52 protein-coding genes and 1 tRNA gene (1 of these 53 cut by a window edge) are annotated in these 55811 nt (G+C 62.8%); 22 read left to right on the forward strand and 31 right to left on the reverse strand.

What is annotated here, in order from left to right:
• On the reverse strand, positions 1-231 hold the beginning of the coding sequence (gene recF, locus PWG15_RS19065; RefSeq protein WP_275022120.1) for a DNA replication/repair protein RecF. 894 nt of this gene lie to the left of the window's left edge; 231 of the gene's 1125 nt are visible here — the first part of the coding sequence; the start codon lies at positions 229-231; the stop codon falls past the left edge of the window.
• A gap of 203 nt (positions 232-434) precedes the next feature.
• On the opposite strand from recF, the gene PWG15_RS19070 reads away from it, so the two are divergent.
• Both PWG15_RS19070 and PWG15_RS19075 read left to right on the forward strand, forming a co-directional pair.
• Positions 435-1079, forward strand: coding sequence for a DUF47 family protein (locus PWG15_RS19070; RefSeq protein WP_275024464.1), 645 nt, complete (start codon positions 435-437; stop codon positions 1077-1079).
• Positions 1079-2083 (forward strand): inorganic phosphate transporter, encoded by a 1005-nt coding sequence (locus PWG15_RS19075; RefSeq protein WP_275022121.1) that lies wholly within the window; start codon positions 1079-1081, stop codon positions 2081-2083. The genes PWG15_RS19070 and PWG15_RS19075 overlap by 1 nt, the downstream gene beginning before the upstream one ends.
• A 46-nt stretch (positions 2084-2129) precedes the next feature.
• On the opposite strand, the gene PWG15_RS19080 is transcribed toward PWG15_RS19075, so the two are convergent.
• On the reverse strand, positions 2130-3521 hold the full coding sequence (locus PWG15_RS19080; RefSeq protein WP_275022122.1) for a serine hydrolase: 1392 nt from the start codon (positions 3519-3521) through the stop codon (positions 2130-2132).
• 144 nt (positions 3522-3665) lie between these two features.
• Complete coding sequence (locus PWG15_RS19085) at positions 3666-4565, reverse strand: LysR family transcriptional regulator (protein WP_275022123.1); 900 nt, start codon at positions 4563-4565, stop codon at positions 3666-3668.
• 143 nt (positions 4566-4708) lie between these two features.
• On the opposite strand from PWG15_RS19085, the gene PWG15_RS19090 reads away from it, so the two are divergent.
• The 3 genes from PWG15_RS19090 (at position 4709) to PWG15_RS19100 (ending at position 7179) form a co-directional block, all read left to right on the forward strand.
• On the forward strand, positions 4709-5458 hold the full coding sequence (locus PWG15_RS19090; RefSeq protein WP_275022124.1) for an SDR family oxidoreductase: 750 nt from the start codon (positions 4709-4711) through the stop codon (positions 5456-5458).
• A gap of 195 nt (positions 5459-5653) precedes the next feature.
• A complete protein-coding gene (locus tag PWG15_RS19095; RefSeq protein ID WP_275022125.1) occupies positions 5654-6289 on the forward strand; it encodes a DUF1326 domain-containing protein in 636 nt (211 codons plus the stop codon).
• Positions 6290-6294: 5 nt separating this feature from the next.
• A complete protein-coding gene (locus PWG15_RS19100) occupies positions 6295-7179 on the forward strand; it encodes a DUF2182 domain-containing protein (protein WP_275022126.1) in 885 nt (294 codons plus the stop codon).
• Between the two features lie 62 nt (positions 7180-7241).
• Here the strand turns inward: PWG15_RS19100 and dnaJ are convergent, their stop codons facing one another.
• The 4 genes from dnaJ to PWG15_RS19120 all read right to left on the reverse strand — a co-directional run bounded on the left by dnaJ (position 7242) and on the right by PWG15_RS19120 (position 13676).
• Positions 7242-8372, reverse strand: coding sequence for a molecular chaperone DnaJ (dnaJ, locus tag PWG15_RS19105; protein WP_275022127.1), 1131 nt, complete (start codon positions 8370-8372; stop codon positions 7242-7244).
• A 250-nt stretch (positions 8373-8622) separates the two neighbouring features.
• Positions 8623-10545, reverse strand: a complete 1923-nt coding sequence (dnaK, locus tag PWG15_RS19110) for a molecular chaperone DnaK (RefSeq protein ID WP_057247762.1) — start codon at positions 10543-10545, stop codon at positions 8623-8625.
• Positions 10546-10796: 251 nt separating this feature from the next.
• Positions 10797-13061 (reverse strand): transglycosylase domain-containing protein, encoded by a 2265-nt coding sequence (locus tag PWG15_RS19115; RefSeq protein ID WP_275024465.1) that lies wholly within the window; start codon positions 13059-13061, stop codon positions 10797-10799.
• Positions 13062-13325: 264 nt separating this feature from the next.
• Positions 13326-13676 carry a hypothetical protein gene (locus PWG15_RS19120; RefSeq protein ID WP_275022129.1) on the reverse strand — a complete coding sequence of 117 codons (351 nt, stop codon included), beginning with the start codon at positions 13674-13676 and terminating at the stop codon, positions 13326-13328.
• Between the two features lie 490 nt (positions 13677-14166).
• Here PWG15_RS19120 and PWG15_RS19125 point away from each other — a divergent pair, with 490 nt between their 5' ends.
• Both PWG15_RS19125 and PWG15_RS19130 read left to right on the forward strand, forming a co-directional pair.
• Positions 14167-15072, forward strand: a complete 906-nt coding sequence (locus PWG15_RS19125; protein WP_275022130.1) for a DMT family transporter — start codon at positions 14167-14169, stop codon at positions 15070-15072.
• Positions 15073-15272: 200 nt separating this feature from the next.
• Positions 15273-15761: a hypothetical protein gene (locus tag PWG15_RS19130; RefSeq protein WP_275022131.1), complete on the forward strand. Its 489-nt coding sequence runs from the start codon at positions 15273-15275 to the stop codon at positions 15759-15761.
• 63 nt (positions 15762-15824) lie between these two features.
• On the opposite strand, the gene PWG15_RS19135 is transcribed toward PWG15_RS19130, so the two are convergent.
• The 4 genes from PWG15_RS19135 to PWG15_RS19150 form a co-directional block, all read right to left on the reverse strand.
• Positions 15825-16784, reverse strand: coding sequence for a lysylphosphatidylglycerol synthase transmembrane domain-containing protein (locus tag PWG15_RS19135; RefSeq protein ID WP_275022132.1), 960 nt, complete (start codon positions 16782-16784; stop codon positions 15825-15827).
• Positions 16785-17263: 479 nt separating this feature from the next.
• On the reverse strand, positions 17264-18655 hold the full coding sequence (locus PWG15_RS19140; protein ID WP_275022133.1) for a M20/M25/M40 family metallo-hydrolase: 1392 nt from the start codon (positions 18653-18655) through the stop codon (positions 17264-17266).
• Positions 18656-18886: 231 nt separating this feature from the next.
• Positions 18887-19330, reverse strand: coding sequence for a MarR family winged helix-turn-helix transcriptional regulator (locus PWG15_RS19145; protein WP_275022134.1), 444 nt, complete (start codon positions 19328-19330; stop codon positions 18887-18889).
• 361 nt (positions 19331-19691) lie between these two features.
• On the reverse strand, positions 19692-20078 hold the full coding sequence (locus PWG15_RS19150) for a hypothetical protein (protein WP_275022135.1): 387 nt from the start codon (positions 20076-20078) through the stop codon (positions 19692-19694).
• 91 nt (positions 20079-20169) lie between these two features.
• Between PWG15_RS19150 and polA the strand changes: the two genes are divergently transcribed.
• Positions 20170-23178: a DNA polymerase I gene (gene polA, locus PWG15_RS19155; protein WP_275022136.1), complete on the forward strand. Its 3009-nt coding sequence runs from the start codon at positions 20170-20172 to the stop codon at positions 23176-23178.
• A gap of 238 nt (positions 23179-23416) precedes the next feature.
• Positions 23417-24271, forward strand: coding sequence for a formyltetrahydrofolate deformylase (gene purU / locus PWG15_RS19160; protein ID WP_275024466.1), 855 nt, complete (start codon positions 23417-23419; stop codon positions 24269-24271).
• 53 nt (positions 24272-24324) lie between these two features.
• On the opposite strand, the gene PWG15_RS19165 is transcribed toward purU, so the two are convergent.
• From PWG15_RS19165 to PWG15_RS19205, 9 genes are all read right to left on the reverse strand, one after another.
• Positions 24325-24969: a TetR family transcriptional regulator gene (locus PWG15_RS19165; RefSeq protein ID WP_275022137.1), complete on the reverse strand. Its 645-nt coding sequence runs from the start codon at positions 24967-24969 to the stop codon at positions 24325-24327.
• Between the two features lie 53 nt (positions 24970-25022).
• Positions 25023-28163 (reverse strand): multidrug efflux RND transporter permease subunit, encoded by a 3141-nt coding sequence (locus PWG15_RS19170; RefSeq protein ID WP_275022139.1) that lies wholly within the window; start codon positions 28161-28163, stop codon positions 25023-25025.
• A 10-nt stretch (positions 28164-28173) separates the two neighbouring features.
• Positions 28174-29394, reverse strand: coding sequence for an efflux RND transporter periplasmic adaptor subunit (locus PWG15_RS19175; protein ID WP_342457044.1), 1221 nt, complete (start codon positions 29392-29394; stop codon positions 28174-28176).
• 258 nt (positions 29395-29652) lie between these two features.
• A complete protein-coding gene (locus PWG15_RS19180) occupies positions 29653-30654 on the reverse strand; it encodes an ABC transporter ATP-binding protein (RefSeq protein WP_275022141.1) in 1002 nt (333 codons plus the stop codon).
• Between the two features lie 13 nt (positions 30655-30667).
• A complete protein-coding gene (locus tag PWG15_RS19185; protein WP_275022143.1) occupies positions 30668-31732 on the reverse strand; it encodes a Gfo/Idh/MocA family protein in 1065 nt (354 codons plus the stop codon).
• Entirely contained in the window at positions 31729-32568 is an 840-nt protein-coding gene (locus tag PWG15_RS19190) for a carbohydrate ABC transporter permease (protein WP_275022144.1), read from the reverse strand. The genes PWG15_RS19185 and PWG15_RS19190 overlap by 4 nt, the downstream gene beginning before the upstream one ends.
• 11 nt (positions 32569-32579) lie before the next feature.
• On the reverse strand, positions 32580-33530 hold the full coding sequence (locus PWG15_RS19195; protein WP_275022145.1) for a carbohydrate ABC transporter permease: 951 nt from the start codon (positions 33528-33530) through the stop codon (positions 32580-32582).
• 346 nt (positions 33531-33876) lie between these two features.
• On the reverse strand, positions 33877-35136 hold the full coding sequence (locus PWG15_RS19200) for an ABC transporter substrate-binding protein (RefSeq protein WP_058324494.1): 1260 nt from the start codon (positions 35134-35136) through the stop codon (positions 33877-33879).
• A gap of 56 nt (positions 35137-35192) precedes the next feature.
• Positions 35193-36089: an N-acetylmuramic acid 6-phosphate etherase gene (locus PWG15_RS19205; protein WP_275022148.1), complete on the reverse strand. Its 897-nt coding sequence runs from the start codon at positions 36087-36089 to the stop codon at positions 35193-35195.
• 199 nt (positions 36090-36288) lie between these two features.
• Here PWG15_RS19205 and PWG15_RS19210 point away from each other — a divergent pair, with 199 nt between their 5' ends.
• Genes PWG15_RS19210 through nagA form a run of 4 tightly spaced genes read left to right on the forward strand, consistent with a single transcriptional unit; the run spans position 36289 to position 40142 of the window.
• A complete protein-coding gene (locus tag PWG15_RS19210; RefSeq protein WP_275022149.1) occupies positions 36289-37173 on the forward strand; it encodes a glucosamine kinase nucleotide-binding domain-containing protein in 885 nt (294 codons plus the stop codon).
• A complete protein-coding gene (locus tag PWG15_RS19215; protein WP_034804855.1) occupies positions 37170-37934 on the forward strand; it encodes a GntR family transcriptional regulator in 765 nt (254 codons plus the stop codon). Before PWG15_RS19210 ends, PWG15_RS19215 begins: the two co-directional genes overlap by 4 nt.
• 28 nt (positions 37935-37962) lie before the next feature.
• The gene (locus PWG15_RS19220; RefSeq protein WP_275022154.1) at positions 37963-38985 is read left to right on the forward strand and encodes an SIS domain-containing protein; all 1023 of its coding nucleotides are present in this window, start codon (positions 37963-37965) and stop codon (positions 38983-38985) included.
• On the forward strand, positions 38982-40142 hold the full coding sequence (gene nagA / locus PWG15_RS19225; RefSeq protein ID WP_275022155.1) for an N-acetylglucosamine-6-phosphate deacetylase: 1161 nt from the start codon (positions 38982-38984) through the stop codon (positions 40140-40142). The genes PWG15_RS19220 and nagA overlap by 4 nt, the downstream gene beginning before the upstream one ends.
• A gap of 73 nt (positions 40143-40215) precedes the next feature.
• On the opposite strand, the gene PWG15_RS19230 is transcribed toward nagA, so the two are convergent.
• Genes PWG15_RS19230 through PWG15_RS19240 form a run of 3 tightly spaced genes read right to left on the reverse strand, consistent with a single transcriptional unit; the run spans position 40216 to position 43207 of the window.
• Positions 40216-40941 (reverse strand): copper homeostasis protein CutC, encoded by a 726-nt coding sequence (locus PWG15_RS19230; RefSeq protein ID WP_275022156.1) that lies wholly within the window; start codon positions 40939-40941, stop codon positions 40216-40218.
• Positions 40938-41849: an ROK family protein gene (locus PWG15_RS19235; protein WP_275022157.1), complete on the reverse strand. Its 912-nt coding sequence runs from the start codon at positions 41847-41849 to the stop codon at positions 40938-40940. The genes PWG15_RS19230 and PWG15_RS19235 overlap by 4 nt, the downstream gene beginning before the upstream one ends.
• The gene (locus tag PWG15_RS19240; RefSeq protein WP_275022158.1) at positions 41846-43207 is read right to left on the reverse strand and encodes an amidase; all 1362 of its coding nucleotides are present in this window, start codon (positions 43205-43207) and stop codon (positions 41846-41848) included. Before PWG15_RS19240 ends, PWG15_RS19235 begins: the two co-directional genes overlap by 4 nt.
• Positions 43208-43411: 204 nt before the next feature.
• On the opposite strand from PWG15_RS19240, the gene PWG15_RS19245 reads away from it, so the two are divergent.
• Together PWG15_RS19245 and PWG15_RS19250 are read left to right on the forward strand one after the other, a co-directional pair.
• Positions 43412-44149 carry a sulfate transporter family protein gene (locus PWG15_RS19245; RefSeq protein ID WP_275022160.1) on the forward strand — a complete coding sequence of 246 codons (738 nt, stop codon included), beginning with the start codon at positions 43412-43414 and terminating at the stop codon, positions 44147-44149.
• Positions 44150-44251: 102 nt separating this feature from the next.
• A complete protein-coding gene (locus PWG15_RS19250) occupies positions 44252-44461 on the forward strand; it encodes a SlyX family protein (protein ID WP_173515137.1) in 210 nt (69 codons plus the stop codon).
• 79 nt (positions 44462-44540) lie between these two features.
• On the opposite strand, the gene PWG15_RS19255 is transcribed toward PWG15_RS19250, so the two are convergent.
• The 3 genes from PWG15_RS19255 to PWG15_RS19265 form a co-directional block, all read right to left on the reverse strand.
• A complete protein-coding gene (locus PWG15_RS19255) occupies positions 44541-45533 on the reverse strand; it encodes a BMP family lipoprotein (protein WP_113539947.1) in 993 nt (330 codons plus the stop codon).
• 416 nt (positions 45534-45949) lie between these two features.
• Positions 45950-46603 (reverse strand): peptide-methionine (S)-S-oxide reductase MsrA, encoded by a 654-nt coding sequence (msrA, locus tag PWG15_RS19260; protein ID WP_275022164.1) that lies wholly within the window; start codon positions 46601-46603, stop codon positions 45950-45952.
• A gap of 41 nt (positions 46604-46644) precedes the next feature.
• Positions 46645-46962 carry a hypothetical protein gene (locus PWG15_RS19265; RefSeq protein ID WP_275022165.1) on the reverse strand — a complete coding sequence of 106 codons (318 nt, stop codon included), beginning with the start codon at positions 46960-46962 and terminating at the stop codon, positions 46645-46647.
• A 382-nt stretch (positions 46963-47344) separates the two neighbouring features.
• Here PWG15_RS19265 and PWG15_RS19270 point away from each other — a divergent pair.
• The 4 genes from PWG15_RS19270 to PWG15_RS19285 all read left to right on the forward strand — a co-directional run bounded on the left by PWG15_RS19270 (position 47345) and on the right by PWG15_RS19285 (position 49642).
• Positions 47345-47434: transfer RNA gene (locus PWG15_RS19270), tRNA-Ser, on the forward strand.
• 139 nt (positions 47435-47573) lie between these two features.
• Positions 47574-47879, forward strand: a complete 306-nt coding sequence (locus tag PWG15_RS19275) for a putative quinol monooxygenase (protein WP_275022166.1) — start codon at positions 47574-47576, stop codon at positions 47877-47879.
• A 123-nt stretch (positions 47880-48002) separates the two neighbouring features.
• Entirely contained in the window at positions 48003-48860 is an 858-nt protein-coding gene (locus PWG15_RS19280) for a sigma-70 family RNA polymerase sigma factor (protein ID WP_275022168.1), read from the forward strand.
• Positions 48861-49003: 143 nt separating this feature from the next.
• Entirely contained in the window at positions 49004-49642 is a 639-nt protein-coding gene (locus PWG15_RS19285) for a class I SAM-dependent methyltransferase (protein WP_275022169.1), read from the forward strand.
• Positions 49643-49924: 282 nt separating this feature from the next.
• Here the strand turns inward: PWG15_RS19285 and PWG15_RS19290 are convergent, their stop codons facing one another.
• A complete protein-coding gene (locus tag PWG15_RS19290) occupies positions 49925-50347 on the reverse strand; it encodes a DUF6636 domain-containing protein (RefSeq protein ID WP_275022170.1) in 423 nt (140 codons plus the stop codon).
• A 197-nt stretch (positions 50348-50544) separates the two neighbouring features.
• On the opposite strand from PWG15_RS19290, the gene PWG15_RS19295 reads away from it, so the two are divergent.
• From PWG15_RS19295 to PWG15_RS19305, 3 genes are read left to right on the forward strand one after another with little or no spacing between them, the layout of a single operon-like run.
• Complete coding sequence (locus PWG15_RS19295) at positions 50545-50877, forward strand: ArsR/SmtB family transcription factor (RefSeq protein WP_275022172.1); 333 nt, start codon at positions 50545-50547, stop codon at positions 50875-50877.
• 1 nt (position 50878) lies between these two features.
• Positions 50879-51355: an SRPBCC family protein gene (locus PWG15_RS19300; protein WP_275022173.1), complete on the forward strand. Its 477-nt coding sequence runs from the start codon at positions 50879-50881 to the stop codon at positions 51353-51355.
• A 12-nt stretch (positions 51356-51367) separates the two neighbouring features.
• Positions 51368-51991, forward strand: coding sequence for a dihydrofolate reductase family protein (locus PWG15_RS19305; RefSeq protein WP_275022174.1), 624 nt, complete (start codon positions 51368-51370; stop codon positions 51989-51991).
• Between the two features lie 57 nt (positions 51992-52048).
• Here PWG15_RS19305 and PWG15_RS19310 read toward each other — a convergent pair whose 3' ends face one another.
• The 4 genes from PWG15_RS19310 to PWG15_RS19325 all read right to left on the reverse strand — a co-directional run bounded on the left by PWG15_RS19310 (position 52049) and on the right by PWG15_RS19325 (position 55694).
• Positions 52049-52978 (reverse strand): YobF C-terminal domain-containing protein, encoded by a 930-nt coding sequence (locus PWG15_RS19310; RefSeq protein WP_275022175.1) that lies wholly within the window; start codon positions 52976-52978, stop codon positions 52049-52051.
• A 42-nt stretch (positions 52979-53020) separates the two neighbouring features.
• The gene (locus PWG15_RS19315) at positions 53021-53827 is read right to left on the reverse strand and encodes a MerR family transcriptional regulator (protein ID WP_275022176.1); all 807 of its coding nucleotides are present in this window, start codon (positions 53825-53827) and stop codon (positions 53021-53023) included.
• 143 nt (positions 53828-53970) lie between these two features.
• Positions 53971-55167, reverse strand: a complete 1197-nt coding sequence (cml, locus tag PWG15_RS19320) for a CmlA/FloR family chloramphenicol efflux MFS transporter (protein ID WP_275022177.1) — start codon at positions 55165-55167, stop codon at positions 53971-53973.
• 239 nt (positions 55168-55406) lie between these two features.
• Positions 55407-55694, reverse strand: coding sequence for a BON domain-containing protein (locus tag PWG15_RS19325; RefSeq protein WP_275022178.1), 288 nt, complete (start codon positions 55692-55694; stop codon positions 55407-55409).
• Positions 55695-55811: the final 117 nt, after the last annotated feature.

Consider the following 55811-nt stretch of genomic DNA (forward strand, 5'->3'; position numbering starts at 1 on the left):
CGCAAAGACGGAGAACCCGTCGCTTGCGCCGACGCGGGTAACGTCCGCATAGGCCGCGCGCCTCAAGCCGCGTCCGGGCGACAGAAAGGAGACCGCCTCCATCAGATTGGTCTTGCCGGCACCGTTCTCTCCCGTCAGCACCACATGGCGCTGGTCAAGCTCAAGCGAGAGGGCCGCATAGTTGCGGAACTCCGTGAGCTTCAGGCGGTTGAGAAAGACCTTGTGGGGCATCGGCAGTCCGGATTCGACGTTGGGCGCCAGCTAGGACGAAAGCGCCTGCCAAGGCAAGGTGAAACGGTGCGGGCGCCCATATCGTCAAAGATAGGCGATATCGGCAGGGGAAAGGCGGCAAACCCCTTTGATTCGGTGCTTTTCTTCAAGGACCTGGTGAAATATGACAGCCACATGACAATCCACAGATGGATATACGTGTGATGCTGGCCTGGTTCCGCAAACTTCTTCCCCGTGAGGATCGCTTCTTCGACCTCTTCGCCAAACACTCGCGCACTGTCGTCGGTGCCGCCGATGCGCTCGACAAGTTGCTCGCCGGTGGCGACGATCTGGAGAAACATTGCGAGCGGATCGTCGCGCTCGAAGATGAAGCCGATCATATCACCGCCGAGGTACTCCTGGCCGTGCGCCGGTCCTTCATCACGCCGTTCGACCGCGGCGACATCAAGGATCTGATCCAGTCGATGGATGACGCCATCGACATGATGCACAAGACGGTCAAGACAATCCGGCTCTATGAACAGAAGAGCTTCGAGCCCGGTATGCGCGAAATGGGTACGATTGTCGGCCGCGCCGCGAATCTGATTGCCGAGGCCGTCCCGCTGCTGGACCGCATCGGCACCAATCACGACCGGCTCATCGCCATCGCCGAAGAGGTCACCCGTATCGAGGGACACTCCGACGAACTGCACGAGCAAGGCCTCAAGGATCTGTTCCGCCGTTACGGCGCGAGCAACCCGATGGCCTATATCGTCGGTAGCGAGATCTATGGCCAGCTCGAAAAAGTCATCGACCGCTTCGAGGATGTCGCCAATGAAATCAGCGGCATCGTGATCGAGAACGTCTGATGGATGCGACGCTCGCCTTTCCGTTGCTCGTCGGGCTGATCGCCATTGCGCTCTTCTTCGACTTCCTGAACGGTTTGCACGATGCCGCCAACTCCATCGCGACGATCGTTTCGACGCGGGTGCTCAGGCCGCAATATGCGGTTCTGTGGGCGGCATTCTTCAACTTCATCGCCTTCCTGTTCTTCGGCCTGCACGTGGCCGAGACGCTCGGCAAGGGCATCATCGATCCGGGCATCGTCACACCGCTGGTGATCTTTTCGGCATTGATCGGCGCGATCGTCTGGAACATCGTCACCTGGCTGTTCGGCATACCATCGAGCTCCTCGCATGCCCTGATCGGCGGCCTCGTCGGCGCCGGCCTTGCCAGCACCGGTTTCAGTTCCATCGTCTGGACCGGTCTTCTGAAGACGGTCGGCGCCATCTTCATGTCACCGGCGATCGGTTTCTTCCTGGCGCTGGTGCTGGTGTTGATCGTCTCCTGGCTCTTCGTGCGGCAGACACCCTTTGCCGTAGACCGCACCTTCCGCGTGATGCAGTTCGTTTCGGCGTCGCTCTATTCGCTTGGCCACGGCGGCAATGACGCGCAGAAGACCATGGGCATCATTGCCGTTCTGCTCTTCTCGCAGGGCTATCTTGGTTCGGAATTCTATGTGCCCTTCTGGGTGGTGATCACCTGCCAGGCGGCGATCGCGCTCGGCACGCTGTTCGGCGGCTGGCGCATCGTTCACACGATGGGCTCGAAGATCACCAGGCTCAACCCGATGCAGGGCTTCTGCGCCGAAACCGGCGGGGCGATCACGCTCTTTGCTGCAACCTGGCTCGGCATCCCGGTCTCGACCACGCACACCATCACCGGCGCGATCATCGGCGTCGGTGCGGCCCGCCGCGTCTCGGCGGTGCGCTGGGGGCTTGCCGGCAACATCGTCATCGCGTGGTTCATCACCATGCCGGCCGCAGCGGCGATCTCGGCGCTCGCCTATTTCACCATCGATCTGCTGTTCTAGTCGAAGTGACAGTGTCTCCCGTCTGCCGGGCAGGCGGGAGACCACGTCATTTTTCGACCCGCGGAGCAGGCATGTCACGCCCGCCCTGATGTAATGTCAGGCTTTCTGCGCGCGTGCCTTTGAGCGTAAAGCTGATCTGCGCATCGATGAGCTTCGTGAAGAAGCGATGTTCCGCCTCAGGCACGATCTCCAGCCGATCCTGGCCGGTAGCCTGCGCAAACAGCCGGTCTCCTTCGCGAAGGATCGTCAGCTCGAACCCAGGCTCCAGCCGGTATGTACCGAGATAGGCATCGTAGCTTGCCGGATCGACGGCAATGGCGACGCGCTGGGTGGCGGCCGGTGCCAGTGGAGCGTCTCGATTAAGCAGATGGCGGCCGATATCGTCGACGCCCACCTCCGTCGATGCATTGGAAAGCGCGACGACGCCGACGCCGGTCGACGGACGGTAGCCGACGAAGGATCGGTAGCCTCCGGTGCCGCCATTGTGCCAGACGACCTGGTCGTCGCCCTTACCCGAAATCACCCAACCGAGCGCCTGCTGATCATCATCGCCGTTGCCGATCGGCGCTTTCGTCGCCAGCAGGATCGCGAAGGCGGGCGCGAGCGGTGACGGCGTCTTTCCCATCGCGGCCTCCAGGAATCCCAGCAGGTCATCCGCGGTTGAGCGCAGAGCGCCTGCGCCCTGCAGCGCGTCGAGATCCCAGTCTCTCACAGGCTCCTGTGCTGCACCGTGGCCTGTCGCCCGGCGTTCGACCCAATCCGGCCGCTGCGTGATCGCGGTATCCTTCATGCTGAGGGGCGTTGCGATGCGGCTGATGACGAGGTCTTCATAGGTAAGCCCCGCCTTCAAGGCGAGTGCATGGCCGAGCAGCCCGGCGCCAAGATTGGAGTATTCATTTTCGACGCCAGGGCGCCGCAGCGGCTTGTGGCTGGAGAGGAAGGCGTAGAGCTTTGCTGTGTCATAGTCGGCATAGGGATTGTTGATATCGGCCGGCACCAGATTGGCGGGCAACCGTGGCAGGCCGGACATATGAGTCGCCAGATGCCGGAGCGTGATCGGCGTCTGCTTGTCTTCCTGCAACGCCACATCGGCAGGAAGCAGCGACGAAACGGGCGTGTCGAGGTTTAGGGTGCCCTTTTCCACCGCGTCGGCGAGCAGCAGCGCCGTAAAGACTTTCGTGACCGAGCCGATCTCGAACACGGTGCGACCATCGACCGGGCGCGGATCGCCCTTGGCCGGATGACCGTGCGCGACGATGCGCCGGCCGGTGCCGTCGATGATGCCGACCACGATCCCGACCGACTGCTGTTGCTGGTCGATGCGGTCAGTCAGGATTTCCAGAATCTCGGAATCGGTCGGTGTCGTGGAAGGAGGAGCCGCGTGCGCGGTGGTGCCAAGCGTCATAAGGACGATCCAGTTCAGAAAGAGGTTCCGCATGACAAAAATAGGGATCCAATTTTGGGTTGTAAGGGATGCGATGACCATGCCAGCCGGTTTTGATCGAGACCCTGTCAAGGCCTGGCGGACAAATGCCCGATCATGTTCCCTGGCAACGATTGCACCGAAATTGCATGAAGCGGCTCACGGATCCCAATAGGGCGGATCGCCGAAGGCGTCCTTGAGGTGCTGGGCAATGGCTCTGAGCTTGGCCGAAGCACGCCTTCCTTCCGCATGCGCCATGTAGATGAACTCCGGCTCCGGAAGCAGCCCGACATCGATCTCCTTGAGCTGTCCCTCCCGCACCGCGGGGCCGGCGATGAAAGCGGGCAACAACGCGATGCCGAGCCCGGCGACGGCGGCATCGTGCAGCATGTCGCCATTGTTCATGCCGAGGGCCAGGCGTGCCCGAACGACCGTGGCGCCGGAAGGTCCCTCGAAGCGCCAGTCGGAGACGCCGCGGTTGGTGTAGAAGATGCCGCGGTGGCCTTCGAGTTCGCCAAGCGACGCCGGTGTGCCGTGTCGTTCGAGATAATCGGGAGAGGCGACGAGCAGACGCCGGCTTCTGGCAAGTTTCCAGACCACCAGGCGGGAATCGGCGATCACGCCGTGGCGAACAATCGCATCGTAGCCTTCCGAAGCTGCATCGACCCGCCGGTCGTCGAGATCGAGCGTCAGTTCGATTTCCGGATGGCTCGCCAGGAACGGATAGAGCGCCGGACCGAGATGCCGGCGGCCAAAGCTGACAGGCGCAGCGATCCGGAGTGGACCCGTGAGAAGCCCGCGGCGCTCGGCAAGGTCGCTCGCAGCCGCCTGCACCTCGCTGACGATCCTGACAGCGCGCTCGCGGAAGGCGATGCCGTCCTCCGTGAGCGTCAGCTTGCGTGTGGTGCGGTGAAGAAGCGTGGCGTTGAGCGCGCGTTCCAGCTCTGCTACCCTTTCGCTGACAACGGATTTCGACACGCGCAGGCGCCGCGCCGCCTCGCTGATCGAGCCAGCTTCGGCAACCGCGACAAAGGCCGCTATCCCTTCGATCTTCATCATTGTTCGGCTTTTCCGGATTTGAGTTCCTGGATTGGAAGACTAATCCGAACGATCATTTTCCGCCATATCTGTCTGCATTCGAGGACGACGGTTCCAGCCAACCGAGCCGATCTCCTCTTCGACCCAACAAGAGGATTTTCATCATGTCACGTTTGCAGAACAAGACGGCACTCATCACCGGCGGCACCAGCGGCATCGGCCTCGAGGCGGCGCGCCAGTTCATCGCCGAGGGGGCTCGCGTCGCGGTCACCGGCACCAATCCGAAGAATATTGCCGAGGCCCGCGCCGTCCTTGGCGAGACAGCTCTGATCATCGAGGCCGATGCCGGCAATGTCGCCGGCCAGGCGGCCGTCGCTGAAAGGATCCGCGCTGCCTTCGGCACGCTCGATATCCTCTTCGTCAATGCCGGCATCGCCAAGCTGCAGCCGATCGAGCAGTGGGATGAAGCGAGCTTCGACCGCTCGCTCGCGATCAACCTCAAGGGGCCGTACTTCCTCATTCAGGCCCTGCTTCCGGTCTTTTCGAAGCCGGCATCCATCGTCCTCAACACCTCGATCAACGCCCATATTGGCATGCCGACCTCGAGCGTTTATGCGCTGACCAAGGCGGGTCTGCTGTCGCTCGCCAAGACGCTTTCCGGAGAACTGATCGGCCGCGGCATCCGGGTCAACGCGGTCAGCCCCGGCCCGATCCGCACTCCGCTGCATGACGGCCATGCCCCGACGGTGGAGGAAAACAGGCAGGTTGTCGATGCGATCGCGGCGCAGATCCCGCTTGGTCGCTTCGGCCATGCAAGCGAAATCGCCAAGGCGGTTGTCTTCCTCGCCTCCGACGAAGCCGCCTTCACGGTTGGCGCCGAACTGATCATCGATGGCGGCATGGCGACGCTCTGACCGAGCCTCGCTCCGCTCCGATAAGCAAGGGCCGCGTGTCCGATCGGATGCGCGGCGCTGCCCGTTCTTGTCGACCGCTCACGGCGGGACGTTGGCATCGCTGGTTGCGAGGAGTATATTTTGCAAATCTAATGAAATGCATCCAATCGCGTGATCCGCACAGATCAAACACCGGTCAGATCCGAGGAGGAGACGATGACGAGTGTCAGATGGATGATGAAGGGACGGGAGTTCGTTCATTGCAACTGCGCCTATGGCTGCCCCTGCCAGTTCAACGCGCTGCCGACAAAAGGCCACTGCAGCGCTGTCGGCGCCTTCGAGATCGAGGAAGGCTTTCATGGCGACACGCGGCTTGACGGTCTGCGTTGCGGCATGATCGCCGCCTGGCCGGGCGCCATCCACGAGGGTCGGGGGCAAGTGGTCCCGATCATCGACGTTCGCGCCTCGGCCGAACAGCGCGGCGCGTTGCTGCGCATCATGAGCGGCGAGGATACGGAACCGGGCGCGACCTTCTTCCAGGTCTTTGCGACCACGTTTGAAACCATGCACGATCCGGTCTTTGCCGATATCGACTTCGACGTCGATGTCGCTCGCCGCACCGCCCGTCTGAACGTCCCGGGTTGGCTCGTCGCGCGTGGCGAACCGATCCTCAACCCGGTCACCGGCGAGGCCCATCAGGCGCGCATCAATCTCCCTCACGGCTTTGAATACGACGTCTGCGAGGTCGGGCGCGGTTGGGCCGACACGAAGGGACCGCTGACACTGGCGCTTGCGGATTCACACGCCCATTTCGCCACCATGCACTTGACCGGAAGCGGCGTGGTTCACTAGCGCCGATGTCGGACACGGCGCTTGAAACCCTTCTGAGACGCGACCGTGCCATCGTCGTGGCGGCTTTGATCGCGCTGACGGCGGCGAGTTGGCTTTACATCCTGTGGCTGGCATCGAGCATGGATATGGCAGGGGCCGGACCGGCGGCAGGCGGGACAGCCATGGGTCCCACCATGTCCATGGACGGCACGGACATGGCGATGGATATGCCAATGAATATGGGTGAGGGTTCGACGATGGCCGTGGCCGTCGCCGGCGCGCGCGCCTGGACCCCGGCGACCTTTGCCTATGCCTTCGTGATGTGGGCGGTGATGATGGTCGGCATGATGGTGCCGTCGGCAACCCCGATGATTCTGCTCTATGCCCGTGTGGGGCGGCAGGCGGCGTTAAAGGGGCAACCTTTCGCGGCCGCCGGATTTTTCGCCGGCGGCTATCTTTTCACCTGGACGCTTTTCGCCCTGATTGCAGCGCTTCTGCAATGGTTGCTCGATCGCGCGCTGCTGTTGACCCCGGCTCTGTCGAGCGCAAGCCAGCTTCTGAGCGGTGTGGCGCTGATCGCAATCGGCCTGTTCCAGTGGACGCCGCTCAAGGATCGTTGCCTGAGCCAGTGCCAGTCGCCGCTGCTTTTCATCCAGAACCATGGTGGTTTTCGCCGCCAGCCCGGCGCCGCCTTCGGCCTCGGGGTCCGGCATGGTCTCTATTGCGTTGGCTGCTGCTGGGCGCTGATGGCGCTTCTGTTCGTGGGCGGCGTTATGAACGTGCTTTGGATCGCCGCCATCGCCATCTTCGTGCTTGCCGAGAAGGTGGTGCCCGGCGGCCGGCTGTTGTCCCGTGTCGCCGGGGCAGGACTCGTCATGACAGGGCTTTGGCAACTTGCGGCCATGATCTGAAGCAAAAGCGCCGCGCAACCGTATCCGGCGCGCGGCGCTGCTGCACTCAATGGCTCTGAGCGTCAGTCGCTCAGGGTGTCGAAGAAATCCTTCATGCGGGCGAAGAAGCCGGTCGATTCCGGATTGTTGTCCTTCGACGAGATTTGCTCGAATTCCTGCAGCAACTCGCGCTGGCGCTTGGTCAGCTTCTGCGGCGTTTCGATCTGGATCTGGATGTAGAGGTCGCCGGATTGCGCCGAGCGCAGTACCGGCATGCCCTTGCCCTTCAAGCGGAACTGCTTGCCGGCCTGGGTGCCCTCGGGCACCGTGACGCGCGACTTGGTGCCGTCGAGCGTGGTCACGTCGAATTTGCCGCCAAGGGCGGCTGTCGTCATCGAGATCGGCACGCTGCAATAGAGATCGGCGCCGTCGCGCTGATAGAACTCATGTGGCCTGACCGAGAGGAAAATGTAGAGGTCGCCCGCCGGTCCGCCGCGAAGCCCCGCTTCGCCTTCGCCGGAAAGGCGGATGCGCGTTCCGTCCTCGATGCCTGCCGGTATGTTGACCGAAAGCGTCCGCTCTTCGGTGACCCGGCCCTGGCCGTGGCACTTGCCGCAGGGATCGGTGATCGTCTGGCCGCGCCCGCCGCAGGTGGGGCAGGTGCGTTCGATCGAGAAGAAGCCCTGGGCGGCGCGCACGCGGCCGGAGCCGTGACAGGTGCCGCAGGTCTTCGGGCTCGTGCCGGGCTTGGCGCCGGAGCCGGTGCAGACGTCGCAGGTGATCGAGGTCGGAACCCGGATCTGCGCCGTCTTGCCGGTGAAGGCTTCCTCGAGCGAAATTTCCATGTTGTAGCGAAGATCGGCGCCGCGTTCGCGGCCACCGGACGAACGCCGCTGGCGCCCGCCGCCCATCATCTCGCCGAAGATATCTTCGAAAATGTCGGAGAACCCGCCGGCCGCGCCGCCGCCGAAGCCGTTGCCCATGCCGCCCTGCTCGAAGGCCGCATGACCGTATCGGTCGTAGGCGGCGCGCTTCTGCGGATCCTTGAGGGTCTCATAGGCCTCGTTGATTTCCTTGAAGGTCTTCTCTGCTGCCGCGTCGCCGGGATTCTTGTCCGGGTGATACTTCATCGCGAGCTTGCGGAAGGCGCTCTTCAGCTCCTTCTCGTCGGCGTTCTTGGCAACGCCAAGCGTTTCGTACAGATCACGTTTCATTCGTCGAAGATTATCCTGTTGGCATGCCAGCGCGAGGGCTCGGCGGCTGCCCGTTTACCTTGCCACCGATTTAGTAAACCTTGAAGCGCGATACCATAGCCCGAACGGCAGTAGACGCGGTTTTTTGTCGGAAAAGTAACGTTTGCAGCGGCTCGCGGCACCTGTCGCCATGTTTGGCGGTCGCGCCGAGTTGCGCAGGCAACAAAAAAGCCCGGGCGAGCCCGGGCTTTTCGTCGGTTTGAAGGGCGACTTAGGCCGAACGCTTGCGGTCGTCTTCGTCGTTGACTTCTTCGTAGTCCGCATCGACGACATCGCCGTCACGGGCAGCGTCTGCTGCGGCATCCGCATGAGCGGCTTCCGTCTGCTGCGCTTCGTAGATCGCCTGGCCGAGCTTCATGGAAACTTCCATGAGCGTGTTGGTCTTGGCCTTGATGTCTTCGGCATCCGGCTCGGAGGCTTCGACAGCGGTCTTCAGCGCGGCAATCGCGTCGGAGATCGCCTTGCGGTCGGCTTCCGAAACCTTGTCGCCATAATCCTTCAGCGACTTCTCGCTGGAATGGATCAGGCTCTCGGCCTGGTTCTTGGCTTCGACGCCCTCGCGACGCTTCTTGTCAGCTTCTGCGTTCGCTTCAGCGTCCTTGACCATCTTCTCGATGTCGGCGTCGGAAAGACCGCCAGATGCCTGGATGCGGATCTGGTGTTCCTTGCCGGTGCCCTTGTCCTTGGCCGAAACCTGCACGATGCCGTTGGCGTCGATGTCGAAGGTGACTTCGATCTGCGGCATGCCGCGCGGTGCCGGCGGAATGCCGACGAGGTCGAACTGGCCGAGCAGCTTGTTGTCGGCAGCCATTTCACGCTCGCCCTGCGAAACGCGGATCGTCACGGCCGACTGGTTGTCGTCAGCGGTCGAGAAGGTCTGCGACTTCTTCGTCGGGATCGTCGTGTTGCGTTCGATCAGGCGGGTGAAGACGCCACCGAGCGTTTCGATGCCGAGCGACAGCGGCGTGACGTCGAGCAGGAGAACGTCCTTGACGTCGCCCTGCAGAACGCCGGCCTGGATGGCAGCACCCATGGCGACCACTTCATCCGGGTTCACGCCCTTGTGCGGCTCCTTGCCGAACAGCTGCTTGACGGTTTCCTGAACCTTCGGCATGCGGCTCATGCCACCGACGAGAACGACTTCGTCGATCTCGGCAGCCGAGACGCCGGCATCCTTGAGTGCTGCCTTGCACGGTGCGACGGTGCGCTGGATCAGGTCATCGACGAGGCTCTCGAACTTGGCGCGCGACAGCTTCATCGTCAGGTGCTTCGGACCGGAAGCGTCAGCCGTGATGAACGGCAGGTTGATTTCGGTCTGCTGCGACGAGGACAGCTCGATCTTGGCCTTTTCGGCAGCTTCCTTCAGGCGCTGAAGGGCGAGCTTGTCGTTCTTCAGGTCGATGCCCTGTTCCTTCTTGAACTCGCCGGCCAAGTATTCGACGAGACGCATGTCGAAGTCTTCACCGCCGAGGAAGGTGTCGCCGTTCGTCGACTTCACTTCGAAGACGCCGTCGCCGATTTCCAGAACCGAGATATCGAAGGTACCACCACCCAAGTCGTAAACGGCGATCGTCTTGCCGTCCTTCTTGTCGAGGCCGTAGGCAAGCGCTGCCGCGGTCGGCTCGTTGATGATGCGCAGAACTTCGAGACCAGCGATCTTGCCGGCGTCCTTGGTTGCCTGGCGCTGGGCGTCGTTGAAGTAGGCCGGAACGGTGATGACGGCCTTTTCGACCTTTTCACCGAGGTAGGATTCGGCCGTTTCCTTCATCTTCTGAAGGATCATGGCGGAGATCTGCGACGGGGAATAATCCTTGCCGTGCGCTTCGACCCAGGCATCGCCATTGTCGGCCTTGATGATCTTGTAAGGAACCATGTCCTTGTCTTTTTGCGTGGTCGGGTCCTGGAAGGTCCGGCCGATCAGGCGCTTGATCGCAAAAAGCGTGTTTTCCGGATTGGTGACGGCCTGGCGCTTGGCCGGCTGGCCGACGAGACGTTCGCCGTCGTCGCTGAATGCCACCATCGAGGGGGTCGTGCGCGCGCCCTCGGCATTTTCGATCACCTTCGCGTCTTTTCCGTCCATGACGGCGACGCAGGAGTTGGTCGTTCCCAGGTCAATACCAATAACTTTAGCCATGTCGTTCTCTCCTTGCAGCGGACTGTCGGAACCCGGTCAGGCATTCGTAAGACAGCCCCTAACGGGATGGTCTCAGGATTTCTTCGCAGCCAAGACTGCGCCGATGCGGCGTATATAAGGACCGGCGTTTCGGACTGCAAGGCATTCTGCGGGGCGTTTGGGGGCAAATGCAAGTCCGGGATTTGCCTAGCCAGAAATGGGCCATCCGCTGCAGGCGAGAAAGCCACCAGTCGCATGCCTGTGGCGCCGGCTCAACCGCCGGTCAGAATGTCGAAGAGGGTCGTGCGGCGCGTGGCGCCCGTCGTCTGGCCGACATCGGCCGGCGGTACAAGGCCGCCATTGCCCTGGTCAACGCCCTGGCCACCCCATTCACCCCCCTGGTCCGCTGGACGCTGCCCCACGGCGACCGCGCCATTGACCCCAACGGGTGCTTCCGGGAAGGCTTCCGGATCGCCGGAGAGCAAGTCGCCGGCCGGCGCGCCCGTGCCTTCATCGAAGACCGGCTGGACACCGGTGGTGCCGAAGAGCGGCGAGGGCGAGAGGCCCTCATGCGCCGCCATCATGAAATCGTGCCAGGCCTTGGCGGGCAGGCCGCCGCCAGTGACCTTCTTCATCGACTTGCCGTCGTCGTTGCCGAACCAGACGCCGGTCGTCAGGTTCGAAGTGTAGCCGACGAACAGCGCGTCGCGGAAGGACTGCGTCGTGCCGGTCTTGCCGGCCGCCTCCCAGCCCTTGAGCTGCGCCTTCTTGCCCGTGCCCTTGGTCAGCACCCGCACCATCATCTGGTTCATTTCGCTGACGATCGCCGGGTCGAGCACGCGCGGCGGGTTGTCGTAGGTGTTTTCGTAAAGCACCGTGCCGTCGGCCTTGGAGATGCGGCGAATGACATGCGGCGTCGCCTTGAAGCCGCCATTCATGAACGGGGCGTAGGCCGACGTCAGTTCGACGAGGCTGACTTCGGATGTGCCGAGCGCGATCGAGGCATTGGCCTGCATCTCGGAATCGATGCCGAGGCGATGGGCGACCTTGACGACGTTCTGCGGCCCCACCTCCATCACCAACTGCGCGGCGATGGTGTTCAGCGAATTGGCGAGTGCATCGGCGATCGTCACCTCGCCGCGATATTTCTGGTCGTAGTTCTCGGGCGTCCAGTTGCCGATCCGGACCGGACCGTCGTTGCGGATCGACATCGGCGTGCGGCCGATCTCGAGTGCTGCCGCATAGACGAAGGGCTTGAAGGCCGAGCCTGGCTGGCGCTTTGCCTTGGAGGCGCGGTCGAACTGGCTCTCGGCGTAATCCTTGCCGCCGACGAGCGCCCGGATGGCGCCGGTGCCGTCGATCGAGACGAGGGCCGCCTGCGAAGCGTCAAGCTTCTTGCCGTCGGCGTCGAGCGTCGCAGCGATCACCTCCTCGGCCTTCTTTTCAAGGTTGAGGTCGATCGTCGTGTCGATGACGAGATCTTCCTTGATCTCGCCGATCATGCCGGGCAGCTGGTCCATCACCATGTCGGCGACATAGTGCTCGGCGCCGGACCAGTAGCTCTTCGCCTTGGTCGGGGTCTGCGACATCGCCGTCTTGATCTCGCTGTCGGTAACGTAGCCTTCCTCGCGCATGGCGCCGAGAACGACCTGGGCACGCTCTTCCGCGGCCTGCGGATCGCGCGCCGGCGACAGGCGGGAAGGGGCCTTGAGCAGGCCGGCCAGCAGCGCCGCCTCGCCGAGGTTCACGTCGCGCGCCGATTTGTTGAAATAGCGCCGCGATGCCGCCTCCACGCCATAGGCGTTGGAACCGAAGAACACCCGGTTGAGATACATCGCCAGGATCTGGTCCTTGGAATACTTCTGCTCGAGCCAGAAGGCGAGCAGCACCTCCTGCACCTTGCGCTCGAGCGTGCGCTCCGGCGAGAGGAACAGGTTCTTGGCAAGCTGCTGCGTCAGCGTCGAGCCACCCTGCACCATGCGGCCGGTGGTCAGGTTCGTCAGCATGGCGCGGGCGAGGCCCAGCGGATCGATGCCGAAATGTGAATAGAACCGGCGATCCTCGATGGCGATCACCGCCTGCGGGATATAGGGCGACATGTTTTCGAGCGACAGCGCTTCACCGCCGGTGGTACCGCGATTGGCGATGACGTCGCCGCTGACCGCAAGGATCTTGACGTTCGGTGGCCGCTCGGGGATCGACCAGCTCTCCGCGCTCGGCATGCGCGCGCCGTAGTACAGCACCAGGCCGCCGACGCCCATGGCGCCCCAGATACCGAGCACGATGCACCAGTAGAACAGCGTGCGCACAAGGCCGATGAAGCCGCCGCCGCCAGAGCTGCGACGCGCGCTGCCGCGCTTGCCAGCTGCCTTCTTCTTGCCGTTGCCCTTCTTGCTGTTGCCTGAAGATTTGCCGCGGGGCGCCTTGCGGCTGGCGGTCACGCGATCGCTGGCCTCGACGCGAAAATCGTCGTCATCGTTCTCGTTTCCTCCGAACGATGGCTCGATCCGCTGTCCTGACCTGCCGTTTGTTGCCATGCCGTTGGGTTTGTCCCTCTGCCGTTTGCGGGGGCCGACTGGCTCGACCGCGACGGTGACTTCGATCTCGACGGCGATAACTGCGCTTTGCGCCAATCCGCCACGGCGACCGGGTGAACTTTAAATACGGCAATTTAAGGGGGAGTTAAGAAGCGGATCGTGAAATACGCATGGTCTTCAACAGCTTGCCCATGTGATGCGCAGCCCGGTGCAGTATGTGAGACGGTCCCCGCCGTTATGTAGGCGAACCCAATATGGTCGCGTCTATTGGATGGAGCTCCGCAGTGGCGTGTCTTCGACCGCCACGGTTGATGCCGCGGCGCCGGGCTCGGTAAAGTCGTAGAGCCATTGGCTATAGGGAAGCCGAAACAGAACCCGCTTCCCCAGATGGTTCATCGCCACTTCCTCGCAGTTCTTTGCCGGGTAGGCCTGGCGGCCGCACATGGCCCGCGGGCTGTCCACCAGGCGGTAGTCGTGCCCTTGATAAACGAGTGCTGTCATCGCTCTCAACTTGAAGGAGCCCGGTGGCAGCACGACGAAGCGAAGGCTGGCGATCCAGGTGGAGAGGATCAGGACAACGATGATTGCGGTGGGGACCTGGAGCAACAATTTCATTCTGAAAACCTGCAATTATGGAGAGCAAACGCAATTATTTTAATATTGCTGGTCGTATATCAGAAAAGACGAAGGAGAGTAAAAAGCTATCAAGGGTTGTGGTTTCCGGTCGGTTACCGCGCCATACATGGCTTTGCGCCTCGGCCCGTCGGTGAGCTGAACCATGGCTCAGGCTCCGATGAGCGGTTCGATATGCCTCGACCCCTGCTGCTTCGCCTTCACGATTTTGTGCAATGCAAAAATCTTGTCTTGAAATTGCTGCGACGCATGATTATTATATGACTTATCGAAGCGCTGCACCTCCTCCCGCGGCGCCCGATGCGGATCGGTGGCACTCCTCCTCCCAGTCACCGATCAAGTTCGAGAGCCCCGTGTACCTCCTCCCACACGGGGCTCTTTTCATGTCTCGAATGCGGCCGTGTTTCCCTGTATGTGGCACCTGTCGTGCGCAATTGGCGGCGCGGCGGGTTCTCGCAGGTATCGGCGCGCCATGACGTCCACCGTCTCACAGGCTTCCAAAGCAAACGGCTACATCTTCACGCTTCTGGCGATCGTCATCTTTTCGATCCAGGACGGCATCTCCAAACATCTTGGCGCGATCTATCCGCCGGTCTTCGTTGCGATGATCCGCTATTGGGCCTTCGCGCTTTTCGCGATTGCGCTGGCTGCGCGTACCAAAGAAGGTCTGAAAGTCACGGCGACAACCAGAAGGCCGTGGCTCCAGCTCGTGCGCGGCGTGTTGCTGCCAACCCAGATCGTCATGGTGATCACGTCTTTCACCTGGGTCGGGCTTGCCCATTCTCAAGCGATCCTGGCGGCGACGCCTCTGTTCGTTGCCCTCCTGTCGATGCCGCTTCTCGGTGAGCGCGTCGGCTGGCGGCGATGGCTGGCTATTTCCGTCGGTCTTGGCGGCGTGCTTCTGATTCTGAAGCCCGCGGACGGCCTGTTCGACCGGACCTTCCTCTTGCCCCTCGGGGCGGCCCTGCTGTTTGCGCTCTACGTCATCGTCACGCGGCTCGTCAGCCGCCAGGATTCGGCGATGACCAGTTTCTTCTACACCGGCGTCGTCGGTGCTGCCGCGATCAGCCTGGTCGGCCCGTTCTTCTGGGTCACGCTGGCGCCGGCCGACTGGGGCTGGATGCTGCTGCTTTGCATTACCGGATCCTCCAGCCACTACTTCCTCATCCGCGCCTATGAGGTGCTGGATGCGGTGGCCGTTCAGCCGCTCACCTATCTGCAGCTGGTTTTTGCCTCGATCATGGGCGTGACGATTTTCAGTGAGACGCTGACCGTCAACATGATCGTCGGCTCCGTGCTGGTGGTCGCAGCCGGCATCTTCACCGTGTGGCGCGAGCGTGTCGTTGCTCGACGCCGTGCCGGCTTGCCACCGGCCTGAGCTCGACCAGAGACGACTGCATGTTTCCTTTAATCGTAGCCGATTGAAGGACAAAAACATGCAGCAATTCAAAGTGCTACAGCGACCTTTGCGCGTCTCATAAGACGCGCGGTGCTGTCGGGAAACATCCGGGTGGCGAATTCTGCTATGGCTTCGCCTTATTGTTGTGCTCGGCTGCGCACGACAACAGGAGGACTGCCATGAAGTTTCGCTCCACCGTCTTCGCCCTCGGCGCATTTGCAGCGTTGAATGGCGAAGCTCTGGCACAAGAAGGCGTCGCCTATGTCGACGACCGTTCCGACGGCGCAGCTCTCGTCCGTTCGCTCTACAATGCCATCAACCGCAAGGAATATGCCCGCGCCTACGGCTATTTCGGCGAAACGAAGCCGGTCGGCGGCTTCAAGTCCTTCACCCGCGGCTATGATCGCACCGTGTCGGTCGAAGTGAAGATCGGCAAAGTGAAAACGGAGGCCGGCGCCGGCAGCATCTATTCCGCGGTTCCGGTTGCGGTGAAATCCACCGAGCAGCGCGCGCGGGTCCGGTTCTTCGCCGGCTACTACGTCACGCGCATCATCAACCCCTCGCTGCAGGTGCCGCCGTTCACGCCGTATCAGATCGAAGCGGCGCGGCTGCGCGAAGTGAAGGGGCCGCTCGAGCAGGCGCTGCCGACGGTCTGCAACGCGTCCTGAGGAGGGAGCGCGTCGTTTCCGCAGCCCTGCAATGCGAGGCAAGCTGAAGCAAAGCGATCCCCGCTAGGGAAGGTCGGTTCCTCCCGGGGGAGGACGTTGGGCCACGAAGCGAGCCCGCTCGAAGACGAGGATCACCACCAAGGCCAGGACAAAGGGGATGACCAGGTAGAGCAGGCGGAAGATTGCAAGGGCGGCAAGTACGTCGGCCGGATCCATTTCCGGCAGCGCGGCAATGAATATCAGCTCGAGCACGCCGAGCCCGCCCGGCGCATGCGAGAGCAGCGCCGCCGAGAACGAAGCGAGGAAGATCCCGAGGATGACGATATAGCCCGGGTTTCCGGCTTCCGGCAGCGCGAAATAGATGATGCCCGCTGCGCCGACCAGCTCCACCGGCGCGATCACCAATTGCCGGAAGACGATTCTCGGCTTCGGATAGTGCAACTGGAACCATCGTGTGCGGAACGACGGAAGCCCGACGAGGCTACCGATGACATAGAGCCCGATGACGACGAGGATCAGCACGCCCGTGGTCAGCGACATTTCCACCGGCAGGAATTCGGCGAAGCGTTCGATGATGTCGGGCCGCACCAGGAGGACGATGGCCGAAAGCACCAGCGTGCCGAGCGTGAAGGTGAAGGAGCAGAAGGCGACGAGCACGCCCACTTCGCCCGCAGAGAGTCCCTTGGAGCGATAGGCCCGGTAGCGCACGACCGCGCCGGAAAAGACCGAGGCGCCGAGATTGTGCGAAAGCGCATAGGTCGTGAACGAGCAGAGCGTGATGAACCAGATCGAGATGCGGTGTCCGAGATGGTCGAGCGCCAAGCGGTCGTAAGCCGCAAGCGCCGCATAGGCGACCAGCGTCGAGCCGATTGCCAGCAGCCAGCTCTTGAGCGAGATCGCGTTGAAGCTTGCGAGGAACTCGTCGAGCGAAAGGCCGCGGAGCTCGTGATAAAGTGCATTCACCGAAAAGAGGATCGCGAGAAGGCCGACAACGGGCCAGAAATAGGTCTGCAGCCTTTTCATACCGGCGCCGCGATCGGTGCGAGGAAGTGGGCGAGGCGTTCCAAGGACACTTCTGCTGCAGCTGCCGGAGTGGTTCTCCAAGCGGAGACATTCTGTTTTCTAGGCTGCCTTGTCATAGCGTCACGCCCGCAGCGCGACGCTTCGGTCCTTACCCTTGCCAATGATCCGATTTCCCTTTGTGATTTGTTTCACAAAAAGGAAGCACCTGAGACCCCGCAGGTCAAGGATTGAGGGTCTGCCGAAACCGGAGAAACCGACGGGAAACGGTGAAGGGGAAACGGTAAAATGTGGAGGTGGCGCCGATCCAGCGGCGATGCGCGCGCGTCGGCAGTCAGATTGCGCGTGAGGGCTGTGTCGTCGGTGGAGGCGCAACCGAATTCGAAGAGGCCGCAGCGGAGCACTCCGCTGCGGCCCTGAAGCAAGTTGAGCGGGACACGAGCGGAAAAGCCGTGCGCACCCCACATCCCGCTCCGGCTGGATTAAGCAGCGAGCGCATCCAGGATACGGATCCAGGAGCGGATGCCCTTGTGGTAGGACTGCAGCTCGTACTTCTCGTTCGGCGAATGGATCCGGTCGTCTGAAAGGCCGAAGCCAACCAGCAGCGATTCCATGCCGAGCATCTTCTGGAAGTCGCCGACGATCGGGATCGAGCCGCCCATGCCGATGATGACGGCCGGCTTCGGCCACTCGTCGGAAAGGGCCACCTTCGCCGTGTTGAGCAGCGGCGATTCATAGGGCAGGTGGATCGCCGGCGAACCGCCGTGGGCGTGGAACTCGACCGAGCAATCCGCCGGAACCTTGGAGCGGACATAGGCGCGAAACGCCTCGCGGATCTTTTCCGGGTTCTGGTTGCCGACGAGGCGGAAGGAAACCTTCGCCGAAGCCTCGGCCGCGATCACCGTTTTGAAGCCTTCGCCGGTATAGCCGCCGGTGATGCCGTTGACTTCCGCGGTCGGGCGCGCCCAGGTCAGTTCCAGCACCGAGCGGTTCTTTTCGCCCGACGGGATCGACAGGCCGATTTCGCCGAGGAACTTCTCCGCCGTCTGGCCGAGCGTTTCCCAGGCGGCCTTGATCTGAGCCGGGGTTTCTTCGACGCCGTCGTAGAAACCGGGGAGTGTGACGCGGCTGTTCTCGTCGTGAAGGCCGGCAAGAATGGTGGTGAGGATGCGGATCGGGTTGGCCGCGGCACCGCCGAAGTAGCCCGAATGCAGGTCGCGGTCGGCAGCCTTCACGATGACCTCTTCGCCGACGAGGCCGCGCAGGCCTGCGGAGATGGCCGGCGTATCGCGGTCCCACATGCTGGTGTCGCAGACCAGCGCATAATCGGCCTTGAGCTCGGCGGCATTGGCTTCAAGGAAAGGCTTCAGCGACGGCGAGCCGGATTCCTCTTCGCCTTCGAACAGAATGGTCACGCGGCAGGGCAGGCCGCCATGGACGTCCTTGTAGGCGCGTACTGCCTCCACGAAGGTCAGCAGCTGGCCCTTGTCGTCAGCCGTGCCGCGGCCGGTGATCACCTTTCGGCCGGGTTCGATTTCCTTGATGCCCGGCTCGAAAGGATCCGTGTCCCAGAGGTTCAGCGGATCGACCGGCTGGACGTCGTAATGACCGTAAAACAGCACGTGCGGCGCATCCGGCTTGGCGGCATCGTGATGGGCGACGACCATCGGATGGCCGGGGGTGTCGCGCACCGAAGCGGTGAAGCCGAGGCTGTTGAGTTCCGCCACCAGCCATTCGGCGGCCTTGCGGCACTCCGCCTTGAAGGCCGGGTCGGTCGAGATCGACTTGATCCGAACGAGATCGAACAGCCGGTCGAGGCTGTCAGGCAGATTGGCGTCTGCGCGTTCGAGAACGGGGGTGATGTCTGCCATCATGCATATCCTTGCTTCAAGTTTTGCCGGAACCTACTGCATCAATCGCCAAATCGAAATCGATTTAAGGACGACGACACGCAGCAAATTAAAGTTCTACAACTGCTGGCGAGTGTTCGACGCTGCGCCTTCAGAAGCGCAAAGTCACCGGACGCGCTCGCATTGATTTAGAGCCTAAGGCCATTCTCCTTAAGCCAAATTTTTTGATGGATCGATCAGGGGAGGTGCGAAGCTTCAGGCGCGGCCGTCGCCACGGGCCACGCTGGCAAGCGCCATGCGCATATATTCGAGCATCAGCTCGCGCTCGAAGTTCCTGAGGCCGGAAAGCAGCGACTGGTCGGCGGCAAGGGCTGCTTCCTTGGCGGCAGCCTCCATCTCCCTTGCCCGTTCAGTCAGGAAGATCTGCTGTGAGCGCTTGTCCTGGGGGTGCTTGCGCCTGATGATGAGCCCGTCGCGCTCCATGCGCGAGAGCGTGTTGGCCATCGTCGCCTGCTCGATATCGAGGCGATCGAGCAGTTGCTTCTGCGTCAGGCCTTCCTCGGCCCAAAGTTCGAGCAGAATGGGAAACTGACCGGGTGCGAAACCAAGCTTCTGGCCGCGCTCGTGAAGCGCGCGCGAAAAGCTCTTCGCCAGCAGGCTGGCCAGATAGGTTGCAGATTCCATCCGATTGAAGGCCATGCCTATCGGTACGCCCGAAGCGCCATGAAGACAAGTTACAATGCAGGCGATGAACCTTGGGGAAGCGCGGGCTCACTTCGATTTGACCGGACTTTATCGAAAGCCTTGATGCCAAACAAAAAACCGCCACGGCGCGGAGGCGGCGCCGTGACGGTTTCTTGAAAACGGGACAAAGGCCCGGAGAGGGGGATAAGGCCTTTGTCCTCATCTGGTGCGGGCGGGGGACAGGCCAATCACCAGAAGACGGCATCACTCGGTGCCGTTGAGTAGGATTTGAGGATTCAAATGTGGCTTTTCAAGGATAGGTAGGGCGAATCGGACATTACAAATACGTAACGTTTGCGTGAAAGCCGAATGCCGTTCAAAAGCCCGTCGAGCGCCGGTTCCGCAAGGCAAAAAAGATCTCGACCAAACCCATCGCAAGTGCGACCAAGACCCCCGTTTTCGCCACGTCGCCGATGGACTGATCCGGCCCGACGCACATGATGACGATGAAGGCAGCGAAGAGTACGGCGCGCGCGATCGCGTATTCGACCTTCTGCCAAAGCGGCCAGGGCCTGCCGTCGGCGCGTCTGAAATGGGTGTCGAGCCCAGCTGTTGCAAGCAGATAGATGGGCGCAAACAACGTCTTGATTGCGACGAGGAACCCTGGATCGCTGAGCAGGAGCCAGGAAATGGTGAAGCAGGCCACCGCAAACCCGGAAAGGACAAGATACCGCCTGAGGGCATAATGCACGTTATGCGGCATGACTAATCTCCTTTGAGGCAAGTGATGATTGTAGTGTCCGGCGGGAAAACCGCAATGGACCTTTGGCTTGCCCCGCGCTATCCATTTGCCCATGAAAAACGGTGATCATCTCTTCCTCGTCGACGGCTCCGGATTCATCTTCCGGGCGTTCCACGCCATCCCACCTCTGAACCGCAAATCCGATGGCCTCCCGGTCAATGCGGTATCGGGTTTCTGCAACATGTTGTGGAAGCTGCTCACCGATGCGCGCGACACCTCGGTCGGTGTCACGCCGACCCATTTCGCTGTTATCTTCGACTACTCCTCGAAGACCTTCCGCAACGCGCTCTACGACCAGTACAAGGCCAACCGTACGGCGCCTCCGGAAGATCTCATTCCGCAGTTCGGCCTGATCCGCCACGCGACCCGCGCCTTCAATCTGCCCTGCATCGAAAAGGAAGGCTATGAGGCAGACGATCTGATCGCCACCTACGCCCGCCTTGCCGAGGCGGCCGGCGCGGGCGTCACCATCGTGTCGTCCGACAAGGACCTGATGCAGCTCGTCACCACGAATGTGTCGATGTACGACAGCATGAAGGACAAGCAGATCTCGATCCCCGAGGTCATCGAGAAATGGGGCGTGCCGCCGGAGAAGATGATCGATCTCCAGGCGATGACCGGTGACTCCACCGACAACGTCCCCGGCATTCCCGGCATTGGCCCGAAGACGGCGGCGCAATTGCTCGAAGAATACGGTGACCTCGAGACACTCCTTGCCCGCGCCGGCGAGATCAAGCAGGCCAAGCGCCGCGAAAACATCATCGCGAACGCCGACCTCGCGCGCCTGTCGCGCCAGCTCGTGGAACTCAAGACCGACACCCCGCTCGATGTCCCGCTGGAAGAGCTGAGCCTGGAGCCGCAAAACGGTCCGAAGCTGATCGCCTTCCTCAAGGCGATGGAGTTCACCACGCTGACGCGCCGTGTGGCTGCCGCAACCGGCACCGACGCAGACGCCGTCGAAGTCGCCACCGTGCCGGTGGAATGGGGCGCGGATGCGCGCGGTCCGGATCTCGACAAGGGCGACGCGGCGACGGCTGTCAGCGAAGGTTCCACCGCAAAGGCAGCGGTCCGCGGCGAGGCGGCCGAGGCTGCCGCAGTCCTGTCACGTACCGGCGAAACGGATGCAGCAGATGCCACGCCGCAGGCGCTGGCAGCGGCTCGGGCCGAAATCTTTGCCAAGGCACCTTTCGATCGCAGTGCCTATGTGACGATCCGTGATGTCGCCACTCTCGACCAGTGGGTATCAGCTGCGCGCGATGCCGGCGTCGTCGGCTTCGACACGGAAACGAACTCGCTCGACGCCATGCAGGCCGACCTCGTCGGCTTCTCGCTGGCGATTGCCGACCACAAGACCGACCCGACCGGCGCGTCGATCCGGGCGGCCTATGTTCCACTGATCCACAAGACCGGTGTCGGCGATCTCTTGGGCGGAGGGCTTGCCGAAAACCAGATCCCGGTCGCAGAAGCGCTGAGCCGGCTGAAGCGCCTGCTCGAGGACCCCTCCGTCCTAAAGGTCGCGCAGAACCTGAAATACGATTACCTGGTGATGAAGCGGCACGGTATTACCGTCGAGAGCTTCGACGATACCATGCTGATGTCCTACGTCGTTGATGCCGGCAATGGCACCCATGGCATGGATGCGCTTTCCGAGCGATGGCTGAACCACAAGCCGATCGCCTACAAGGACATCACCGGCACCGGCAAGTCGTCGGTGACTTTCGATTTCGTCGATATCGACAGGGCGACGGCCTACGCCGCCGAGGATGCGGACGTCACGCTGAGGCTCTGGCACATCCTGAAGGCGCGGCTCGCCGCCAAGGGGCTGACGCGCGTCTATGAGCGTCTGGAGCGACCGCTGGTCGCCGTTCTGGCGCGCATGGAAGACCGCGGCATCACCATCGATCGCCAGATCCTGTCGCGGCTTTCGGGCGAACTGGCGCAAGGGGCAGCGGCGCTCGAGGACGAGATCTACAAGCTCGCAGGCGAGACCTTTACCATCGGCTCACCGAAGCAGCTCGGCGATATCCTGTTCGGCAAGATGGGCTTTGCCGGCGGGTCGAAGACCAAGACCGGGCAATGGTCGACCTCGGCGCAGGTGCTGGAAGACCTGGCCGCCGAGGGCCACGAACTGCCGCGCAAGATCGTCGACTGGCGGCAGCTGACCAAGCTCAAGTCCACCTACACCGATGCGCTTCCCGGTTTCGTCCATCCGGAGACGAAGCGCGTTCACACGTCCTATGCGCTCGCCGCCACGACGACTGGCCGCCTGTCGTCGTCGGATCCGAACCTGCAGAACATCCCGGTGCGCACCGCCGAAGGCCGCAAGATCCGTACCGCCTTCATCGCGACGCCTGGCCACAAGCTGCTCTCGGCCGATTACAGCCAGATCGAGCTGCGTGTACTCGCCCACGTCGCCGACATCCCGCAGCTGCGCCAGGCCTTTGCCGACGGTGTCGATATTCACGCGATGACGGCCTCGGAAATGTTCGGCGTTCCGGTCGAGGGCATGCCGGGCGAAATCCGTCGCCGCGCCAAGGCGATCAACTTCGGCATCATCTACGGCATTTCGGCCTTCGGTCTCGCCAACCAGCTGTCGATCGAGCGCTCCGAGGCCAGCGACTACATCAAGCGCTATTTCGAGCGTTTCCCCGGCATCCGTGATTACATGGAAGGCACAAAAGTGTTTGCCCGCGAGCATGGCTACGTCGAGACCATCTTCGGCCGCCGCGCGCACTACCCGGATATCCGCTCGTCGATCCCGTCGCATCGCGCCTTCAACGAGCGCGCCGCAATCAACGCGCCGATCCAGGGTTCGGCAGCCGACATCATCCGCCGCGCGATGGCGAAGATGGAGCCGGCGCTGGCCGAGGCGAAGCTCTCTGCCCGCATGCTGCTGCAGGTGCACGACGAACTGATCTTCGAGGTCGAGGACGCCGAGGTCGACAAGACCATTCCGATCGTCGTCTCGGTCATGGAGAACGCCGCCATGCCGGCGCTCGACATGAAGGTGCCGCTCAAGGTCGATGCGCGCGCCGCGACCAATTGGGACGAGGCGCACTAATCCGAGCGGCACGATGCCTGGGTTCTGAGGGAATTCCCTCAGAAAACCTCAAAAGCCACATGCGATGAATCTTGCAGTGCCCGGGGCCATTCGATGACCCCGGGCGCCTTTCCATCAGGATGATAGAAAGCGCCGGTCGTTGCAGCCGGAACGATTGCCGACGCGTTCAACTCCCCATAGGCAACGGTTGAGAAGGGGCTTGAAGCCCTATCTGGAACCGCCGCAATCGGAGGAGATCATGGCGCCGAAGACCTTCATTCTTGTGCTTTCCTGCGACGACAAGCCCGGCATAGTCGCGGCCGTTACCACCGAGCTTGCCGCGCTCGGCGCCAACATCGCCGCGAGCAACCAGTTCTGGGATACCAAGACCAACAGCTTTTTCATGCGCATCGCCTTTCAGGTTGCGGCGAGCGTTCAGGCAAATGATGTCGAGCGGGCCTTGCGGCCTGCCGTCGAGCGTTTCCAGATGCGAACCGCTCTGGCGGACGCCACGGTGAAGCCGAAGATCCTGGTCCTCGTCTCCCGGTTCGACCATGCGCTCTTGCACCTGCTCTACCAGATCCGTGTCGGCTGGCTGAATGCGGAAGTCGTCGCTATCGTCTCCAATCACGAGGATAGCCGGCGCACGGCCGAGGCCGAGGGGCTTTCCTATCACTGTTGGCCGGTATCGAAGGAGAACAAGGCCGAACAGGAGGAAAGGCTCTTGCGCCTGGTCCAGGAAACCGGAGCCGATCTCGTCATCCTCGCCCGCTATATGCAGGTCTTTTCGGACAATCTGTCGAAGCGCCTCTACGGCAAGGCGATCAACATTCATCACTCCTTCCTGCCGAGCTTCAAGGGCGCCAAGCCCTATCATCAGGCGCATGAGCGTGGGGTGAAGCTGATCGGCGCGACGGCGCATTATGTGACGCCCGATCTCGATGAAGGCCCGATCATCGAGCAGGAAACCGAGCGCGTCAGCCACGCGCTGACGGCCGAGGATTTCGTCGCCACTGGCCGTGATATCGAAAGCCGCGTGCTTGCCCGTGCCGTCAAGCTGCACCTGGAGCGGCGCGTGATGCTCAACGGCCACAAGACGGTGGTGTTCAGCTAAGAGGGTGCGAAAGGCACCTGAGCCGGTGCCCGCACGGGCTCCGGCCAAGGATGTTAGGGGCGTGCGCCAACGGCGGTTGCCGTGATCGCCGGCGCGCGGAAGCTGGCAAAGAGCCGGCTCAGACCTTCGCGCCCGTCGGCCGTCAGATCGAAGCGGCGGCCGAAGAGCAGCCATTCCGTACAGAGGCCGAGCATCATCCAGTGCAGTGTCCGCGTTGCGGACGCCGGCGTCCAGCTCTCATGCATCTGCCCCTTGGCGAGTGCGCGGGAGAAAGCGAGTTCGAGCAGGACGTTGTGGCGCTCGTCGAGTTCCTTCTGCCGGGTCAGGACTTCGCTCATGTCGCCATCGTAATTGGTGCGCAACATGATCGTCAGAATGCGTTGGCGCTGCTCGTCGGCGGCGAGAACATCCAGCCAGTCGCCCATGGCGCCCTCGAGGATCGAAAGGGTATCGGCCGTTTCCGCCTCGATTTCGCGGGCAACCATGTCTTCCTGCGGCAGCGGCACGGCATCATGCAGCGCGAGGAACAGGTCGGTCTTGTTGGCGAAGTGCCAGTAGATGGCGCCGCGCGTGACGCCGGCGGCCTTGGCAATTTCTTCGAGCGTCGTGTTCGAGACGCCCTTTTCGTAGAAGACGCGCTCGGCGGCGCATAGGATCTTCTGTCTTGTTGCTTCTGCGTCGGCTTTTGTTCGGCGCATTCATTCCTCCTCATGCGACGGCCCGCCGAATGGGCGGGCCGTCTGTCGTCATCTTACTCGGCGGGTGTCGGGTTTTCTGCGGCTGTCGGTGTGTTTTCCACCTTCTTTCGGCCGAAGATCTTCGTAACGAACACGAAGAAGACCGGAACGAAGAAGATGGCGAGCACCGTTGCCGAGATCATCCCGCCCATGACGCCCGTGCCGATGGCGCGCTGGCTGCCGGAGCTGGCACCCGTAGCGATCGCCAGCGGCAGAACGCCGAGCGTGAAGGCGAGCGACGTCATCAGGATCGGCCGGAAGCGAAGATGCGCCGCCTCCAGCGTTGCGTCGATCAGTGACTTGCCCTGCTCGCGCAGTTCCTTCGCAAACTCGATGATCAGGATCGCGTTCTTGGCCGAGAGACCGATGATCGCGATCAGGCCGACCTTGAAGTACACGTCGTTCGGCATGTCGCGCATGGTGACCGCCAGCACGGAGCCGATGACACCGAGCGGCACCACCATGATCACGGCCACCGGGATCGACCAGCTCTCATAGAGTGCGGCCAGGCACAGGAACACCAGAAGGCAAGACAGCGCGATCAGAAGCGGTGCCTGGGTGCCCGACTGGATTTCCTGCAGGGACTGGCCGGTCCACTCGTAACCGAAGCCTGCAGGCAATTGTCCCGCCAACCGTTGCATCTCGGCGATCGCGTCACCCGAAGAGTAGCCGTGGGCGGCTTCACCGCTGATACGGACCGATGGGTAGCCGTTATAGCCGATCGTCTGGGTCGAAGCCTTGACCCATTCCACCGTTGCAAAGGCCGACAGCGGCACCATGCCGCCATTGGCATTGCGGACGTTGAGGTTGAGGAGGTCGGCGGTCTGCATGCGCTGACCTTCGTCCGCCTGCACCGTCACGCGCTGCATGCGTCCGGCATTGGGGAAGTCGTTGACGTAGGACGAGCCGAGGTTGGTCGAGATCGTCGAATTGATGTCGGCGAAGGTCACACCGAAGGTGTTGGCCTTCTCGCGGTCGATGGTCACGCTGACCTGGGCCGCATCCGGCATGCCCTCGAAGCGAACGCCGGTGACGATCTTGCTCTGAGCCGCAAGGCCAAGAAGCTGGTCGCGCGCCTGTGAAAGTGCTGCTTCGCCGAGACCGCCGCGGTCCTGCAGGCGGAAGGAGAAGCCGCCAGTGGTGCCGAGACCCTGGATCGCCGGCGGCGACAGCGCAAAGCTGATCGCATCCTTGATCTGGCTCATGGCAATCGTCGCACGCATGGCGATCGACTGCGCAGCGTTGTCGGCGTCGCGTTCCTTCCAGTCCTTCAGCGTCACGAAGGCGAGCGCTGCGTTCTGGCCGGTGCCGAAGAAGGAGAAGCCGTTGATCGCGATGATGCGTTCGACTGCCGGCTCCTGGCCGAAGATCTTCTCCGTCTGCTCCACCACCTCGGTCGTGCGGTTGCCCGTCGCTTCGGAGGGAAGCTGCATCATGACGATCACGAAGCCCTGGTCTTCGTCCGGAAGGAACGACGACGGCAGCTTCATGAACAGCCAGCCAAGACCGGCGAGCACCGCGACATAGACGATCATGTAGCGGCCGGTCCGGTGGACCATGCCCTTCACGAGGCCGCTGTAGCCGTGTGAGGTCTTGTCGAACGAGCGGTTGAACCAGCCGAAGAAGCCGCGCTTGGCGTGGTGATGGCCCTTGGGAACCTGCTTCAGGAAGCTGGCGCAGAGCGCCGGCGTCAGCGACAGCGCAAGCAGCGCCGAGAACAGGATCGACACGACCATCGTCAGCGAGAACTGGCGATAGATCACGCCGACGGCACCCGGGAAGAAGGCCATCGGAATGAACACCGAGGCGAGAACCAGCGTGATGCCGATGACGGCGCCGGTGATCTGCTTCATCGCCTTGCGGGTCGCTTCCTTCGGTGTCAGTCCTTCCTCGGACATGATGCGCTCGACGTTCTCGACGACGATGATCGCATCATCGACGAGAATGCCGATCGCCAGCACCATGCCGAACATGGTGAGCACGTTGATCGAGAAGCCCATCGCCAGCATCACCGCGCAGGTGCCGAGCAAGGCAACCGGAACGACCAGCGTCGGGATGATGGTGTAGCGGATGTTCTGCAGGAACAGGAACATCACGATGAAGACGAGTGCGACGGCTTCGACGAGTGTCGAAAGCACCTTCTCGATGGAAACGGCGACGAACGGCGAGGTGTCGTAGGGAACCGAATATTCGAGACCGGCCGGGAAGAACTTGGCCAGTTCGTCCATGCGTTCCTTGATCGCGGCCGATGTCGACATGGCATTGCCGCTTGGCGACAGCTGGATGGCGATGGCCGCCGACGGTTTGCCGTTCAGACGGGTCGAAAACGCATAGCTTTCGCCGCCGATTTCGACGCGGGCGACGTCACGCAGGCGAACGGACGAACCGTCCGGGTTGGCGCGAAGCACGATCGCTCCGAATTCCTCGGCGCTCGACAGCTGGCCCTTGACGACAACGGGGGCGCTGATCTGCTGGGTGATCGGGTTCGGCTGAGCGCCGATCGAGCCGGACGCGATCTGGGCGTTCTGAGCCTGGATGGCATTCGTCACGTCGGCGGCCGTCAGGTTGAGGCCGAGCATCTTGTCCGGATCGAGCCAGACGCGCATCGAGCGTTCGGTCGCAAACAGCTGTGCACGGCCGACGCCGGGCACGCGCTGGACTTCGTTGAGCACGTTGCGGCTCAAGTAATCGCCGAGACCGATGGCATCCATCGAGCCATCGGTCGAGGTGAGCGCAACGATCATCAGGAAGCCGGAGCCGGCTTCATCCACCTGCACGCCCTGGCGCTTGACCGAATCGGGCAGGCGCGGCTCGACGCGGCGAACGCGGTTCTGGATGTCGACGGCGGCCTGACCCGGGTCGGTACCGGGCGCAAAGGTGGCGCTGATATCGACGGAGCCGGAAGCACTGGAGGTCGATTCGAAATAGAGCAGGCCTTCGACGCCGTTCAGCTCGTTTTCGATCAGACGGGTGACGCTCTGGTAGGTGTCTTGCGACGAGGCGCCAGGATAGCTCGTGTTGATGGAGATCTGCGGTGGCGCGACATCAGGATATTGCGAGACCGGCAGAAGCGGTATCGCAATGATGCCGGCGATCATGATGAAGATCGCCACCACCCAGGCAAAGATAGGCCTGTCGATGAAAAAACTGGGCATTAATCAGCACTCACTTTGTGGCTTCAGCCGGCTTTTCTTCGGCCGCTGCGGTCGTCTGCGCCGCTTCGGCCGCGGGCTTGGCGTTCGGATCCCAGTCCGTCGGCTCGACCGGTGCGCCGGGGCCGATCTTCTGGAAACCTTCGACGATGACCTTCTCGTCGGCCTTGAGGCCTGAGGTCACCTGCCAGCGGCTGCCGACGGTGCGGCCGAGCGTCACGTTGCGGAACTCGACCTTCTTGTCGGGGGTGACGACATAGACCTGCGACTGGCCGGCATTGTTGCGCTGGACGGCCTGCTGCGGGACGGTTATCGCGTCCTTCTCGATGCCTTGCTGCACCTGCACGCGGACATACATGCCCGGAAGCAGATCATTGTTGGGGTTCGGGAATTCGCCGCGCAGGGTCACCTGGCCGGTCGTCGCGTCGACGGCGGCTTCGGAGAACAAGAGCTTGCCCTTGTGTTCGTAGACGGTGCCGTCATCGAGAACGAGCTGGACTTCGGCTTCCTCGTCGCCGCTCATCATCTTGCCTTCCTCGAGCGCCTTGCGCAGGCGGATGAGGTCGGTCGCCGACTGGGTGAAGTCGGCATAGAGCGGGTCCAGCTGCTGGATCGTCGCGAGATTTTCCGAGCTGTTGGCGCTGACCAGCGCTCCTTCGGTGATCAGCGCGCGACCGATGCGGCCGCTGATCGGCGCCGTCACGTCGGCGTATTGCAGGTCGAGCTTGGCAGCTGCGAGGCCCGCCTGGGCAATCGCAACGTCGGCGTCGGCTGCAGCCAGCAGGGCGGATGCATCGTCGAACTGCTGTGCGGCGACGACATTCGCCTTCTTCAGCTGCTCCTGACGGTCAGCCTTCTGCTGCGCCTGCTGGCGCACCGACTGGGCGCGCCGCAGCGTCGCCTCGGCCTTTTCGACCTGGACGCGGAAGGGTGCCGGGTCGATGCGGTAGAGCACATCGCCCTCATTGACCTTGGAGCCCTGCTGGAAGACCCGTTCGACCACGATGCCGGAGACGCGCGGGCGCACTTCGGCGACGCGTGTTGCCGTGATGCGACCGGGAAGCTCGTTGGTGATCGGCAGCGTTTCGGCCTTGGTCGTGAAGACGGCGACTGCGGACGGGGGGAATGCGGCGGCGGCCGGCTGCTCGTCCTCTTTCTGGCAACCGGAAAGAAGAATCACGGTTGCCAAGGCGGCGGCCAGTGTCGGTCGGTTCATGCGCATAGCGATGTCCATATTCGGTGACCGCAGGCAACAGCTGCATCTCGCAAGGTGCCCGTGCGGTCCGGAAGTGAAAGGGGAGCGGAACCGGTATCAGGTTCGGCAAATACCGGAAAGCTAATATACAAACACAAATGTATGTTAATTCGCTTTGCAGTGCAACAGCGTGATGCGGCGCATCGAATCAAAAAATAAATCAGCCGCCACAGGGTGTTAGTCCCCATGGCGGCTGATTTTCACGCAGCTGTGATGGGGCGGTGGCCCCAAAATGGATCAGGCGAGAACGCGGTCGTCGTCACCGAAACGGTGCATGCTGCCGACCATCGGCGTCGCGTAGACGATGTCGTCGGGTGCGTAGCGATGCTCGCCGAAGAGACGGACCGTGATGGTGCCGGCCTGTTCTGAATCGATGTAGACGATCGTGTCTGCACCAAGATGTTCGACGTGGACCACCTTGCCCTTCCAGTCGCCACTCTCGCGCGAAAGCGCCATATGCTCCGGGCGGATGCCGATCGTCTTGGCGCTGACATCGCCGAGCCGCGCACCCTCGATGAAGTTCATCTGTGGCGAGCCGATGAAGCCGGCGACGAAGACGTTGGCGGGCCGGTTGTAAAGATCCATCGGCGAGCCGATCTGCTCGATCTGACCGGCGTTCAAGACGACGATCTTGTCGGCGAGCGTCATGGCCTCCACCTGATCGTGGGTGACGTAGATCATCGTCGCCTTCAGGCTGCGGTGCAGCCGGGCGATCTCGAGACGCGTGTTGACGCGCAGCGCCGCATCGAGGTTCGACAGCGGCTCGTCGAACAGGAAGAGCTTCGGCTCGCGCACGATCGCGCGGCCGATAGCCACGCGCTGGCGCTGGCCGCCAGAAAGCTCGGCCGGGCGGCGGGCGAGGTAGGGCTCCAGCGACAGCATGCTCGCCGCCTTGCCGACCTTGTCGTCGATCTCGGCTTTCGGCTTGCCGGCCTGCTTGAGGCCAAGGCCCATATTGTCCTTCACCGTCAGGTGCGGATAGAGCGCGTAGGACTGGAACACCATCGCGATGCCGCGCTTGGCGGGCGCCACGTGGCCGACTTCGGTGCCGTCGATCTGAACGCTGCCGGAGGTCGCGTCCTCGAGGCCGGCGATGGTGCGCAGCAAGGTCGACTTGCCGCAGCCGGAGGGGCCTACGAAGATGACGAACTCGCCGTCCTTCACCTCGAGGTCGATGCCCTTCAGCACCTCGTGGCTACCATAGGCCTTGCGGATGGATTTGAGTTGAAGCGATCCCACCTGGTTGCCCCCTTTAAAGTTTGACTGGTCTGCCGGTGCGCACGCTTTCGTCTGCGGCGAGGCAGATGCGTAGCGACTGGACGGCGTCGTTCATGTGACGGTCGAGGTCGATGTCTTCGCGAATGGCCTTCAGCACATAGGCCTGCTCGCGGTCGCAGAGTTCCTGGTGGCCGGGTTCGCCGTCCATCTTCAGGTCCTCGTCGGTCCTGAGGAAACGTCCGTCGGGACCGGTTTCGGCATTGTGCAGCCGGATCACCGCGGTCTTGGTGTGCATGTCGATGTCGTCGGACTTGGCGTTCTGGTCCATGACGATCGAGACCGAGCCCTTGGGCGACATCACGTCCTTCACGAAGAAGGCGGTTTCCGAGATCATCGGACCCCATCCGGCTTCGTACCAGCCGGTGGAACCGTCCTCGAAGATCACCTGCAGGTGGCCGTAATTATACATGTCGGGCGCAATCTCGTCGGAGAGGCGAAGCCCCATGCCACGCACTTCCACGGGCTTCGCGTCGGTGATCTGGCACATGACGTCGACATAGTGCACGCCGCAGTCGACGATCGGCGACGTTGTCTTCATCAGCGACTTGTGCGTTTCCCAGGTTGGACCGCTCGACTGCTGGTTCAGGTTCATCCGGAAGACATAGGGACCTCCGAGCTTGCGCGCTTCGGCGATCAGCCGGATCCACGAGGGATGGTGGCGCAGGATGTAGCCGATCACCAGCTTGCGGCCGTACTTCTTCGCCGCCGCGACGACGCGCTCGGCATCGGCGACGGTGGTTGCCAGCGGCTTTTCGACGAAAACGTCGGCGCCGGCTTCAAACGCCATGACCGCGAAGTCGGCATGGCTGTCCGAATAGGTGCAGATCGAGCAGAGCTCCGGCTTCAGCTCGGCAAGCGCAGTCTTGAAGTCCGGATGGATCGTGTAGCCGCTCAGTTCTTCCGGCAGCGGTACCTTCGAGCGGTTGACGAGGCCGACGATCTCGAACCCGGGATTGTTGTGATAGGCGAGCGCGTGGCTGCGCCCCATGTTGCCGAGCCCTGCGACGAGGACCCGGACGGGTTTGCTGCTTGCACTCACTTGACTGCTCCTGCCGTGATGCCGCGGATCAGTTGCCGCGAGAAGATGACGTAGAGGACGAGAACCGGAAGGATGGCGAGCGACAGCGCCGCAAGCACCGCGTTCCAGTTGGTGACGAACTGGCCGATGAAGATCTGCGAGCCGAGCGTCACGGTCTTGGTCGCTTCCGCCGGTGCCAGGATCAGCGGGAACCAGAGGTCGTTCCAGATCGGGATCATCGTGAAGACTGCGACCGTCGCCATTGCCGGCCGGACCAGCGGCAGCACCAGGCGGAAGAAGATCGAGTATTCCGAAAGCCCGTCGATGCGCCCGGCGTTCTTCAGGTCGTCCGAGACCGTTCGCATGAACTCCGAGAGAATGAAGATCGCAAGCGGCAGGCCTTGCGCCGTGTAGACGAGGATCAGCGCCGTCAGCGTGTTGACCAGGTTGGCGGCGACCATGCCTTGGAGAATGGCGACGGTGCCGAGCCGGATCGGGATCATGATGCCGATCGCCAGATAAAGGCCCATGACGGTATTGCCGCGGAAGCGGTACTCCGACAGCGCGAAGGCGGCCATCGCCCCGAAGAGCAGCACCAATGCGATCGAGACGATCGTGACGACGAAGCTGTTCTGGAAGTAGGTGGCGAAGTCACCCTGACCGAGAACGGTCTCATAGCCGATCAGACTGAAGGTCTGCGGCGTCGGGATCGTCAACGGCGCCCGGAAGATCGCGTTGCGATCCTTGAACGAATTGATGATCGTCAGGAACACCGGGAACAGCGACACGAGCGTGTAGGCGATGAGCGCCACATGCACGAAGCCGGTGCGGAGAATGGAATCGCGTGCTTTCGACATCTCCGGTCTCCTTAGAACTGGTAGCGGCGCATGCGGCGCTGAATGACGAACAGGTAGAGCGAGACGCCGGCAAGGATGATCAGGAACATCACAGTGGCGATCGTCGCGCCCATCGAGCGGTCACCGAGCTGCAGCTGGAAGCCGAAGAAGGTGCGATAGAGCAGCGTGCCGAGAATGTCGGTCGAGCCGTCCGGGCCGGCAAGCGCGCCCTGCACCGTGTAGACCAGGTCGAAGGCGTTGAAGTTGCCGACGAAGGTCAGGATCGAGATGATGCCGATGGCCGGCAGGATCAGCGGCAGCTTGATCTTCCAGAACTGGCTCCAACCTGTGACGCCGTCGCATTCGGCCGCCTCGATCACCTCGTCCGGGATGTTGAGCAGCGCGGCGTAGATCAGCATCATCGGGATGCCGACATATTGCCAGACCGAGATCAGCGAGACGGCGACGAGGGCCGAGCCCGGCTTTCCGAGCCAGGGCGCAAACAGCGACTTCAAGCCGACAAGATCGAGCATCCAGGGCGCAACACCCCAGATCGGCGACAGGATCAGTTTCCAGATGAAGCCGACGATCACGAAGGACAGCAGCGTCGGCAGGAAGATTGCTGTGCGGTAGAAGGTGACGAAGCGCAGCTTCGGAATAGACAGCATCGCGGCAAGCGCAACGCCGATCGGGTTCTGCACGCACATGTGGATGATGAAGAAGATGACGTTGTTCTTCAGCGCGTTCCAGAAGTCGTGGGCCCAGCGCTCCTCGCCGAACAGCGTCTGGAAGTTGGCGAGCCCGACGAAGGCTGGCTGGCCGTCGACCGTGTTGAACAGCGAGAGCCGGAGCGTCTCGATCAGCGGCAGGATCATGACCGCCGAATAGATCAGGAAGGCCGGCAGCAGGAAAACGAGGATGTGCCAGCGTTTCGGCCGCCTTGCGGTCGGCTGTCCGTCTTGCACTGAAAGAGCGTCACTCATTGGTCCATCCGTTTCTAGAAGACCGGTTCCCAGACAGTCACGATGCACACCGACGCCACACGGCCGGTCTCGCCGCATGCCATCTGCCCTTTTGCGAGGGCTCATGACGAAGGTTAAGTCTATCGCGTTCTTTTGCAAACGACTGCGTCGGTGGCCTCCCACAACGGGAGGCCGGTGACGCTTCGGCTGGGGGAGTGCCAGATCCGGCATGTCGCCCCGCCCGGTCCCCACCGCATCCTCGGATCCACTCGATCCGAGGTGCTCTGTGCACGTCCAGGACGTGCGGTGGCATAGGGCCGACCCTCCCCCAAACAAGGGGAGGGAACCTGTTGCGCTTACGTCAGTCTTACTTCGCCGGCTTGTACCAGGAGTCGAGGCCCTTCTGCAGCTTCTCGGCAGCAACCTCTGGCGTATCCGTGCCGTTGATCACGTTGGCCGATTCGACCCAGGTCTCATTTTCGAGGCTCGGGGTGCCGCGTGCCAGAATCTGGTAGGTCGAGCGGATCGTCGGCTTGCACTTTTCGCGCCAGGAGACGAATTCCTGGGCGAGCGGATCGGTCATCTTCACCGGGGTAGAGTTGAGGCTGAAGAAGCCCGGCAGTGCATTGGCGTAGATGTCGGCGAATTCCGGCGAAGCAACCCAGGTCAGGAAGGTCTTGGCCTGTTCGGCATGGGCGCTCTTGGCGTTGAGGCCGATGCCGATGTCGTTGTGGTCCGAGATGTAGCAGGTGTCACCGGCGTTCTTAACCGGAGGCGGGAAGGCGCCCATCTTGAACTGCGCCTGGGTGTTGAACAGGCCGATTTCCCACGAGCCGGCCGGATAGATGGCGGCGCGACCGAGTGTGAAGAGGTTCTGGCTGTCCGGATAGGTCTGGGCTTCGAAGCCGTCGCCGAGGTAGTCCTTCCACTTGGCAAGAACGCGATAGGGTTCGACCCACGGTTCGTCGGTCAGCTTCTGTTCGCCCTTGATCAGCGCGGCGCGGCCTTCTTCACCCTTCCAGTAGTTCGGGCCGATGTTCTGGTAGCCCATGGTGGCGGCTTCCCAGAGGTCCTTGGTGCCCATCGCCATCGGGATGTAGTTGCCGTCGGCCTTGATCTTGTCGAGGGCTGCGAAGAACTCGGCTTCCGTCGTCGGGATCTGGATACCCAGTTGGTCGAAGGCGTCCTTGTTGTAGATGAAGCCGTGGATGACCGAAGCCATCGGTACGCAGAAGGTGGACTTGCCGTCGTCGGTCGTCCAGGCGGACTTGGCGACCGGCGAGAAGTTTTCCATGCCCGGCAGCGCCGTCAGGTCGGCAAGGTGCTTCTTGTTGTAGAGTTCGAGCGAAACGTCGAACGGACGGCAGGTGACGAGGTCACCCGCGGAGCCGGCGTCGAGCTTGGCGTTCAGCGCGGCGTTGTATTCGGTCGGCGCCATCGGGGCGAACTTGACCTTGATGCCCGGGTTCTTCGCTTCGAAGGCGGGGATCAGCTTTTCCTGCCAGATGGCCAGGTCGTCGTTACGCCAGCTTTCGATGGTCAGCGTCACGTCCTCGGCGTGCGCCAGCCCGGCCGTGCCGAGGATGCTCGAAGCGAGCAGCAGGCCTTTGATTGTCGTACGGGTCATGCAGGTTCTCCCTTTTTATAAGCGCCGCTTTGGCGCGGTTTGGATCCCGAAAATGTTCAGGCTGAAACGATGTCTATCGCCCGGCGCAGGTTCTGTTTGGCCGCATCGAGCGCCGCATCCGCCGCCGCTACGTCCTTCGCGCCCGAGGCGAGAAGGATTGCGACCTTGACCGAGCCGCTGGCCATGGTGATCAGCCGGCCGGCCTCGGCGGCGCTGATGCCGGTGATGTCGGTGACAATGCGGATCGCGCGGCCATGAAGCTTGATATTGTCGGCGCGCAGGTTGACCATGTGGCCGTCGAGCACGTGGCCGAGATGGATGCCGACGAGCGTCGAGAACATGTTGAAGGCGATCTTCTGCGCCGTTCCGGCGCCCATGCGGGTCGAACCGGAGACCACTTCCGGCGGCGTCTGCAGAAGGATCGCGACGTCGGCGTCCTTGAAGAGTGCGGCACCGGGATTGTTGGCAACCGCGATCACCTTGGCGCCGCGCTTGCGCGCCTCGTCGGCGGCGGCAAGCGCATAAGGGGTGGAGCCGCTGGCGGAAACGGAAACGAGGCAGTCGCCCGCGCCGATGCCGGCCTTGCGCACGTCCTCGCGTGCAAGGTCCATGTCGTCTTCGTAGCCGCCCGCAAGGTCGCTGAGGCTGGCAGCGCCGCCTGCAAGCAGGATGACGATCTGATCCTGCGCAATGCCGTAGGTGCCGGGCAGCTCGAGCGCATCGGCCATCGCCATGAGACCGGAGCTGCCCGCGCCCGCATAGGCAAGACGCCGCCCGGAGCTGAGCGCTTCGGCGGCAATGGCGGCGGCGGCGGAGATCGATTCAATCGCCGCATCGACGGCCTTGGCCGCGGCCTGCTGGCCGGCTGCGAGCAGTCGCAGCGCCAGCGCCGGATGCATGAGATCCAGGCCCTTGGCGTTGTCGTGACGCTCTTCGGTCTTTGCTGACGGCATGGGTCGTGTCTCCTCTCGGTTGAAATTAATGCCAAAAAAATACCAATTGTCCAGCAGAATTTAACTTTTGGCGCCTGAAAAAACTAATCCTCTAAATTAGTCTTTAGATTTCAATGTATTGCAACGAAATCGAAAGTCTGGATGGATTCAGACTTGGTTATTGGTATTTTTTTGGTATCCTCAATGGGCGGAGGTGCTCATGACAAACTACCTGATAGGAATCGATGGGGGCGGGACGAGCTGCCGGGCTGCCGTGGCAACGGCGGATGGGCGCATTCTCGGGCGCGGCAAGGCCGGCGCTGCCAATATCCTGACCGACCCGGAAACCGCGCTCGCCAATATTGGTGGAGCCGCGCGCGCTGCCTTTGAAGAGGCGGGCCTCGATCCTGAGGGCATTGCCGGCGCCAAGGCGATCGTCGGTGTGGCCGGGCATAATGTCGGCGATGCCGTGCATTACGTGAAGCGTCGTCTGCCCTTCGCCGCCGCGGATATCGAATCCGACGGTTTGATCGCGCTGCAGGGGGCGCTCGGCAACCAGGATGGCGCGGTCGCCATTCTCGGTACCGGCACAATCTATATCCTGCGCCAGGGCGAAACCGTCAGCTATGTCGGCGGCTGGGGCTTCACCATCGGCGACCACGGCAGCGGAGCCCGCATCGGCCATGCGCTTCTGCAGGAAAGCCTGCTCGCCTTCGACAATATTCATGACGCTTCCGCGGTTACGGACAGCGTTCTGGCCGAGTTCAACAACGACGCGCGCGACGTCGTCGATTTCGCCCGCCTTGCCAAGCCCGGCGAGTTCGGTCGTTATGCGCCGCGGGTCTTCGATGGGGCTGCCGTGGGCGACCCGGTCGCCGTACGGATCCTGAAGGCCGCCGCCCTTACGGTGGATGAGGCGCTCGATGTCGTGGTAGCACGAGGCTGTGAGAGGCTGTGTCTGCTTGGCGGATTGGCGCCGCTCTATCGCCCCTGGCTTGCCGAGCGCCATCAGGCGTTGCTCGTCGAAGCGGAAGCGGACGCGCTGACCGGGTCGGTCGCTCTTGCCGCGCAACGGTTTGGTTCACAGGCGAGGGCGCGTGCATGACGCACCAACTCGCTTCCATTCTGCCGCTCGAGGGTCTGCAGTCCGGAGGATCGGGGCCGCTCTATCTCAAGCTTCGGCAATCGCTCGAAGATGCAATCCAGTCGGGCAAGCTCAACCATGGCGACGCGCTGCCGCCGGAGCGTGATCTCGCCGACTACGCCAACATCAGCCGCGTCACCGTGCGCAAGGCGGTGGACGATCTGGTGCGCGACGGTCTGCTGGTGCGCCGTCACGGTTCCGGCACCTTCGTCGTCAAGCCGGTCTCCAAGGTGCAACAGTCGCTGTCGCGACTGACGTCGTTCACCGAAGACATGGCGCGCCGCGGGCTGAACACTCACGCGCGCTGGCTGGAACGCGGTCTGTTTCATCCTTCGCCGGATGAGATGATGGCGCTTGGCCTTCCCGCCGACGCGCTGGTCGCGCGCCTCGGCCGCCTGCGTATCGCCGATGACATGCCGCTCGCGATCGAGCGGGCCAGCATTTCGGCGGAGTTCCTGCCGGATCCGCAGGCCGTCACCTCGTCGCTCTACACAGCGCTCGACAAGACCCGCTCGCGCCCGGTCCGCGCCGTTCAGCGCATCTCCGCCTGCAACATCAAGGATCCGGATGCCTCGATGCTCGGCGTTGCCGTCGGCTCGGCCGGCCTTTCCATCGAACGCGTCTCCTATCTCGCATCAGGACGCGTCGTCGAATTCACCCGCTCGCTCTATCGGGGCGATGCCTATGACTTTGTCGCGGAACTGACGCTGTCGGAATCCTAAAGCGACCGCCCGCAGAAAGGAATTGACCATGCAGACCAATATGCGCCGAGAAATCGACGAGATCCCCGAGGCCGCCCAGCGCCTGCTGGAACGCTCCGCCGATCAGCTGAAGGCAGCTGGCGCGGCACTCCGCGCCAAGGATCCGGCCTTCCTGGTGACGATCGCCCGCGGGTCCTCCGACCATGCGGCACTGTTCCTGAAATATGCGATCGAATTGCAGGCCGGTGTGCCCGTCGCCTCGCTCGGCCCGTCGCTTGCCTCGATCTACGGCGCCAAGCTGAAGCTCGGCGGTGCGGCGGCGATCGCGATTTCGCAATCGGGCAAGAGCCCCGACATCGTCGCCATGGCCAAGGCCGCGACCGATGCCGGCGCGGTCTCGATCGCGCTGACGAACACGCTGCCGTCGCCGATTTCGGAGGCCTGCACCAATCCCCTCGACATTCTCGCCGGCCCTGAAATCGCGGTCGCGGCTACCAAGTCCTACGTCAATTCGATCGTCGCTGGCCTTGCCGTGCTCGGCGAATGGACGGGTGACGCTGCGCTCAAGCGCGCCGTTGCCGACCTGCCGAACCAATTTGCCAAGGCGGTCAAGCTTGACTGGCAGGCCTTTGCCGACGACCTCGGCGAAGCCGAATCGCTCTACGTGCTCGGCCGCGGGCCGGCACTCGCGATTGCCAGCGAAGCGGCACTGAAGTTCAAGGAAACCTCGGGCATGCATGCGGAAGCCTATTCGGCGGCCGAAGTGCTGCATGGTCCGGTGGCGCTCGTCGGCGCCAAGTTCCCGGTGCTGACGCTTGCCGCCCGCGACGCGGCCGAAACCTCTGTCGCCGGCATTGCCGACGGTATGGCGGAAAAGGGCGCAGTGGTTCATGTTACCTCTGGTCTTGCAGCCAAGGCCAAGCGCCTTCCGTTCGTCGAGACCGGTCACCCGATCACCGACGCGCTGACGCTGATCCTGCCGTTTTATGGCTTCGTCGAGGCCTGGTCGCGTTCGCGCGGTCTCAACCCTGATGCACCCGCAAGCCTCAAGAAGGTGACGGAGACGAGATGAGCGAGAGGAAGGCAATCACCGGCGCCCGCCTGTTCGACGGGGTCGAATGGCATGACGGCTGTGCCCTCGTGATCGAGGCCGGCCGCGTCAAGGCGATCGTGGCTGCGGCGGACGTTCCCGCCGATGCCGAAAAGATCGATGCCCACGGCATGCTGCTCGTGCCCGGCTTCATCGACCTGCAGGTCAATGGTGGCGGCGGCGCGCTTCTCAACGAGGAGACGACCGTCGAGGGCATCCGGCAGATCTGTTCGGCGCATGCCAAGTTCGGCACCACGGCGCTGCTGCCGACGCTGATCACCGACACGCGCGAAGTCAGAAGCGCCACGATCAAGGCCGGCCTTGAAGCAAAGGCGCAAAACGTGCCTGGCTTCCTCGGCCTGCATCTCGAGGGTCCGCATCTCTCGGTGGCGCGCAAGGGTGCTCATGATCCGAAGCTGATCCGCCCGATGGACGAGGCCGATCTCGCCGAAATGCTCGATTGCGCCAAGGCGCTTGGCGTCCTGATGGTGACTGTGGCGCCGGAAAACGCCACAAAGGAGCAGGTGCGGGCACTCGCCGATGCCGGCGCCGTCGTCAGCCTCGGCCATACCGATGTCGGCTACGAGACCGCTGTCGCCTATGCCAAGGCCGGCGCCCGCACGGTGACGCATCTCTTCAACGCCATGAGCGGCCTCGGCCATCGCGAACCGGGCGTGGTCGGCGCAGCGCTTGCCACCGGCACGCTGCATGCCGGCCTGATTGCCGACGGCTATCACGTCGAGCCGGCCTCGATGGGCGTGGCGCTGCGGGCAAAGGTGGGCCCGGGTCAGATCTTCCTGGTCACGGATGCGATGTCGCCGATCGGCACCGACATGACGAGCTTCCACTTGAACGGCCGCGAGATCCTGCGCGAAGGCGGTCGCCTGACGCTTGCCGACGGCACGCTCGCCGGTGCCGACATCGACATGCTGTCGTCGGTCCGCTTCGTGCACGAGAAGCTTGGCCTGCCGGTCGAAGAAGCCTTGCGCATGGCGTCTGCCTATCCGGCCGATGCCATGGGGCTTGCCAGCCACAAGGGACGGCTGAAGCCTGGAGCGGATGCCGATTTCGTGCTGCTGACACCGGAGCTCGGCATGGGCTCCACCTGGATCGGTGGTACGCAGGTCTACACCGCCTGATCGCCTTGCCATCAAACAAGAGCCCCGGACGGCAACCGCCTTCCGGGGCTTTCTCTTTCAGATGACGTCGGTGTCAGCGCGCTGAAAGCTTCGCCTTCATCGCCCGGACCGTCTCGGCATCGGTGCAGCGGCGGTCAGCCGAAACGAAGCCCATATCGACCAGTCGTTGATCCTGAGCCGGCTTACGAACAGAGCAGGAAGAATGCACTTCTCCGACGGAGAGTCGGTCGAGAAGCGCGTCGACGCTTTCGAGCGTGACACCGGACCCCGGCATGATCGACAGCCTGCCCTTGGCGAGGTCGATGATTTCGGCGAGCCGGTCGATCGCCTGTGGTGCGCTCCTGGCGCCACCGGAAGTCAGGATGCGCTCGAAGCCGAGTTCGACCGCGACCTCCATCGCCTCGGCGAAATCCGGCACGAGATCGAAGGCGCGGTGCAGCGTCATGCCGAGGCCGGCTGCGTGGCCGGTGAGCTTGATGAGCATCGAAGCGTCGAGCCGGCCGTCGGCAAGGGAGGCGCCGAGCACGACGCCGTTAAGACCGGAAGCGCGCACCGCATCGATATCCCGGCGCATCACGTCGAGATCCGCGGTCGAGAAGATGAAATCGCCCGGCCGCGGCCGAATCATCGCATAAACCCGCACCGCCGGCGGGCCGGCGATGGCCATCAGGCCGGGATTGGGGGTGAGACCGCCGACCGACAGTGCCGAGCAAAGCTCGATCCGGTCGGCTCCGCCCTCGATTGCCGCGTTCAACCCGTCGGCGTCATCGACGCAGACTTCGAGTTTGATGTCGCTCATGGCTTTTCCTCCCCCAGTCCAAGCAGCGCTGCGCCGATCAGTCCTGGCTCGACCCGGCATTCGCCGGGAACCACCAGCGGTCGGTCGAATTGCCTCAGAATCCGGCTACGCACGGTCCTGTCGATCTCGGCGAGCAGCTCTTCGGAATTGGAGAGGCCGCCGCCGACCGGCACGATCGTCGTGCCGGTCATGTTGACGACGAGTGCCAGCGGTGAACTCACGAGATCGACGAGCAGTTCGACCGTGCGCTTTGCGTCTGCATCGCCAGCCTTCCAGGCCTCGATGATCTCATGGCTTGAAAGCGTCTTGCCATGCGCGGTCTGGTGCAGCCGTTCCAACCCGCGCGCTCCGCCAACGGTATCGACGCAGCGCTTCTGGCCGCAGCCGCAGGCATAGGCGGGAATGGCGATTGGCGGATTGCCGGCCTCGGCCGCGATCGCCGGGCCGTGTCCCCACTCGCCGGCGAAGCCGCCGTCGGCGTTGATCAGCCGCCCATCGATCACCAGGCCGCCGCCGACCCCGGTGCCGAGGATGGCGCCGAAGACGATACGGTGGCCACGCCCGGCGCCAGCACCGGCCTCAGCCAGCGCGAAACAGTCGGCGTCATTGGCGATCCTGACCGGAAGATGCAGCGCCGCTTCCAGCTCGGCGACCAGTTCGCGACCGTCGATGCAGGGAATGTTGGCGCATTTGATCCGTCGCGTTTCGGGATCGATGACGCCGGTGATCGAGATCGCCACGCAATCCGGGTGGCCGCCGGCCTCGTCGAGCACCGATTCCAGAACCTGCACGAATTGCCGGAAGTTGGTGAGGGGCGTGGCTCGGCGCGGTAGCGGAAAGATCCGATCGCGCGCGTGCACGATCGCGCCCTTGATCGCCGAGCCGCCAATGTCGAAACAGACGATCATGCCTCACCCCGGATGATCGCTTCGGCGGATAGGGCGACCGAAAGCAGCCTGTCGTCCTGGTGGTGCGGAGCTGCCAGCTGGAAGCCGACGGGCATTTCCGCCGCCCCGAGCCCACAGGGAATGGAAATGCCGCAAAAATCCAGGAAGTTGCCGATCGAGGTGTTGCGCAGCGTTCTGCCATTGATCTTGAAGAACAGTTCATCGTCTTCGAGGAGCGGCGCGATCGGCGGTGCGACGTGTGGCAGCGTCGGGTGGGCAATGAGCTCGTTCGGCTTCAGGCTGTCGACCGTCTCGTGAATGAGTTGGTCGCGGGCGTCGAGCAGCGCGATGTAGTCCGGCATGGTGATCTTCTCGCCGAGGCGCGCGCGGGCAACGACACGGGGATCCATCTCATTGGCCTCGTGCCCGGCCAGCCGCTCGCGGTGGAGCGCATAGGCCTCGGCCGTCACCAGGGCGCCATGGCGCGCCATCAGCCCGAAGACCGCCGAAAACGTCGGGAAGGCGCGGCGGTTGACGGCAACGCCAGCTTTTTCGAGCCGCTTGATGGCATCCTCGAAGGCCTCGACGACTTCCGCCTCCGCATCGTCGAAGACCACCGTTTCCGGGATCACCAGCGAGACGCCCGAGAGATCGGCGCGGCGCACCGTCGGAGCCGTCAGTCCATGCATGGCGGCGTCCACCCAGACGGCATCTTGCACGGTGTGGCAGAGGGGGCCGAGCGAATCCAGGCTTTCTGCCAGCGGGTAGACGCCCTTCATCGCGTAGCGGCCGCGTGTCGCCTTGTAGCCGACGATGCCGGTCATCGCTGCGGGAATGCGTACGGACCCGCCCGTGTCGGTACCGATGGCCGCCGGCACGAGACCGGCCGCGACCGCGACCGCCGAGCCTGACGACGAGCCGCCGGGAATGCGTTCGACGTCGGTGGCCGCGGGGTTCCTCGGCGTGCCGTAATGCGGGTTGATGCCAAGGCCCGAAAAGGCGAATTCGCTCATGTTGGTGCGGCCGACGCTGACCATGCCGGCTGCAGCAACGGCGGCAACGACCGGAGCGTCGCTCGTTGCCGGGGCGTGCGTCTGCAGCACCGTCGAGCCGGCGGTCGTAACGTTGCCGGCGGTGTCGAACAGGTCCTTCCATGCAACCGGCAGGCCGTCGAGCAGGCCGAGCGAACGTCCGGCCCTGAGGCGTTTCGAGGCGGCTTCCGCATCCCGCGTCGCGCGCTCGGGCGTCAGTTCGACGAAGATGGCATAGTCGCCGTGTGCGTCGATCGCCGCATAGGTTTGCTTGGCGAGGTCCACGGGGTCCAGCCTGCCGCTCTGCACCAGCACGGAAAGGCTGGCGAGTGTCTTTTGTTCTGTCATGTCATCCTCCGCGGAACGCTGTTCCTGCCTGCTGCCGGCATCCGTTACGTCTACAATATCGCCGCCCTTGGCGTTTTCCATGCTTCCCTTAGACGAGGCGCATGAATCTTGCATAAAGACCGGCTACCGCCGCGCGTGTCTTGTCGCCGATGGTGCCTCTGCCTACATGCATCATCGAACCTTGGCCCATACTGGAGAGCAATGATGATCCTGGACGCGGCGCGACTTTCGCTTGCCAATCTCCTTGCGCCCGAGACCCGATCGGTTTTCTGGAAAGTCCTCGGACTGACGATCCTCGCGCTTGTCGCGCTCTGGTTTGCGGTGCGCGAATTGTTCATCTGGCTGGCGCTTCCGTGGATCGATACGCTGATGCCGGGCACGCCCGTCTGGGCCGGCTGGCTGACCTTCGTCGTCGGCATCTTCGCAAGCCTCGGCCTGGCGCTGGCGCTCGCCCTGCTTCTCGCTCCCGTGACCGCCCTGATTGCCGGCTTCTTCCTCGACGACGTCGCGGAGGTGATCGAGAAGCGCGACTATGCGAACGAGCCGCAGGGCCGGCCGCTGCCGCTCGGCGAGGCCATCTCCGGATCGCTGAAGTTCCTCGGCGTCGTCATTCTTGGCAACCTGGTGGCACTCTTCCTGCTGCTCGTTCCGGGCGTCAATCTCGTCGCCTTCTTTCTGGTCAACGGCTACCTGCTCGGGCGGGAATTCTTCGAGTTCGCGGCGATGCGCTATCGTGCGCCCGCAGAGGCGCGGCTCTTCCGTGAGAAGCACCGCTCCACGGTGTTTCTCGCCGGCCTTCTGCTGGCGGCTTTCCTGGCGGTGCCCTTCGTCAACCTTTTGACGCCGCTCTTTGCGGCCGGCTTGATGGTTCACCTGCACAAGCGGCTTTCGGCAAGGGATCCCGGATTTTCGCTGTCGGGCAATGTGGCGGCGAAGGCCTGAGAGGCTCTTGCTTGACATGCTGCCGGCGATCGCCAATCTGCCGGCAAAATCCCATTGTGCTGCGCGGGCGCGCCGGCACGTGGCAGGACGGAGTTGGCGGACATGAACAAGACGGACGAACGGATCACCCACCTCGAGGAAACGGTGGCCCATCAGGCCAAGACCATCGAGGAACTTTCCGACCAGCTCGCCGAGCAATGGAAGGTGGTGGAGCAGACGCGTGCCAAGCTCGACCGGCTGACCGAGCGTTTCCTGACGCTCGAGGAGCAATCGCTCGACGCGCCGGCAATCACCCGGCCGCCGCACTACTGATCGCGCGCCACGGCAAACGGAAACAAGAAAGGCCGCCGGTTCAACGAACCGGCGGCCTTCGATTGTCTAAGCGCTGCTCTTAGTAGGGGCAGGACTCGTCGCTCATGTAGTCGTGAACTTCGACCTTGCCGGCGATGATTTCGGCCTTCACCTTTTCCACTGCGTCGAGCATCTCAGGCGTGATCAGCGCCTTGTTGTTGTCGTCGAGCGCATAGCCGACGCCATCTTCCTTGAGGCCGAGGTTGGAAATGCCGAACTCGAACTTGTCGTTCTTGGCCGCCGTGAAGGCTTCGTAGACGGCGACGTCGACGCGCTTCAGCATCGAGGTCAGAACCTTGCCCGGCTGCAGGCCGTTCTGGTTCGAATCGACGCCGATGCCGAGCTTGCCGGCATCTGCTGCCGCCTGCAGGACGCCGACGCCCGTGCCGCCAGCGGCGTGGTAGACGACATCCGAACCCTGGTCGATCTGCGACTTGGCGATTTCACCGCCCTTGACCGGATCGTTCCAGGCGTCCGGCGTGGTGCCGGTGTAGGCTTCCAGAACCTTGACGTCAGCGCCGGTCGACTTGGCGCCGCCAACGTAGCCACAGGCGAACTTGTGGATCAGCGGAACGTCCATGCCGCCGATGAAGCTGACGGTCTTCGACTTCGAGGCGAGGCCAGCGAGAACGCCGACGAGGTAAGAGCCTTCCTGTTCCTTGAAGACGACCGATTTGACGTTCGGCTTCTCGACGACCATGTCGATGATCGCGAACTTGATATCCGGATATTCGGGCGCGATCTTTTCGAGCGAAGCCGCCCAGTTGAAGCCGGCCATGACGATCGGGCTGTTGCCGTCACTTGCAAAGCGGCGCAGCGCCTGTTCGCGCTGGGCATCGTTGGCGATTTCGAACTCGCGGTATTCGACGCCCGTTTCCGTCTTGAACTTCTCGGCGCCGTTAAAGGCAGCCTCGTTGAAGGATTTGTCGAACTTGCCGCCGAGATCGTAGATGATCGCCGGCTTGATGTCGGCGGCCAGAGCCGTCGCGGACATCATCGAAAAGGCAAAGAGACCGAGAATGGTTTTTTTCATCGTGCAGCCCTGTTGTCGCTATTGATCTTATTGGGTCCTCCCGCCGGCTCCCTGACGGAAGCCTGTCTGCGGAACCCACCCCCTTCTCCTTGGGGCTAGGGTGGCGCATCCTTGCACGGTCACGGCAAAAAAACACTCAAAATTTTTCAGATGGTAAAAATTGAAGCCACAGAAGCCGATACCCGTAAGGCACCGGTTCTGTTGTGCTTTTGAGATCGCCGGCAAGTGTGCGCGCTCTTCCGGCGCGACCTCTGGGTTGTGGGCATCGCGCCTGCGTTCGAGATGCCCAAAGCAGCGCCTGGTCAGGACGGGACAAGGAATTGTGTGTGCAGTTCTCCGCCCCGCATCCGGTACTGTTTGAACGAAACGATCACATTGAAGGTTTGGGTCGATCCGGCCCAGACACATCGTCCTGTCTAGTATCCGATCGGGCAACTCACTCCGGTGCCACGCAGGCCGCAATAGCCGTTGGGGTTCTTCGCCAGGTATTGTTGATGATAGTCCTCGGCGAAGTAGAACGGGCCGGCCTTGCCGATCTCGGTGGTGATCGTGCCGCCGTGGCCCGAATGCTTCAGCGCCGTCTGGAAGGTGGCGCGTGCGGCTTTGGCTTCCGCCAGTTGATCGTCGTCATAGGTGTAGATCGCCGAGCGGTAGGTGGTGCCGATGTCGTTGCCCTGGCGCATGCCCTGGGTCGGGTCGTGCTGCTCGAAGAAGGTCTTGAGCAGGGTCGCAAGCGGAACCTTTTCGGGATCGTAGACGACCAGCACCACTTCGGCATGGCCCGTGAGCCCGGTGGTAGTCTCCTGATAGGTCGGGTTTCGTGTCAGCCCGCCGGCGTAGCCGACAGCCGTGACGTGAACGCCGGGGATGTTCCAGAGCAGCCGTTCGGCGCCCCAGAAGCAGCCCATGCCAAGCAGGGTCTGTTTCGTCCCGTCGGGGTAGGGGCCTTTCAGCGGTCGCCCGGAAACGAAATGCGTCTCGGCCGTCGGGATCGCCTCGTCGCGACCCGGCAGCGCCGTCTGCGCATCGGGCATGATCGTCTTCTTGTTGAACATGTCGATCAGGAACATCAGCATACTCCTCGTCGGTCCGGAGACGGGCTCCGCTAAAATCAGGCGGCGAAACGGCCTGCCGCCGGCCGTTTCTTGTATCCGGCCATCCACAGAACGAGCGCGAGCAACGCCAACACGGCGAAGGCCGGCTGCATCAGCAGCCAATGCAGGATCGAATGCCAGATCGTCTGCGCCGTATCGGAGCGTTGCGCAAACTGGATCCAGCTTGCCGTATCGGCGCCCAGCGCCTCCAGGTCGTCGCCAAGCGAGGTCGTCACCAGTTCCGATGCGGCGACCGACTGGATCGCATCGACAGCGCCGGCAAGCACGGCGGCAAACAATACGACGGCGCTCGCCAGCCTCAATAGAAACCGCATCGGTTCAATTTCCCTTCATGTCACTGGCCGCGCCCCGCCGTGATAGAGCATAGCGCCGCCGGCGGCATCTTCTTCGATCGCAGGGGCTTCGGACAAGGCCCGGCGGCGAATTTATGCGGTGATCTCACGAGATCCGGCTCGGTATCTCGACCCCGCGGGGAGCGCGATCGTCGTTCCGGCGAAAGAGATAAGCTGGCCTGTTGGCATGCACAATGGGGATGACGGGCCGCTCGTTTCACAAGATGTCAACAATCTGTCAGAAAGCAGTTGATCCCAAGCAAATCATCGGTATATAGACGCGCGTCCGCCGGTTCACACTGGCTGACACTGAAGGGCCCTGCCCTTCCCATCCAGCCGGATTGACCGTCGGCTGCTGACGGATGGACAGGTGGCCGAGTGGTTGAAGGCGCACGCCTGGAACGCGTGTATACGTGAAAGCGTATCGAGGGTTCGAATCCCTCTCTGTCCGCCATCCTCTTTCCTTGTTACAGCGCTCCATATCAAGACGTTGCCGACCCGCTTCGCGCTATGGGCAGAAAATCTTCTCCGGCGCGATCCGTTTCGCTTCTCCCGATCGTCTTTGCTGCATCCGCAACAAAGGAGAAGCCCCAATGACGACCGCACCCGTCACACTCGTCAATCTGCTGAAGGTCGAGCCCGGCAAGCAGGCGCAACTGATCGCGCTGTTGAAGCGCAACATCGAAACTGTCATCAGCACGCTTGCAGGCTGGCGTACGAGCCGGCTGATCGCCGCCAGGGATGGCGCCAGCGTCATCATCTATTCGGAATGGGAGACGCCGGCGGCCATTGAGGCGATGCGGGCCGATCCCCGGATGAAGGCCTACTTCCCTGAGATTCTGGAACTGGCAAGTCTTGAGTCGATCCTGGGCGAGGCCGTATTCAGCGACAACAGGTGATGTCGATCCGCCGCCGCCCGCCGGGATTGGCCGGAAGGCGACGGACATTTTCTTGGAGCCGCGCTATCGTGCCGTCGTCGCCAATGGGCCGACGCCGGGAGATGCGTCCATGGAGTTCGATACATGAACGTGGAAGATTTCGAGGATCGCCTGCGGGAGATAAGGCCGCGGCTGCATCGCTATTGCGCACGCATGACCGGCTCGGCCGTGGACGGCGAGGATGTGCTGCAGGACACTTTCATCAAGGCCCTGCAGGCGCGGGGAGCCGGCGCGGTCGTGGAGAACCTCGAGGGCTGGCTGCTTCGCATCGCCCACAATACCAGCCTCGATTTCCTGCGCCGTCGGTCTCGGCACAAGGTCGTTCCGCTGCTCGATGATCTGGAGGACGCACCGCTGCCCGAAACGGACATCGTTGCGGTCGGGTTTCACACCTTCCTGCAGCTGCCAGAGCTCCAGCGCTGCGCCGTGATTCTCAAGGATGTGCTCGGACATTCGGTCGAAGAAATCGCTGATATTGCCGACTGCACGCCGGCGGCGGCCAAGTCGGCGCTCCAGCGCGGACGCGCGGTGCTTCGGCAGCTGGCGGACCGCCCGGACGACATGCGGCTGCCGCTGATGTCCGATGCCAACCGGCAGAAGATGGCGACCTATGTGCGCCTGTTTCAGGCAGGCGATTTTGATGCGATCCGCGCCATGCTGGCCGACGACGTCAAGCTCAAGCTGGTCAACAGGCTGCGGCTGGAGGGCCGCGAGGGCATTGGCCGCTATTTCACCCGCTATGCCGAGGAGACGAGGTGGCGGTTCGCACTCGGAGCGATCGAGGGGCGTCCGGTCATGCTGGTTTTCGACGGCACCGATGCGATGGAGAAGCCGGCGCATTTCGTTCTTCTCGATTGGCGCGAGGACGAGATCGCTGCGATCCGCGACTTTCTCTTCGCGCCCTATGTGCTTGAAACCGTCGATTGGGTTCGTCTGGCCTGACGCCAACAAGCCTCCGCTGATTGACCGTCGGATCTCCGCCATTTGTTGATGAAGGCGCTGTAACCGGAATCGCTTGACCGGTGTGACTGCGGCATCGACCATCGCGCCGAGGGGATCTGGTCGCGATCTGGGGAGCTGCCAGCATGAACACGGCGAGTGACGCGCGTTTCTGGGACCGGACGTCGCGGCGATACGCCAGGGGCGCGATCGCGGACCTGGCCGGATATGAACGCACGCTCGACCGCACCCGCTCGTTGTTCCTGCCCGATGACGGCGTGCTGGAGCTCGGCTGCGGTACGGGAACAACGGCGTTTCGGCTGGCAGGCGATGTCCGGGACTATCTTGCGACCGATTTTTCCAGCGAGATGATCGCAATTGCGCACGAGAGGTACGTCATCGACCTGGTGCCGAACCTCGCTTTCCGCACGGCGACGGCCGAAGCACTGGCCGCCGAGCGGGTGCAATACGATGCGGTCCTGGCCTTCAACTATCTGCATTTGGTGCGCGATCTCTCGGGCACGCTCGGCAGCATTCACGCACTGCTTGCATCGGGCGGGCTGTTCATCTCCAAGACACCGTGTGTCGGTGAGATGAACCCGCTGATCCGCTTGGCGCTGTTGCCGGCGATGCGTGCCCTGGGAAAGGCGCCCTATGCAGGAACCTTCGGGCTGATCGAGCTGAGCCAGCAGATAACCGCTGCCGGTTTCGAGATCCTGGACATCGAAAACCACGCGACGAAAGGCAATGACAATCGTCCCTACATCGTCGCTCGCAAGCGATGAGGCATGCCGCGACGAAAGCGTTTGTCCGCCTCGGCCAATCTCAACAGCGCTAGGCTCTGCCGCGTGCGCCCCATGCAAAGCTGGCGCAAAGCCTCAGCGTTCTGGAGACTTTTCTGCAGGAGGCGAGCACGGATCTTCTGCCGCATCGAGCCACCGCGTACTGCCGCGGCCCATCGCTGACCTCGTCGGCGCTTACGCGACAGGATTGGGCCCAAACGCGCTCTGGCCGTCATCAGAAGTCAGGGCACGCGGCAAACCGTGCGCACCTTTCCTGCTGCCGCTTTAATAGACGTCGGTCTTTGATCGACTGATGTAAAAACCGTGGCCGTCGCTGCGCGTGCAGCTGAGCCCGGTTTTGCTGGACAGGCAGCTAAACGGCCCCTTCTTCCAGCTGTTGCCGTAGCTCAGAATATGTGAGCCGTCGCAGCATGCTGTATCGCCGGCGTTCTGGAAGCGTCGGGCCTTGCCCGCCTTTCCCAGAATGAACCTCTGATAGGTCGGTTCGATGCGGTCACAGCCAAGTTCCGGGCCGCCGTCCTCCGGGACATAAACATCGGAGCCACCGGCTGGCGTGTATTGGCAACCGATGTTGCCGGCCGGCATGTTGAAATAGACCAGACCGCCATCGGCGGGGAAGGTCTGCTCTGCCGCATTCCCGTCGAATGCGATAAGCGCGGCGACCGCGAATACCAGCAAGCGCATCATTCGAGCTTGGCCCCTGACCTTTGTCGATCCCGCAAGGTGCAGCAAGTAAAACACATCAGCGGGAATGGGCAAATGGTCTCCTCTCTTGATCTGCGGCCGGCGGTACGGCGCCGTGTGACAAACGGGCCCCAAGCCTGTCGGGTCGTGCTTCAATAGTTAGCTGTTGCGCTAAGTGTTGCGTCATGATACTTAGCCTTATGGAACAGTATTCAGACCGATTGAACGTGATCTTTCAGGCGCTCGCCGATCCCACTAGGCGTGCCGTGCTTTCGCGGCTCGGTGGCGGCCCGGCGAGCATCAGCGATCTCGCCAGACCGTTCGACATGGCCCTGCCGTCCTTCATGAAGCACATCCACTACCTGGAAGGCAGCGGCCTGATCCGCACGCACAAAGAGGGCCGGGTGCGCACCTGCGCTATCGAAAAAACGCAATTCGCCGTGGTCGAGACCTGGCTTTCGGCGCAGCGCGCGCTCTGGGAAGGCCGTGCCGACCGGTTGGAAAAATTCGTCACTGAACACGAGGAGGAATGACATGACCCGCTCGCCAGATCCCGAACTCGACCTGACGATGTCACGCATCATCAAGGCGCCCCGCGCAACCGTCTGGCGCGCCTGGACCGATCGGGCCCGGCTCGAGCAATGGTGGGTTCCGGCACCGGCGATCTGCAAGGTGATCGATATGGACCTGAAGCCGGGCGGCAGCTTCGTGACCCGGATCAGCGAAGGCGGCGGCGACTTCGTGCCGCACATCAATGCCTGCTTCCTCGCGGTCGACGAACTCTCGCGCATCGTCTTCACCGATACGCTCGTTGCCGGCTGGCGGCCGGCCGAGAACGCCTTCATGACCGCGATCATCACGCTCAGCGATCATCCGGCCGGCACGGAATATGCCGCCCACGTGATGCACCGGAACGGCGCGGATCGGAAGATGCACGAGGAGATGGGTTTTCACGACGGCTGGGGGACGGTGGCGGAGCAACTGGCCCGCCTCGTGGAGCGAACTCATTGAGGAGGTAATGCCATGCGCAACATTGTCCTGCAGATGATGACGACGCTGAATGGCCGGCTCGATGATCCGCTCGCCTGGATGGGCACGGTGGTTGACGAGCAATACCGGGCGATCGACCGGCTCTATGCCGGCTACGACACGGTCCTCGTCGGGCGCACCACCTATGAGGAGATGGTCGGCTATTGGCCCGGTGCGCTGAACGATGAGGAGAACGGCGAGACCAATCGCATGATGGCCAAACGCATGCACGACTACCGCAAGATCGTGTTCTCCCGCACCGGCGAGCAGACGATCAGCCCCTGGCACAATGCCGAGCAGGTCGTGGCTGCCGACGACGCCACACTGTCGCGCTACCTGATGGATCTGAAGGCTGAGCCCGGCGGCGATATCCACCTCTCGGGCGGCGCCAGCCTGGCGCAGACGGTGATCGGCCTCGGGCTGGTCGATCGCTACCACTTCTTCGTCTATCCCGTCGTCTCGCCGGGTGAGCCGTGGTTCGCCCGGCTGAGGGACAAGAACGAACTGCAGCTGATCGATAGCGAGCACTACGACAACGGTGTCGTCGGGCTTCACTACGCAACCGTGCGTGACACCAAAACCGAGCGACCAAAGAGCTTCTCCGAACTCATTACCTGAAGCAATTCCAGGAAAAGTGCGGAGCGGTTTTCCGTCCGGAAGTGCGTGTTGCTGGAATCAGTCTCCACCTCGCAGGGCGAAGAGCAGCCGATTGTAGGTCGGAGCCAGCCGCCGCAGGGCCTCCGCGGCCTCCGCATCCCTGCGCAAGACGAGCGGATATTGCAGCGCGCCGATCAGTTGCGCCTGTTCGCCGGCAACGGCGGCGGACTTGGCAAAGCCGATCCGTTTGAGGCAGGTCGCCGCGTCGGCTGCACGGCGGGCGCCGACGCGAACGGCAAAATGGACCAGGTGCGCCCGCAAGCCCTTGTCACAACCTTGCTCGATGCGCGCTGCCAGCGCTTCGGCAGCCTCGGCGTTACCGAGGCTGCCGGGCGGCATGGGTCGATCCGTAACCATCGACAGCCAGTGGATCGCGGCCGGGATAGAGGCCTGGATTGCGTCCACCTCGGAGACCTCCGCCACCCGCGAAAAGCTCGATCGCATCGTGAAAGGCTCACCGTAGGTGAGCGTCTTCGCGCTCCAGGCTGCCATGAAATCACCGATCGGCAGCGCGGCGTAGGGGTAGCCCTGCGGGTCGTGCATGAGAACCCGCTTCGCGTCGAGCGCGAGCACCACGACATAGTGGTCGGCCTCGATCGGCCCGGTCATGCCGGGCTGATGGCGCAGATGGCCCATTTCCAGCGGCCCAACCCAGACCGGGCCATCCTTCAAGGCCGACCGGAGGCGAGAAAGTGCGTCCTCGGCATCGTCACCCGTGCTGACTTGCGAGGTCCAGCCGAGCGCGGCGAGTGCATCCTCGAATCCGGCTTCCGGATCCCAGCCATAGGGGTCGAAGAACGGCAGCGATCCGCCGATCAGCTGCAGGCCGAAGGGGCTGCTTGTGGAAAATTCGATGACGGCGGGCGAGGGCGCCGCATCTGCGAACATCATGGCGAAGGAGTTGGCGTAACAATAGGGGCCGGAGCCCACATAGGGGACGTGCTGCATCAGGTGGAACCCTTGAATGATACGGAAGGGATGCGTCTTGATCTAAGACACGATGGGATAGGCGACGTCGAAGCGGGCGCCGTTGCTGCCGGGGTAGATTTCGTAGGGGCTGCCGAAACAGTCGAGATCGTTGCTGTGCTCGAACCAGGCCTCGATCGCGTCATAGACGCGCAGCACCGCCGGAAAGGTCTCGAACGTCTCGGGCACCGGCAGGAATGCTTCGCGCCCCGCCGGGTGAAGACGGATGCGAAGATCACCTGACGGTTCGAGGCTGCCGGCATAGCCGATCGCGACCTCGACGAGGCCCTTACCGTCATGGTTCACGGGCTCGTGGAAATGCAGCGTCATCGGCCCGTCGTCGTCCTTGCCGCATTGCGTCAGGTAGGTCCGGATTTCCGCTTCGGCGCTTTCCGTGAAAGCCTCGAGCGCTCCGACCGTCACGTGGCCCTGCCGATAGACGATCTTCGAAGGCGCAACATCGCGCACGTGGACGGCCTTGATCAGCGGATCATCGCCGCCGGTCGATTGCCTGGAGATCGCCTCCACCAGTTCGCTCTGCTCTTCGAGCCGTTTGGTCTGTACCTCCAGCCAGGCACGCAGCTCGGAGAGGCGCACGTCCGGCTGACGCTCGATCAGGCGTGCGATCCGGGCGATCGGCAGACCCAATTGCCGCAGCCGCGCGATCAACCGGGCACGGCCCGCCTGCTCGGCGGCGTAGTAGCGATAGCCGGTCACCGGATCGACATGGGCGGGAACCAGCAGGCCTTGCTCGGCATAGAGCCGGAGTGCCTTCGGCGACAGTCTTGTGGCAGCGCCGAAGCGGCCGGCGAGGAAATAGGAATCGGTCATGGAACAAGTCTGGGGCCTGCCCCAGGGGCGAGGTCAAGAGGCATCTTTTCATCTTGTAGGTAGAGCCGCCGGTTGTAGGTAGAGCCGCCGGACGGCTGAGTACCTCCCGGAGCAGGCAACGGCTCCGGGAGGTTGCATGGCGGCTATTGCCTTCCATGTCGGTTCAGGAGCGCCAGCGCAAGGAGCGTGACCGTCGCCATCACCAGGCAGTAGCCGACAAGCGGCCAGGCCGTATCGCCCTTGAGAAGCAGCACGGCGCCGGTGCCGACGACGGCGACGATCAGGCTCTGGATGCAGAAGTAGAGCGCCACCGCCGTTCCGGCGATCGCATCAAAGGCCTTCAGCGCGCCGTTCGCGGTCACCGAGGCGCTCATGACGATGCCGACGGCGATCACCCACATCGGCAGCATGAAACTCTCGAACGAAGGTATCGTGAGGACTTCGCCGACGGCGAGTAATAGCCCTCCCGCCATGATCACGGCCATGCCGCGTATAAGGCAGCCGGAAATCCCGTAGCGGCCGACGAAACCCTTGGCGAAGCGTGTGGTGACGATCATCGCCACGGCCGCGGTCGCAAAGGCGAGGCTGAAGCCGAACTGCGAATAGCCGGCCCGATCGATGAGCAGGCGCGGCGCGGTCGAGAAGAACACGAAGAACGCGCCCATCGCCGTGCTGAAGCCGAGCGTGTAGGTCCAGAATGCTCCGCTCCTGAGGATGAGTGCAAAGCTGGGCTTAACCTTGCCGGAGGGGGAAGGGCTGGTTTCCGGCCAGCGCAGCAGCGCCTGGCCGAGTGCGGCAAGACCGAGCACGCCGAGTGTCAGGAAGATCGCCCGCCAGCCGAAGGCGCCAGAAATCAGCGCGCCGGCGATCGGTCCGAGTGCCGGAACGAAGGACAGCATCGCGCTGAACAGGCCATAGATGGTGACGCCTTCCGGACGTGCGCCGTAGACGTCCCGCACCGTCGCAAAGGTCGCAACCAGCGCGGCTGAAGCGCCTGCTGCTTGCACCAGCCGGAGTGCCACGAAGAGCGGCGCCGAACTCGTGATGGCCAGCCCCAGCGACGACAGCGCAAACAAGATGGCGCCACCGAGGAGCACCGGACGGCGGCCGAAACGATCCGAGAGCGGGCCGAACAGCACCTGTCCCAAGCCCAGCATGAGCATGTAGAGACTGAGCGTCAGCTGGACGATTGCCGGTGACGTTCCGAGAATGCCGGGCATTTGCGGCACGACAGGCAGGTAGATGTCCATGGCGAGCGACGCCAGGATATCGAAAGGTGCCATCAGCAGAAGCGCTGTCGGCAGCGAATGGGACCAGGTGGGTGAGTTATGATCGGGCATGATGAGACATCCGCGCAAATGGGTAACATTCGGCGGCGATCTGCCACTTCATCAAATCTTGGGAGTGTGAGCCGACAGACGCCGCAACAACTTTTTCAAACCGTTGTTGCGGCTTACCTGGTTGCTGACTCGTCGGTCCTCATTGCGGCTCCTGCTGGCTGACGGCAACGCCAAGCCATATCGATTTCGATAGTGCTGCATGTCCTATCATTCGACTTTTGGCGCGGCAACCCGCTGGATCACCTCTCAGGTATCCGAGTTGGGGCATCCCGTCTCACCGTCAGCCGGTTCTCGACGCTCGCAACGCCGATCACGGATGCCGCCGCATCGCCGGCGCAGGCGACCTCCGCTTCGTTCGCGACTTCACCGGAAATAATGACGATTTCGCCAAGCGCCATCACCGAGATCCCGCTCGTATCGACCATGGCCGCATACTGGATGAAGCGCAGCACCTTGTCGGCGAGCGCATCGTCCGTCAGATGCGGATCGTCGTCTCTATGGGCGTAAACGGGCTTCTCTGGCGGCATGGCACCTTCCTCATGCTCTTCCGAACGCCTGCGCTCCGGGAAGGTTCCGTTCAAGAGGTGCCGCCGCCTCGCGCTTGCGATCCCTATGGGAACACGGTTATTGCTGGCAGTCCCATC

The organism is Ensifer adhaerens (assembly GCF_028993555.1).
Taxonomy (GTDB): Bacteria; Pseudomonadota; Alphaproteobacteria; order Rhizobiales; family Rhizobiaceae; genus Ensifer; species Ensifer adhaerens_I.

Excerpts from the sequence above, each read along its gene's own strand:
- PWG15_RS19070 (WP_275024464.1), top strand. The coding sequence starts at position 435 with ATGCTGGCCTGGTTCCGCAAACTTCTTCCCCGTGAGGATCGCTTCTTC.
- PWG15_RS19075 (WP_275022121.1), top strand. The coding sequence starts at position 1,079 with ATGGATGCGACGCTCGCCTTTCCGTTGCTCGTCGGGCTGATCGCCATT.
- PWG15_RS19080 (WP_275022122.1), bottom strand. The coding sequence starts at position 3,521 with ATGCGGAACCTCTTTCTGAACTGGATCGTCCTTATGACGCTTGGCACC.
- PWG15_RS19085 (WP_275022123.1), bottom strand. The coding sequence starts at position 4,565 with ATGATGAAGATCGAAGGGATAGCGGCCTTTGTCGCGGTTGCCGAAGCT.
- PWG15_RS19090 (WP_275022124.1), top strand. The coding sequence starts at position 4,709 with ATGTCACGTTTGCAGAACAAGACGGCACTCATCACCGGCGGCACCAGC.
- PWG15_RS19095 (WP_275022125.1), top strand. The coding sequence starts at position 5,654 with ATGACGAGTGTCAGATGGATGATGAAGGGACGGGAGTTCGTTCATTGC.
- PWG15_RS19100 (WP_275022126.1), top strand. The coding sequence starts at position 6,295 with ATGTCGGACACGGCGCTTGAAACCCTTCTGAGACGCGACCGTGCCATC.
- dnaJ (WP_275022127.1), bottom strand. The coding sequence starts at position 8,372 with ATGAAACGTGATCTGTACGAAACGCTTGGCGTTGCCAAGAACGCCGAC.
- dnaK (WP_057247762.1), bottom strand. The coding sequence starts at position 10,545 with ATGGCTAAAGTTATTGGTATTGACCTGGGAACGACCAACTCCTGCGTC.
- PWG15_RS19115 (WP_275024465.1), bottom strand. The coding sequence starts at position 13,061 with ATGGCAACAAACGGCAGGTCAGGACAGCGGATCGAGCCATCGTTCGGA.
- PWG15_RS19120 (WP_275022129.1), bottom strand. The coding sequence starts at position 13,676 with ATGAAATTGTTGCTCCAGGTCCCCACCGCAATCATCGTTGTCCTGATC.
- PWG15_RS19125 (WP_275022130.1), top strand. The coding sequence starts at position 14,167 with ATGACGTCCACCGTCTCACAGGCTTCCAAAGCAAACGGCTACATCTTC.
- PWG15_RS19130 (WP_275022131.1), top strand. The coding sequence starts at position 15,273 with ATGAAGTTTCGCTCCACCGTCTTCGCCCTCGGCGCATTTGCAGCGTTG.
- PWG15_RS19135 (WP_275022132.1), bottom strand. The coding sequence starts at position 16,784 with ATGAAAAGGCTGCAGACCTATTTCTGGCCCGTTGTCGGCCTTCTCGCG.
- PWG15_RS19140 (WP_275022133.1), bottom strand. The coding sequence starts at position 18,655 with ATGATGGCAGACATCACCCCCGTTCTCGAACGCGCAGACGCCAATCTG.
- PWG15_RS19145 (WP_275022134.1), bottom strand. The coding sequence starts at position 19,330 with ATGGCCTTCAATCGGATGGAATCTGCAACCTATCTGGCCAGCCTGCTG.
- PWG15_RS19150 (WP_275022135.1), bottom strand. The coding sequence starts at position 20,078 with ATGCCGCATAACGTGCATTATGCCCTCAGGCGGTATCTTGTCCTTTCC.
- polA (WP_275022136.1), top strand. The coding sequence starts at position 20,170 with ATGAAAAACGGTGATCATCTCTTCCTCGTCGACGGCTCCGGATTCATC.
- purU (WP_275024466.1), top strand. The coding sequence starts at position 23,417 with ATGGCGCCGAAGACCTTCATTCTTGTGCTTTCCTGCGACGACAAGCCC.
- PWG15_RS19165 (WP_275022137.1), bottom strand. The coding sequence starts at position 24,969 with ATGCGCCGAACAAAAGCCGACGCAGAAGCAACAAGACAGAAGATCCTA.
- PWG15_RS19170 (WP_275022139.1), bottom strand. The coding sequence starts at position 28,163 with ATGCCCAGTTTTTTCATCGACAGGCCTATCTTTGCCTGGGTGGTGGCG.
- PWG15_RS19175 (WP_342457044.1), bottom strand. The coding sequence starts at position 29,394 with ATGGACATCGCTATGCGCATGAACCGACCGACACTGGCCGCCGCCTTG.
- PWG15_RS19190 (WP_275022144.1), bottom strand. The coding sequence starts at position 32,568 with ATGTCGAAAGCACGCGATTCCATTCTCCGCACCGGCTTCGTGCATGTG.
- PWG15_RS19195 (WP_275022145.1), bottom strand. The coding sequence starts at position 33,530 with ATGAGTGACGCTCTTTCAGTGCAAGACGGACAGCCGACCGCAAGGCGG.
- PWG15_RS19200 (WP_058324494.1), bottom strand. The coding sequence starts at position 35,136 with ATGACCCGTACGACAATCAAAGGCCTGCTGCTCGCTTCGAGCATCCTC.
- PWG15_RS19205 (WP_275022148.1), bottom strand. The coding sequence starts at position 36,089 with ATGCCGTCAGCAAAGACCGAAGAGCGTCACGACAACGCCAAGGGCCTG.
- PWG15_RS19210 (WP_275022149.1), top strand. The coding sequence starts at position 36,289 with ATGACAAACTACCTGATAGGAATCGATGGGGGCGGGACGAGCTGCCGG.
- PWG15_RS19215 (WP_034804855.1), top strand. The coding sequence starts at position 37,170 with ATGACGCACCAACTCGCTTCCATTCTGCCGCTCGAGGGTCTGCAGTCC.
- PWG15_RS19220 (WP_275022154.1), top strand. The coding sequence starts at position 37,963 with ATGCAGACCAATATGCGCCGAGAAATCGACGAGATCCCCGAGGCCGCC.
- nagA (WP_275022155.1), top strand. The coding sequence starts at position 38,982 with ATGAGCGAGAGGAAGGCAATCACCGGCGCCCGCCTGTTCGACGGGGTC.
- PWG15_RS19230 (WP_275022156.1), bottom strand. The coding sequence starts at position 40,941 with ATGAGCGACATCAAACTCGAAGTCTGCGTCGATGACGCCGACGGGTTG.
- PWG15_RS19235 (WP_275022157.1), bottom strand. The coding sequence starts at position 41,849 with ATGATCGTCTGTTTCGACATTGGCGGCTCGGCGATCAAGGGCGCGATC.
- PWG15_RS19240 (WP_275022158.1), bottom strand. The coding sequence starts at position 43,207 with ATGACAGAACAAAAGACACTCGCCAGCCTTTCCGTGCTGGTGCAGAGC.
- PWG15_RS19245 (WP_275022160.1), top strand. The coding sequence starts at position 43,412 with ATGATCCTGGACGCGGCGCGACTTTCGCTTGCCAATCTCCTTGCGCCC.
- PWG15_RS19250 (WP_173515137.1), top strand. The coding sequence starts at position 44,252 with ATGAACAAGACGGACGAACGGATCACCCACCTCGAGGAAACGGTGGCC.
- PWG15_RS19255 (WP_113539947.1), bottom strand. The coding sequence starts at position 45,533 with ATGAAAAAAACCATTCTCGGTCTCTTTGCCTTTTCGATGATGTCCGCG.
- msrA (WP_275022164.1), bottom strand. The coding sequence starts at position 46,603 with ATGTTCCTGATCGACATGTTCAACAAGAAGACGATCATGCCCGATGCG.
- PWG15_RS19265 (WP_275022165.1), bottom strand. The coding sequence starts at position 46,962 with ATGCGGTTTCTATTGAGGCTGGCGAGCGCCGTCGTATTGTTTGCCGCC.
- PWG15_RS19275 (WP_275022166.1), top strand. The coding sequence starts at position 47,574 with ATGACGACCGCACCCGTCACACTCGTCAATCTGCTGAAGGTCGAGCCC.
- PWG15_RS19280 (WP_275022168.1), top strand. The coding sequence starts at position 48,003 with ATGAACGTGGAAGATTTCGAGGATCGCCTGCGGGAGATAAGGCCGCGG.
- PWG15_RS19285 (WP_275022169.1), top strand. The coding sequence starts at position 49,004 with ATGAACACGGCGAGTGACGCGCGTTTCTGGGACCGGACGTCGCGGCGA.
- PWG15_RS19290 (WP_275022170.1), bottom strand. The coding sequence starts at position 50,347 with ATGATGCGCTTGCTGGTATTCGCGGTCGCCGCGCTTATCGCATTCGAC.
- PWG15_RS19295 (WP_275022172.1), top strand. The coding sequence starts at position 50,545 with ATGGAACAGTATTCAGACCGATTGAACGTGATCTTTCAGGCGCTCGCC.
- PWG15_RS19300 (WP_275022173.1), top strand. The coding sequence starts at position 50,879 with ATGACCCGCTCGCCAGATCCCGAACTCGACCTGACGATGTCACGCATC.
- PWG15_RS19305 (WP_275022174.1), top strand. The coding sequence starts at position 51,368 with ATGCGCAACATTGTCCTGCAGATGATGACGACGCTGAATGGCCGGCTC.
- PWG15_RS19310 (WP_275022175.1), bottom strand. The coding sequence starts at position 52,978 with ATGCAGCACGTCCCCTATGTGGGCTCCGGCCCCTATTGTTACGCCAAC.
- PWG15_RS19315 (WP_275022176.1), bottom strand. The coding sequence starts at position 53,827 with ATGACCGATTCCTATTTCCTCGCCGGCCGCTTCGGCGCTGCCACAAGA.
- cml (WP_275022177.1), bottom strand. The coding sequence starts at position 55,167 with ATGCCCGATCATAACTCACCCACCTGGTCCCATTCGCTGCCGACAGCG.
- PWG15_RS19325 (WP_275022178.1), bottom strand. The coding sequence starts at position 55,694 with ATGCCGCCAGAGAAGCCCGTTTACGCCCATAGAGACGACGATCCGCAT.